This is a genomic window from Kitasatospora phosalacinea, from assembly GCF_000716545.1.
Taxonomy (GTDB): Bacteria; Actinomycetota; Actinomycetes; order Streptomycetales; family Streptomycetaceae; genus Kitasatospora; species Kitasatospora phosalacinea.
Map to the genome: position 1 here is coordinate 57,421 of NZ_JNWZ01000009.1, position 49,015 is coordinate 106,435.

Sequence of the window (49,015 nt, forward strand, 5' to 3'; positions counted from 1 at the left end):
CGACGGCGGTGTCGGTCTCCCGGTGGCGCAGGACCAGGGCGCCGCCGGAGGAGCCGGCCGGGGCCCGCCCGGAGACCAGGAAGCCGTCCTCCGCGCAGTCCAGGCCGGTGACGACGGCCCGGCCGGGCAGCACGGTCAGCCGCAGGGTGTCGGAGCCGAACCGGGGCACCAGCAGCACGCCCTCGCCGACCCAGCAGGCCGACGGGTACTCGCCGCTGCCGCACCAGTGCGCGGCCAGCGGCGCCCGCGCCCGCAGCGCGCCGGCCGCCACCAGCGCGGTGACCTGCCAGGTGCCGGGGTGCCACTGGCCGCGCCGGCGCAGCGCCTCGGGGTCGATCAGCGCGGTGAAGCCGGTCCAGTCGAGCCCCAGGGCGGCCTGCGCGCTGTCGTCGGTGGCCTCGGGGAGGTAGCGCGGGTACGTCCGCAGCCGCAGCGGCCGCTGCCCGGACGGCGGGGTCAGTTCCAGCTCGACCGAGGTCTCGCCCGGGCGGTCGCCCGAGTGCCCCGCCAGCCGCCCGTCACCGAGCAGCGACAGGATGCCGCCGTCCCAGACCGCCCGCCGCAACCCCACCCTGGCGGAGGGGGCGGAAGAGGGACGGGTGCGTTCCGGCCGGCCGGCGAAAAGGGGGAGTCGAGCCACTCACCCATGACAGCCAGGCGAACAGGGAAAGTCAATTCCCTCCCTCCTGGGGAAATTCCCAGCTTTCAGGGGATTTCCAGGAAACAGGGAGGGAATTGACAGCCCTTTCACCTCCGGCGGCGCGCGGTCGCCCGGTTGACGGCGGCGGTCACCGCTCCGCGCCGTCCAGCAGCGCGTCGACCACCCGGGCCGCGGCCTGGCCGTCGTCCAGGTCGCCGTAGGCCTCCCGGAAGGCCGCGTACTTCTCCGCGTACTCGGCGGTGACCCGGGACAGGTCGCCGAGCGCGCCGACCACCTCGGCGGAGGTGCGCAGCAGCGGGCCGGGCGCCTGCGCCTCGAAGTCGAGGCTGAAACCGCGCAGGTTGTCCCGGTAGTGCTCCAGGTCGTAGGTGAAGAAAATCACCGGACGGCCCGTGTTCATGAAATCGAACAATGCCGCCGAGTAATCGGTCACCAGCACGTCGGCGATCAGCAGCAGCTCCGCCGCGTCCGGGTAGGTGCTGACGTCCCACACGTAGCCGTTGCCGGCCTCGGCGATCTGCCCGCGCACCACCTCGTGGCTGCGCACCAGCAGCACCTGGTCGTCGCCCAGGGCGGCGCGGGCCGCCTCCAGGTCGAGCTGCAGGTTGAACTGGTAGCCGCCGTCGGGCAGCCGGCGGTCCTCCCGGAAGGTCGGCGCGTACAGCACGACCTTCTTGCCCTCGGGCAGGCCCAGGCGCTCGCGCACCCGCTCCGCGGTCTTCTCCCGGTCCGGGGCGAACAGCAGGTCGTTGCGCGGCGAACCGCTCTCCAGCACCCGCCCCCCGTACCCGAAGGCGCGCCGCAGCACCGGCGCCGACCAGCGGTTGCCCGCCGTCAGCAGGCTCCACTGCGGCACCTCCTCCTTGAGGTGCTCCAGGTATCCGGAGTCGGTGAACCAGACCTTCTCGAAGTCGGTGCCGATCCGCTTCAGCGGCACGCCCTGCCAGGTCTGCAGCACGACCTGGCCGGGGCGGCGGCGGAAGTACGTGGGCAGGTGGGTGGAGGTGACGATGTACTTCGCGGTGGACAGCGCCCGGAACCACTCGGGGGAGCGGTGGCGCACGCACTCGGCGGTCTGCGGCAGCTCGGCCTGCAGGTCGACGGAGGTCCACAGGTGGCGCAGCGGCAGGCCGCGGCGCACCAGCTCCTCGTGCACGGCCCGCGGCGAGTCGCCGTACAGGCCGCCGTCGGCGGCCCACCAGTCCTCCCGGACGGTGTGGTACAGCACCGTGTCGGTCAGCGGGCCGAACTGCTGCTCGGTGTAGGCGCGGCGCAGGAGGCGCTGGCGGTAGCCGCTGCGCTCGTCCGGCCCCAGCGGGTCGTGCGACTCCAGCGACAGGGTGTCGAAGCCGCGGCGCTCCAGGGCGACCCGCTTGCCGCGGGCCTCGATCTCCAGCGGCAGCGCGTCGAACGTCCGGGCGGCCAGCGCGGCGGCCGGCCACAGGCTGTCGACGGGGGCGCCGACCGGGCGGAACAGCACCGTCCAGGAACCCTTGTGCAGCGGCACCCGGCCCGCGAAGGACGCGGTCGGGACGGCGGGCAGCGCGGCCCGGAAGCGCCCGTCGGCGATCTCCACCGGGTAGGCGTGCTCCTCCTGGCGCTTGTAGTGCCGGATCACCAGCTCGTAGCGGTGCGCGCCGGCCAGCGGGAAGGACCCGCTGACCACGAAGCCCTCGCCGTCGGTGGCCCGGGCCACCTCCTCGATCACCGGCTGCAGCACCTGGTCGCACAGCTGCAGGTAGCCGGACGGGGAGGGCTTGGCGTACAGCGCGCGCTCGCCCGCGCCCAGCGGCAGGTGCAGCTCCACCGGGGCGGTCCGGTCGTCCAGCACCAGCGGCAGCGCGCTGCCGTCGGTGAGCTTGAGCTCCAGGTCCCAGCGGTCCCGGGTGCGCTCCTCGGCGGTCGGGTCCAGGGCGTCCCAGGCCTCGCGGACGGCGGTCAGCTCGGCGACCCGCACCCGCGCGGTGAACGGCAGGTCGCGCCCGACCGGGGTGCCCAGCTCCAGCTCGGCGAACAGGTCGCGGTCGGACTCGACGTGCTTGAGCCGCAGCTCCGCGCCGGCCAGGTCCGGGCCGGAGCGGACCAGGCCGCTCAGCTCCAGGACGCCGCCCTCCGCCGAGGCCGCGACCGCGCGGGCGCGCACCCGCTCCACCCGCAGCAGCAGGTGGCCGTCGCGCGACCAGGGCACGATCCGGACGTCGTCCTCGACCCAGTGCACCGGCGGGTACTCGTTGCGGTCGTGCCAGCCGACCGAGATCCGGCCCTTGTACACGCCGCCCTTGCCGGCACCGGCCACCAGCACCCGCCAGGAGCCCTCCTTCCAGGCCCCGCGGGACTTCAGCCGCTGCGGGTCGATGGACGCGGAGAAGCCCGCCCAGTCGCAGCTGTACAGGTCGTGCGGGGAGCTGGAGGTGGCCTCCGGGCTGTACTGCGCCTTGGTCTGCACGGCCACCACGCCGCGGCCCTTGGCCTCGCGCAGCACCAGCGCCTTGACCATGTCGTGCTTGTGCGCGGCGCCCAGGTGCTCGGGGAAGGCGTGCCCGGTGAGCTTGAGCTTCCCGTCCTCCCAGACCGCCTCGTACAGCCGCGAGCGCATCACCAGGGCGTTCTTCAGCCGCAGCACGTCCGCCGGGACGCTCTTGCGGCCGCCGCGCAGGAACGGGTAGTCGGCGTACGGGCGCAGCAGGCCGCGGGCCGGCGCGGCGCCGTTGCTGTCCTGCTCGAAGCGGAGCTGCTCGATCAGCTCCTCCAGCCGGCCCTGCAGGGTCAGGTGGTACTTCAGGCGCAGCGGCGCGCGCAGCTTGCGGACCGGCTCGGGGCCGATGGCGCGCAGCAGCCGGCCGACCGACTCCAGGTAGGCCGCGTTGTACTCCGGGTCGCCCTCCAGCACCGAGCCGAAGAACATCGGGATCTCCTCGACGAGGTTGTTCTCGTCGTAGGTGGCCAGGTACTTGCGGAACTTCGGGTCGCTCTGCGCCGACAGCCAGTCCCGGACCAGCTCCATCGACTTGACCCGGTCGATGACGCCCTTCGGGTTGGTCTTCATCTGGGTGATCGACATCTCGCCGACCTCCCGCTCGCGCCAGTGGTAGATCGGCTCGGCGAGCACGTCGACCCGGCGGGCCAGGAAGTGGTGCGGCACGCTGACCGGCGCGTCCTCGTACAGGATGCCCTCGGGGTACAGCACCCCGGCACCGTCGAAGAAGGAGCGCCGGTAGACCTTGTTCCAGGCGGTGCGGTCGGTGATCAGCGCCGGGATCTCGGTGATGTGGGTGCGCAGCCGGGTCGACGCGAACGGCTTGCGGTGGCCGCCGGACTGGTAGTGGCCCACGGCCCGGAAGCGCAGCACGTTGCCGGTGCAGAAGTCCGAACCGGTCTCGTCCAGGGTGCCGATCATCAGCTCGTACGCGGACGGCGGCATGGTGTCGTCGCTGTCGACGAACGCCAGGAACTCGCTGCCCTCGGAGATGTTCCGGTAGCCGGTGTTGCGGGCCGCCCCCAGACCCTTGTTCACCTGCTGCACCAGCCGGAACCGGGAGTCCTTCGCGGCGTACGCCCGCGCGATCTCGGCACTGGAGTCCTTGGAGCCGTCATCGACCATGACGCACTCGAAGTCGGTGAAGGTCTGGGCGGCGATCGAGTCGAGGCATTCCTCTAGGTAGCGCTCGACGTTGTAGATCGGGACGACGACGGACAGACGGGGGGCCATCGCTAGCGCAGAGCCTTTCCTCGGGAATGCGACCGGCGGGCCCGTGGAGACATGGAGAGAGCGGACCGCCACCGGCGGCGATCCTACCTCTCCGGGCTTGCTAGTCTGCGCGAGGCCAGGCCAGGCCAGGTCGGGAGGGTGAGAGATGCCGCGGTTCAGTGTGGTCGTGCCGGTGCACGCCGTAGAGGAGTACCTCCCGGAGTGCCTGGAGTCCGTCCTCACCCAGTCCTTCGCCGACTTCGAGCTGATCGCGGTGGACGACCGCTCGCCCGACGGCTGCGGCGCCCTCCTGGACGCGGCGGCCGCCGCCGACCCCCGGGTGACCGTCCGGCACCTGCCCGAGAACGTCGGCCTCGGCCCGGCCCGGAACGCCGGCACCGAACTCGCCACCGGCGACTACGTGATCTTCCTGGACAGCGACGACACCCTCACCCCCGGCCTGCTCGCCGCCGTCGACGCCCGGCTGCGCGCCACCGGCGACCCCGACCTGCTGGTGTTCGACTACGCCCGCAGCTACTGGGACGGCCGGGTCACCCGCTCCGCCTCCGCGCCGGTGTTCGCCCGGCCCGGCGCCGAGGTGTTCACCCTGGACGAGCGCCGCGACCTGCTCGACCTGCTGCAGGTCGCCTGGAACAAGGCCTACCGGCGCGCCTTCCTGGCGGACAACGGCCTGTCCTTCCCGCCCGGCTACTACGAGGACACCCCGTTCACCTACCCGGCGCTGCTCGCCGCCGAGCGGATCACCCTGCTCGACACCGTCGGCGTCCACTACCGCCAGCGCCGCGAGGGCGGCAACATCCTCGCCACCGCCTCCCGCAAGCACTTCGACGTCTTCGCCCAGTACGACCGGGTCTTCGGCTACCTCGACACCCGGCCCGACCTCGACCGCTGGCGCCCGGTCATCTACCGGATGATGCTCGGCCACCTCGCCACCGTGGTCTCCAAGCCCGGCCGCGTCCCGGCCGGCGACCGCCGCGAGTTCTTCCGCCTCGCCGCCGAGCACTGCGCCCGGCACCGCCCGGCCGGCTACCGGCCCGCCCCCGGCCGCGAGGGGCTGCGCGGCGAACTGCTCGCCCGCGGCAACCGCCTCGGCTTCCAGGGCCTGCGGGTGCTCGCCCGGGCCCGCCGGGCCGTCCGCCGCTGAGCTGCCGCCCGCCGCCCGCCGCTTGCCGCCCGCCGCCGGGCCCCGGACCGGTGAGCGCCCGCTGACGGCGCGCCACGGCGTGCTTCGCTCCCGCCGCCGGGGCCCGCCCGGCGGTATACAGCCATGCGTGGACTTCCTCACCAAGCTGCCCGTGATCGGCCCGCTCGCCGCCCGGCTGATGCGCAGCCGCCCCTACCGGGTGTACCTGCTGTTCGACGCCGTCCAGGGCAACCGGCTGGCCGGGGCGGTCACCTTCTTCGGCTTCCTCGCCCTGTTCCCGCTGCTCACCGTGGCCCTGGCGATCGCGCTGGCCGCCCTCTCCGACTCCCGGGTGCGCCAGCTCCAGGACAAGATCACCGAGCAGCTGCCCGGCCTCGCCGACTCGCTCGACCTGAACGCCATGGTCGCCAACGCCGGCACCGTCGGCCTGGTCTCCGGCGCGCTGCTGCTGGTCTCCGGCCTCGGCTGGGTCGACACCATGCGCGGCGCCGTGCGCACCGTGTGGCGGCTGCCGGACGACGGCGGCAACCCCGTCCTGGTCAAGGTCCGCGACTGCGTGGTGCTGTTCGGCCTCGGTCTGGTCTGCCTGGCCTCGCTGGCCGCCTCCGCGCTCGCCACCACGCTCGCCCACCGGCTCGCCGACGGCCTCGGCCTGCACGGCGGGGCGGCCCGCTGGCTGCTGTCCGCGATGGGCTTCCTGATCGCGGTCTGCGCCGACCTGCTGCTCTTCGCCTACCTGCTCGGCCCGTTCCCGCGGATCGGCGGCCAGCGCCGCCGCGCCCTGCTGGAGGGCGCGCTGATCGGCGCCGTCGGCTTCGAGGTGCTGAAGCTGCTGCTCTCCTCGTACCTGGGCTCGGTGGCCGGCCGCAGCCTGTACGGGGCGTTCGGCGTGCCGGTGGCGCTGCTGCTGTGGATCGACTTCGTCACCCGGCTGCTGATGTACTGCGCGGCCTGGACCGCGCTCGCCGACCCGGAGCGGGCCCGCCTGCGCGCCGTGCGGCAGGCCGAGGCGGCGCTCGAAGCGGCCGGGAAGACACCCCTCCGGACGGGTGTCCGCCCATCGGACGAGTGACTATGATCCCGCTCACACATGTCAGTGCCCGCTGACCGCACGCCGCCGCGTCCCCCCGCTCCGGCCCACCCCATGGAGACCGTGTGTCCGCTCTCGACACCAGCGCCGCTCCCGTCGCCCCGGCGACCCCCGACGACGTCCCCGGATGGTTCTTCCGCGCGGACCGGGAGGCCTTCGCCCACCTGCTGTCCCGGCAGACCGCCGCCGGGACCACCGGCGACCTGCTCGAACTGGGCGCCTACCTGGGCCGCTCGGCGATCCTGCTCGGCGACCACCTGCAGCCCGGCGAGACCTTCACCGTCTGCGACCTGTTCGACCTCGACGCCCCCGACGACGAGAACTCCGCCGAGATGAGCATGTCGTACCGGGAGACCCTCACCCGGCGCGCCTTCGAAACCAACTACCTGGCCTTCCACCCCGAACTCCCGGTGATCGTCCAGGCCCCCACCTCGGTGCTCGCCGACGGCCGGATCCCCGCCGACAGCTGCCGCTTCGTCCACGTCGACGCCTCCCACCTCTACGAGCACGTGGCCGGCGACATCCTGGTCGCCCGCGACGCGCTCGCCAAGAACGGCGTCGTCGCCCTCGACGACTACCGGGCCCCGCACACCCCCGGCGTGGCCGCCGCCGTCTGGGAGGCTGTCTTCACCCTCGGCCTGCGGCCGGTGCTGCTCACCCCCGAGAAGTTCTACGGCACCTGGGGCGACCCGGACGCCGTCCGCGCCGACCTGCTCGCCCGCGACTGGCGCGGCGAGGGCTTCCGGCTCGACGAGGAGCACATCGCCGGGCAGGTCTGCCACCGCCTCGCCTGGGACGAGCCCGAGGCCGTCCGCCGCCCCGCCGGGCAGCGCTCGCTGTCGCGCCGGGTCGCCCTCGACGTCCTGCCGCCGTTCGCCACCCGGGTGGTGCGCCGCGCCCTGCGCTCCGGCCGCAAGGCCGCCTGACGCACCGCCCGGACCGCCCGCACCGCCCGGACCGCCCGGACCGCCCGGACCGCCCGGACCGCCCGCACCCCGGTCAGGAACCCCACCGGGCGGCCCGGCGGCGCAGCGCCCGCAGCCGCAGCAGCCCCGCCGCCGCGACCGCCGCGCACAGCCCCACCGCCGACCAGGTCGCCGGCCCCGGCCCGGCGGCCGCCGCGTGCTCCGCCCGCCCGGCCGCCGGAGCCGGCCCGGCACTCGGCCGGTCCGCCACCGGCCGTGCGACGGGCGCCGCCGAGGCCGGCTGCTGCTGCGGCGCGCCGGTGTCCTCGGCCAGCACCCCCACCGGGTCGACCCTGCCGGCCACGGCGAAACCCCAGTCCAGCAGCGCCGCCGCCTCGTCGTACACCTTCGGACTGCTCTCCGGGTGCATCACCGTCACCAGCAGCGTCCGCCCGTCGCGCTCGGCCGCGCCGGTGTAGGTGGCGCCCGCGTTGGTGGTGTAGCCGTTCTTCACCCCGATCAGGCCCGGGTACTTGCCCAGCAGCCGGTCGGTGTTGGCGATCCCGAAACTGCCGCGCTGCCCGGTCTTCTTGTCCACCGCGCCCGGGAACTGCGCCCAGCGGGTCGCGCAGTACGCCCGGAAGTCCGGGTTCCGCAGGCCCGCCCGGGCGAACAGGGTCAGGTCGTACGCCGAGGTGACCTGCCCGTCCATGTCGTAGCCGTCCGGGGTGACCACGTGGGTGTCCCTGGCCTGCAACTGCTCCGCCCTGGCCTGCATGTCGGCCACCGTCTTCGCCACGCCGCCGTTCATGTTCGCCAGCACGTGCACCGCGTCGTTGCCCGAGGACAGGAACACCCCGCGCCACAGGTCCTCGACCTTGTAGTCCAGGTCCTCCTTGATGCCGACCAGGCTGCTGCCCGCCCCCATCCCCTGCAGCTCCGACCAGGCCACCCGGTGCACGTCGGAGGCGTTGAAGCGGGGCAGCACGGTGTCCGCGAACAGCATCTTCAGGGTCGACGCGGGCGGCAGCTGCGCGTGCGCGTTGAACGAGGCCAGCACCTGCCCGCTGCCCGCGTCCGCCACCAGCCAGGACTTCCCGGTCAGCTCCTTCGGCAGCGCCGGAGCCCCCGCCGCCACCTGCACCCCCGCCGCGCCCAGCCGCTCCCCGCCCACCACCCCGGGCGGCGGCGCGTCCCCCGCAACGGCGGCCGCCGGCAGGGCGGGGACCAACAGCAGGGCGGCAGCGGACGAACCGTGGAGAATCCGGCGGATTATCAGCATTCCGGGAAAGTAACCCGCTCCCGCCCCGCTACCGGCGGACACCACCGGCCGACGCCACGAACGAGTACCGCCCGCTGCTCCGATCGGCGGGCCCCGCATACTGGACGGGCACCCCGCCTGCCGCTAAGGACCCCCGCCATGAAGCTCAGCCGCCCGGTCTCCTGGTTCCTCACCGCCTTCGGCGTCTGGTCGGTCTTCATCTGGACCACCTTCGTCAAGAACCTCTGGAAGGACTCCGGCGGCCAGGCCTTCGTGAACGGCGACCACTCCCAGCCCACCGCCTTCTTCTGGGTGCACCTGCTGCTCGCCGTCGCCTCCCTGCTGCTCGGCCTCGCCATCGGCTGGATCGGCGTCCGCGGCCTGCGCGCCCTGCGCCGCGCGGCGGCGCCCGCCGCCGGGGGACGGCCCGCCGAGTAGCGCCGCCGGCTCCGCGCCCGATCGGGGCCGATTCGCTCGCCCCCGCCGGGAGGGTGCCGCCATGGTCCGCGGCGACCGGACGTGGTGCTCGCCGTCGTCCTGCCCCGCCCGCTGGACCGGCCGCCCGGCCGTTGACGCGTGCATATGCACGCCCTCTTCAAGTGGCCGAATACTGCTGCTAGCCTGCCCCGCACCAACTGTGGGGGAGGGCTTCGCCGTGAGCACCAGTACCACCCTCGAGGAGGCCCGCCCGGAGTGGGCGCGGCGGCAGGAGCGGGCGCGACGGCACCGGCGGGCCAAGTCCCGGCTGCGGTTGCCGTTCGCGGTGGCGGCGGCCTGCTGGGCGGTGCTGCTGCTGTGGTGGGCGGCGGTGTACCCGGCGTACACCGGGACGGTGCCCGAGGGGTCGGCGCCGCTGTACGCGGCGGCCGTGCGAGCCGTGCACGCCGGGCCAGCGACGCTGCTGCAGACCGCGGCCGCCGCCTTCGCGCTCGGGTACCTGGTGGCCGCGCTCGCCCGGTTCGGGGTGCGCGGACGCCACAGCGGGCCGGTCGCCCTCGCGCTGGCCGCGCTCCCGCCGACCGCGACCCTGGTGGTCTCGGCCGCCCCCGAGGCGGTCGCCACCGTCGCCGCGCTGCTGCTCACCGGGGCGGGGCTGCGGCTGCTGGCCCGGCGGGCCGAGGGCGGCCTGCAACTCGGCGGGCCCGCCCAACGGCTGGACCTGGCCGTGCTGTTCTCGGCCGTCTGCGCCCTCGCGCTGACCGGCACCCGGGGTGCCGGGACCGCGCTGGTCGCGGTCGCGGTGCTGCTGGCGGCCCTGCCCGGGGCGCGGGTGCGCCTGCTGCTGCTGGCCCCGCTCGCGCTGGCGGTGCCGATCGCGCTCGGCCTGCTGGGCCACCCCGCCGACCTCGGCGGCGACCTGCACACCCTGCGGGCCGCCGACCTGGCCCTGGCCCAGCACCGCGCCCCCGCCCCGCTCGACCCCGCCCTGGCCGCCGTCGCCCCGCCCGGGGCCTGGGACGCGGCGGGCGCCGACTGCTCCGCGAGCGCCGCCCTCACCGACCGGTGGGACGCCGCCGCGGCCCACCGTGCCGAGGCCGAACTCGCCGCCGCCTGGCGCCGGTTGCTGCGCGACCACCCCGACCGGGTACTGGACGCCCGGCTCTGCCGGGGACGGCTCGCCTGGGGCGTCCGGGCGGGCGCCAGCGGCCCGCACGCCGCCACCGGGGTGCCCGGCCCGGTGGCCGGCTCCCGCGGCCTGTGGCACCCGCTGCACGCCGCCGCGACCTGGAGCGGCACCCTGCTGCGCGCCCCGCAACTGGACTGGCTGCTGTGGCGCGGCGCCCTCTGGGCCTACCTGGGCCTGGCCGCCGCCGCGCTGCACGCCTGGCGGCACCGGCTGCGCGCCCTCGTCCCGGTGGCCGGCGCGGCCGTCCTCGGCACCCAGCTGGCGCTCACCGCCTCCGCCGCCGACCAGGACTACCGCGCCATGGCCGCCGCCCTGTTCCTCGGCCCGCTGCTGCTCACCCTGGCCACCGTCCGCACCCGTCGCGCCGCCTGACGCACCGTCCGGTACGACGCCGCAGGGCCCGCCCGGAACTCCGGACGGGCCCTGCGGAACAGGTCGGACTAGAAGCGACGCGTGACGAGCGCGCGCTTCACCTCCTGGATCGCCTTGGTGACCTCGATGCCGCGCGGGCAGGCCTCCGAGCAGTTGAAGGTGGTGCGGCAACGCCACACGCCCTCACGGTCGTTGAGGATCTCCAGGCGCTGCTCGCCGCCCTCGTCGCGCGAGTCGAAGATGAAGCGGTGCGCGTTGACGATCGCCGCCGGGCCGAAGTACTGGCCGTCGTTCCAGAACACCGGGCACGAGGAGGTGCACGCGGCGCACAGGATGCACTTGGTGGTGTCGTCGAAGCGCTCGCGGTCGGCCTGCGACTGCAGCCGCTCGCGGGTCGGCTCGTTCCCGTTGGTGATCAGGAACGGCATGACGTCCTTGTACGCCTGGAAGAACGGGTCCATGTCCACGATCAGGTCCTTGAGGACCGCCAGGCCCTTGATGGCCTCGATCGTGATCGGCTTCTCCGGGTTGACGTCCTTGACCAGGGTCTTGCACGCCAGCCGGTTGCGCCCGTTGATCCGCATGGCGTCCGAACCGCAGATGCCGTGCGCGCAGGAGCGGCGGTACGTGAGCGTGCCGTCCTGCTCCCACTTGATCTTGTTGAGCGCGTCCAGGACGCGCTCCTTCGGGTCCATCAGGAGCTGGTAGTCCACCCACACCGGGTCCGGGTGCTCCTCCGGGTTGAACCGGCGGATCCGGAAGGTGACGTTGATCAGCTGGACGCTGCCCGACTCGGCCGCGTCAAGCGCGGCCGAGTGCGTCTCGACGGTCGGAGTGGACATCAGTACTTACGCTCCATCGGCTGGTAGCGGGTCTGCACGACCGGCTTGTAGTCGAGGCGGATGGAGGTGGTGCCGTCCTCGGCCACCTCGCGGTACGCCATGGTGTGCTGCATGAACTTCACGTCGTCACGGGTCGGGAAGTCCTCGCGGTAGTGACCGCCGCGGGACTCCTCGCGGGCCAGCGCGGAGACGACCAGCACCTCGGCCAGGTCGAGCAGGTTGCCCAGCTCGACGGCCTCCAGCAGGTCGGTGTTGTAGCGCGAGCCCTTGTCCGCGATCGAGACGTTCTTGAAGCGCTCCTTGAGCGCCGCCACGTCCTCGACCGCCTGCTGCAGGGTCTTGCCGGTGCGGTAGACGGACACGTTGGTGTCCATCGACTCCTGCAGCTCCTGGCGGATCTTGGCGACCGACTCGGTGCCGGTGGACTCCCGCAGGCCGCTCACCAGCGACTCGACCAGCGCGCCCGGGTCGTCCGGCAGCGGGACGAAGTCGTGCTTCTCCGCGTACTCGGCGGCCGCGATGCCCGCCCGGCGGCCGAACACGTTGATGTCCAGCAGCGAGTTGGTGCCCAGCCGGTTGGCGCCGTGCACCGACACGCACGCGACCTCGCCCGCGGCGTACAGGCCCGGGACGACCTCGGTGTTGTTCTTCAGGACCTCACCCTCGACGTTGGTCGGGATGCCGCCCATCGCGTAGTGCGCGGTGGGCTGGATCGGGATCGGGTCCGTGTAGGGCTCGATGCCGAGGTAGGTGCGCGCGAACTCGGTGATGTCCGGCAGCTTGGCGTCCAGTTGCTCCGGCGGCAGGTGGGTCAGGTCCAGGTAGACGTGGTCGCCGTCGGGGCCGCAGCCGCGGCCGGCCCGGATCTCCGAGTAGATCGCGCGGGAGCACACGTCACGGGACGCCAGGTCCTTCATGACGGGGGCGTAGCGCTCCATGAAGCGCTCGCCGTCCTTGTTGCGCAGGATGCCGCCCTCGCCGCGGGCGCCCTCGGTGAGCAGGATGCCCATCCGCCAGATGCCCGTCGGGTGGAACTGGAAGAACTCCATGTCCTCCAGCGGCAGGCCCCGGCGCAGCGCCACGGCCTGGCCGTCGCCGGTCAGGGTGTGCGCGTTCGAGGTGACCTTGAACATCTTGCCGGTGCCGCCGGAGGCGAACACCACGGCCTTGGCCTGGAAGACGTGGATCTCGCCGGTGGCCAGCTCGTAGGCCACCACGCCGGCGGTGCGGCCCTCGTTGATCAGCAGGTCGAGGACGTAGAACTCGTTGAAGAACTCGACGCCGTGCTTGACGCAGTTCTGGAACAGCGTCTGCAGGATCATGTGGCCGGTGCGGTCCGCGGCGTAGCAGGACCGGCGCACCGGGGCCTCGCCGTGGTTGCGGGAGTGGCCGCCGAAGCGGCGCTGGTCGATCCGGCCCTGGTCGGTCCGGGAGAAGGGGAGACCCATCTTCTCCAGGTCGAGGACCGCGTCGATGGCCTCCTTGCACATGATCTCGGCGGCGTCCTGGTCGACCAGGTAGTCACCGCCCTTGACCGTGTCGAAGGTGTGCCACTCCCAGTTGTCCTCCTCGACGTTGGCGAGCGCGGCGCACATGCCGCCCTGCGCCGCGCCGGTGTGGGACCGGGTCGGGTAGAGCTTGGTCAGGACGGCGGTGCGGCTGCGCTGCGTCGACTCGATGGCCGCGCGCATGCCGGCGCCGCCGGCGCCGACGATGACGGTGTCGTACTGGTGAATCTGCATGGGGGTCAGTCGCCTCTGGTGGCTCGTCTAGATGTTCGGGTCGAAGGTGAAGATCACCAGGGTGCCGAGGACGACCGTGAAGACGGTCGCGACACCGAGGAGACCCTTGAGCCACAGGCGGGTGGCGTCCTTCTCCGCGTAGTCGTTGATGACGGTGCGCATGCCGTTGGAGCCGTGCAGCATCGCCAGCCACAGCATCAGCAGGTCCCAGACCTGCCAGAACGGGGAGGCCCAGCGGCCCGCCACGAAGGCGAAGCTGACCCGGGAGACGCCGCCGTCCAGCATCAGGTTGATCAACAGGTGGCCGAGGACCAGCACCACCAGGACGACACCCGACAGCCGCATGAACAGCCAGGCGAGCATCTCGAAGTTGGTGCGGGTGCGGCGCGGGGTCTTCCGGGTGCGGGTCCGGGCGGGCTCCACCACGAAGGCGTCCGCCGGGTTGCCGGTGCCCAGTCCCTTGCCCGTGTGGGCGTGGACCGAGGTAACCACCAGGTCGTTGGTCTCAGTGGACACGCGGATCAGCCCCCGAACCAGGTGCGAAGAGTGTGCTGGAGGACGGGGTAGAAGGCGCCGGCCATCAGGACGACCCAGACGCCCACGACGGTCCACAGCATCTGCTTCTGGTACCTCGGGCCCTTGGCCCAGAAGTCCACCGCCACGACCCGCAGGCCGTTCAGGGCGTGGAACAGGATGGCGGCCACCAGGCCGTACTCCATCAGGTTCACCAGCCAGAACTTGTACGTGGCGATGACCGAGTCGTACGCCTCGGGCGACACCCGCACCAGGGCGGTGTCCAGGACATGTGCGAACAGGAAGAAGAAGATCAGGACGCCGGTGACTCGGTGAGCCACCCAGCTCCACATGCCTTCCCGGCCGCGGTACAGCGTTCCAGCCGGCACGGAAAACCCTCCGGAAGCGGTTCGGGGGCTCGGCCGGCGTCGGTGTCGGTCAGCCCGGCCGGATACGGTCCACCGGCCGCGAGCATCCTATCGACGCGCCGTCGACAACCGCCGTCGGGGGCCCCTGGTGTGATCAATCAGGCACGCACGGGCTAACCGGGACGGGAACCGTGACGCAGGGTGACCACTCGACCGCGCTAAGGTGCGCCTCCCGCCACCGCCGCCCCGCAGGGAGAACCGCCGTGCGACACCCGCTCGCCCTCGCCGCCCTCGCCGCCCTCGCCACCGGCTGCGCGACCGCCCCGGCCGGCCCCTCCGCGGACCGCGCCGCCGCGCGGCCCGCCGCGTCCCCCGCCGCGACGCCCGAGTACGACGCCGCCGCGGTGCGCGCGCTGGCCGTCACCGAGGCCGAACTCGGCCCCGGCTGGCACGTCACGCTCATGCAGCCCGGCCAGAACGACATCTCCAGCCCGCCGCTGACCTCCGACATCCCGGCCTGCCAGCCCGTCCTGGACGCGCTCACCCCCTCCAAGGGCTCGGCCGGACCGCTCGCCGAGGCCGACCTCGACATCGCCCGCGAGGACGACGGCCGGGCCTCGCTCTACACCGGCATCCTGGCCTTCCGGCCCGGCCGGGCCGCGGCCGTCCACGCCGGGATCGAGCACGTCCTCGACCACTGCCGGGCGTTCACCTCCACGGCCGGCCACCACCTGCTCACCCGGCTCGACACGCCCACCCCCGAAGGAGCGGACGCCGCCACCGCCTTCACCCTCACGGATGAAACCGACGGCGCCACCATCGCCCAGCGCGCCCTGGTCACCCGCGCCGGAGACGTCCTGGCGGTCTTCACCACCCTCGACGCGACGGGCCGCGGGGCGCCGGAGCCGGACGCGGGCGTGGTGCGGGCGCAACTCGCCAAGCTGGGAAGGAAGGACTCCTGGCCGAGAGCGACCGCGGCAGGGGCCCGGCGGACGGCGGGCCCCTGCCGCGGCTCTTCAGTTCTTCACGGCCACCAGGTGTTCGAGGCGGCTGAGGGCGATGCGGCGCAGTTCCTCGGCGGAGACGAGGCGCTCCTCGTCGGGGTCGTTGGCCAGGCGGGTGCGGATGGAGGTGAGGACGGCGTCCAGCATCTCCTCGGGGTCGACGCCGTCGAGGCAGACCACGAAGACGTGGCCGAACCGGGCCTCGTACGCGGCGTGGGCGGCGCGCAGCGCGGTGTGCGCGGCCTGGCTGCCGGGGGCGCGCATGCCGAGCAGGGGCTGGGGCATCCAGCTCTCGTCGGCCAGGGCCTCCGCGAGGTCCGCCGGGCGCAGGTCGTAACTGGCCTCGCTGGCGGCGGCGAGCAGGGACTCGATGTCGGGGTAGGGGCGGTGGGCGGTGAGGCGCAGGGCCCAACGGTGGCTGCCGCAGCAGGCGAGCAGTGCTTCTTCGACCGCGCCGGAGTCGGCTTCGTTGAACCGGTGGAGCCCCAGCAGGGACGGCTCCGTCCGCACGTCCAGACGCTGCGGCGGGATGTCGCTGGCCAGCGGGTCCTCCTCGTGAGGGCGGGAAGGCGGAATGCTCCAGAGACGGGGGGTGAACCTGGTGCGGCAGGGGGCCGCGGGTGCGACAATGCCGCCGCTCGGGGCTGACACAGCTCGGCGGGGCAGCGCCTCCACGGTAGTTGAGGGCTCATCAGTTGGGGAGGCGGCGGGCCGATTTCACTCGATCGAGCTATCAAGTTGTGACCCGCCGCCCTTCGCGTTCACGCGGAGCGGATCAACTGGCCCGGTGCACCTTGTGGTTGGCGGCCTGGGCGCGGGGCCGCACCACCAGCAGGTCGATGTTCACGTGGGACGGCCGGGTGACCGCCCAGGAGACGGTGTCGGCGACGTCCTCCGAGGTGAGCGGCTCGGCGACGCCCGCGTACACCGCGTCCGCCTTGTCCCGGTCGCCGCGGAAGCGGGTCAGCGCGAAGCCCTCGGACTTCACCATGCCGGGCGCGATCTCGATCACCCGGATCGGCTCGGCCACCAGTTCGAGGCGGAGGGTCTGGGCCACCGAGTGGACGGCGTGCTTGGCCGCCACGTACCCGCCGCCGCCCTCGTAGGCGGCCAGCGCCGCCGTGGAGGACATGATCAGCACGGTGCCGTCGCCGGTGGCGCGCAGCGCGGGCAGCAGCGCCTGGGTGAGGTGCAGCACGCCGAGCACGTTGACCTCGTACATGGTGCGCCAGTCCGCCGGGTCGCCGTTCTCGACGCTCTCCGCGCCGAGCGCGCCGCCCGCGTTGTTCACCAGCACGTCGACCCGGCCCACCTCGGCGGCGAAGGCGTCCACCGCGGCCCGGTCGGTGACGTCCAGGGTGTGGAAGCGGCCGCCGATCTCCTTCGCCAGCGCCTCGATCCGCTCGGTGCGGCGGGCGGTCAGCACCACCTCGAAGCCGTCCGCCGCCAGTCGTCGGGCGGTGGCCGCCCCGATGCCGCTGCTGGCGCCGGTGACGACGGCCACCTTCTGTTCGGTCATGTTCACGCACTCCTCGGGTGTTCGGTCGGTGCGCCGATCATCCCAAGGAGCGGCCCGCGGGTGTTGTGAGCAAGGTCCCAGCCGTGGCATCTGTCAGCTCCCGTCCGGGCGCGACTACATTGCGTATCCAGCTGACCCGTTAATCAGCGCTAACCCGCACACCACCCCACCGCGGAGGACACCCATGGCAGCCGAGCCCCGCCGCACCGAATCGGGCCTGCCGATCGAACCGGTGTACGGCCCCGAGACACTGGCCGGCTTCGACGCCGCGAACCGGCTCGGCGCCCCCGGGCAGTACCCGTTCACCCGCGGCGTCTATCCGACCATGTACACCGGCAAGCCGTGGACGATGCGCCAGTACGCGGGCTTCGGCACCGCCGCCGAGTCCAACGCCCGGTACAAGCAGCTGATCGCCAACGGCACCATGGGCCTGTCGGTCGCCTTCGACCTGCCGACCCAGATGGGCTACGACTCGGACGCCGCGATCTCGCACGGCGAGGTCGGCAAGGTCGGCGTGGCGGTCGACAGCGTCGAGGACATGAGCGTGCTGTTCGGCGGCATCCCGCTCGGCGAGGTCTCCACCTCGATGACCATCAACGCGCCCGGCTCGCTGCTGCTGCTGCTCTACCAGCTGGTCGGCGAGGCCCAGGGCGTGCCGTCGAACAAGCTCACCGGCACCATCCAGAACGACGTGCTCAAGGAGTACATCGCCCGCGGCACGTACATCTTCCCGCCCAAGCCCAGCCTGCGGCTGATCGCCGACGTGTTCCAGTACTGCCGGGCCGAGATCCCCAAGTGGAACACCATCTCCATCTCCGGCTACCACATGGCCGAGGCCGGGGCGAACCCCGCGCAGGAGATCGCCTTCACGCTCGCCAACGGCATCGAGTACGTCCGCACCGCGGTCGCCGCCGGCATGGACGTCGACGACTTCGCGCCCCGGCTCTCCTTCTTCTTCGTCTCCCGCACCACGCTGCTGGAGGAGGTCGCCAAGTTCCGTTCCGCGCGCCGGATCTGGGCCCGCGTCATGAAGGAGCAGTTCGGCGCCGAGAACCCCAAGTCGCAGATGCTGCGCTTCCACACCCAGACCGCGGGCGTCCAGCTCACCGCCCAGCAGCCCGAGATCAACCTGGTGCGCGTCTCGGTGCAGGCGCTGGCCGCCGTCCTGGGCGGCACCCAGTCGCTGCACACCAACTCCTTCGACGAGGCGATCGCCCTGCCGACCGAGAAGTCGGCCCGGCTCGCGCTGCGCACCCAGCAGGTGCTCGCCTTCGAGACCGACGTCACCGCCACCGTCGACCCGTTCGCGGGCTCCTACGTGGTCGAGGCGATGACGGACGAACTCGAAGCCGCCGCCCTGGAGTTGATGGCCAAGGTGGAGGACATGGGCGGCGCCGTCGCGGCCATCGAGCAGGGCTACCAGAAGGGCGAGATCGAGCGCACCGCGTACCGCATCCAGCAGGAGCAGGACTCCGGCGAGCGGACGGTGGTCGGCGTCAACCGCTTCCAGCTCGCCGAGGAGGAGCCCTACGAGCCGCTGCGGGTCGACCCGGCGATCGAGGCCCAGCAGGCCGCGCGGCTCGCGCGGCTGCGCGCCGACCGGGACTCGGCGGCGGTCGGCCGGGCGCTGTCGCAGCTGAGCAAGGCGGCCGAGGGCACCGACAACGTGCTGTACCCGATGAAGGAGGCGCTGGCGGCCCGGGCCACCGTCGGCGAGGTCTGCGACGCGCTGCGCGGGGTGTGGGGGACGTACGTGCCGGTCGACCGCTTCTGAGCGGAGCCGCAGCGGGAGGGGGGAAGCGGAGGGGCTGCCGGGGGAGATCCCCGACAGCCCCTCCGCCGCGTTCCGGCGGTTACTTCTTGAGGGTGAAGGACTTGAAGAAGTTCTTGCCCGGGGAGCCCAGACCGGTGGCCGTGTCGTAGCCGCGGTTCGCGGAGAGGCCGTAGTCGGCGCCGATCTTGTAGAGGCGGACGCGGAGCGTGCCGCTCACCACGCCGAGGTCGACGACGTTGCCGCGCTTGCCGTGGTTGGCGTCGTCGTTGACGTCGTGGAAGGCGTTGGTGCCGGCCCGGTCGTACAGGGCGGGGTTGGCGAAGCCGAGGGCGCGGCCGCCGCGGGCCTGGATGGCGTTGGCGAACATCGCGGCGGTCTCCGGGGCGGAGACCGAGGTGCCGCCGTAGCCGCCCTCGCTGTAGGCGCCGCCGTCGGTGTAGCCGACCAGGGTGGCGGCGACCAGGTCACCGCTCATCGCGATGTCGGGGGTGGCGCGCAGCGGGGTCGCGGACTTGGTGCCGTCGGCCGCGGTCTTGGCGACGTCGTCGGAGACGACGCCCTGCTGGTACCAGGGCTGGGCGAAGTCCTTGGAGACACCGCCGCCGCCGCCGAAGTAGAACTTGCCCGGGAACGGGCTCCAGGACTTCTGGTCGGCGGAGAGCACCGAGCGCAGGTCGCCCATCGAGACCTCGTCGCCGTACTTGCCGGACTTGTCGCCGAGCTGGAGGGCGGTGCCGCCGACCGAGGTGACCCACGGGGAGGCGGACGGCCAGTCGGCCTGGGCCTGGTTGGTGTCGGTCTGGCAGTTGGCGCCGGTGGCGGCCGCGCCCGGGGAGCTGTCGCCGCAGTCGCCGGAGGAGAAGGTGAAGCCGATGCCGGTCACCGCGCCGAGCTGGAATATCTGGTTGTCGGCGGCCACCACGGCGGGGTCGATGTCGCCGCCGGTGCCGTGCATGATCTCGCCCCAGGAGTTGGAGACCACGTCGGCCAGGTGCTCGTCGACGACCTTGGCCATCGCGTCGTACAGGTCGTCGTCGTAGCAGGAGTTGCCGCCGACGTAGACCACCTGGGCGTCGGGCGCCAGGCCGTGCACCATCTCGACGTCGAGCGCCTCCTCGCCGGCCCAGCCCTCGGGGCCGCCGCACTCGTCCTGGTGGGTCCACTTGTCCGGGGTGACGTACTCGGTGTACTGGCCCGGCTTGAACGGCTGGTCGCCGTGCAGGGACGAGTAGTGGTTCGCGTCCTGTTCCATGGTGGACAGGCCGTAGGCGTCGATGACCGCGACCCGGGCGCCCTTGCCGGTGACCTTGGCGTCGCTGACGCCGTACGCCTTGCGCAGCTGGGCCGGGACGTACGAGCAGGGGGCGAAGGGCTCGTTCTTCTCGTAGCCGTCCGGGGCGCCCTTGGCGGTCTTGGAGCCGTAGCCGTCCTCGGAGCAGGTCGGCACCTCCGGCAGGGTGGCCGGGGCCTTCTTGTCGGGGGCGGCGAGCCGGGAGGCGGCGTTCGCGCGCTGCTCGGCCTCGCGCACCGAGGTGGCGTCCGAGCTGTTCTTGTGGATCGCGTCGGCCAGGCCGGAGACGGCGAGCACCGAGCCGGCCACCGCGGCGGGGACCTTGGCGTCGGAGGCCGGCGCGCGGTGGGTGCCGTCCGCGGTGCGGTAGTTGCGGAAGCCGGTGCCGAAGGCCCTGGCCATCGCGGCGGTGGAGCCGGAGACCTGCAGGTAGTGGTCGGTGCGGGCCGAGACGTCCAGGCCCGCGCCGGTCACCCAGTCGGTGACCGCCTTGACCTGCTCGGGGGTGGCGCCGAACTGCGCGCGCACCTGGTCGGAGCTCAGGTACCGGCCGTACGAGGCGGAGCCCGGGTCGGAGACCGCCTTGGCGAGCGCGGCCAGGCCGCTGGTGTCGCGGCCGGCCAGGTAGATCCGGGCGGTGGCCGAGGCGGACGCGTCGGCGGCGCCGGCGTCGGCCTGCGGGGTGGCCCACGCGGGGTGGGTGCCGGGCAGGGCCCGGGCGCTGTCGCCGACCGGGGTGGCGGCGGAGGCCGGAGCGGCCGTGCCGAGGGTGGCGAGGATGAGTGCGGCGGCGACGGTGGCCGGCGCGGTGCTTTGGGCGAGCTTGGCGAGCTGGTTGCGCGCGATGGGCACGTCGGTCCCCCCTTCTCGGTTCGATGGAGCGTCAGCTGCCCCTCGTGAGGGCGTGACGAGGCGCGCCGCGAGCGGAAGACCCCCACCGCGGCACCGGAGTTGACTGTGCGAAAGCTGTCTATTCGGACTGATGTGCGCCACTCAAGAGCAGGCCCGAAAGCTTTACCCCGGCATGACTCGATCGGGGGGAAACGTTTGGTCGGGGCGCCCGGGGGACCGCACGGGGCGCCCGCCGTGTCCGATCGCCGGTGCGGGTCGTTGCACACGGCGGGGACCCGGGCCCGGAAGGCGGCCGGAAGGGCGTGCTGAAACGAAATGACATACCCATCTCGGCGGCCGCTATGCACCCATCCGGTGAGGAGTTCTCCGGAAGGCGGGCCAAAAGCCCCCCACCGGCCTACCCTTGTCAAGGTGAACGATCCTCAGCCGGCAGCCGCCGCCACCGTCACCGCCGCCCGTCCCCCCGTCGACTTGCGCGCCCGGGTGGCGTCGTACCAGGACGAGTTGATCGAGCTGCGCCGCGACCTCCACCGGCACCCCGAGCTCGGCCGCCAGGAGTTCCGCACCACCCGGCTGCTGCGCGAGCGGCTGGCCGCCGCCGGGCTGGAGCCGCGGGTGCTGCCCGGCGGCACCGGGCTGCTGGTGGACCTGGTGCCGCCGGGCACCGCGCCCGGCACCCCGCTGCTGGCGTTCCGCGCGGACATCGACGCGCTGCCGATCGACGACGCCAAGAAGGACGTGCCGTACCGCTCCACGCTCCCCGGCCGGGCGCACGCCTGCGGGCACGACGTGCACACCGCGGTGGTGCTGGGCACCGGCCTGGTGCTGGCCGAGGCGCTGGCGGCGGGGGAGCTGACCCGCCCGGTGCGGCTGGTCTTCCAGCCCGCCGAGGAGATGATGCCCGGCGGCGCGCTGGACGTGATCGCGGCGGGCGGGATGGAGGGCGTCGGCCGGATCTTCGCCGTGCACTGCGACCCCAAGGTGCCGGTCGGCCGGATCGCGTTGAAGGCCGGGGCGATCACCTCGGCCTGCGACAAGGTGCGGATCTCGCTGGACGGCCCGGGCGGGCACACCGCCCGGCCGCACCTGACCACCGACCTGGTCGGCGCGGTGGCCAAGCTGGCCGCCGAGCTGCCCGCCGCGCTCTCCCGCCGGATGGACCCGCGCTGGGGCGTCTCGCTGGTGTGGGGGCGGATCGCGTCCGGTTCGGCGCCGAACGTGATCCCGCAGCACGCCGAGCTGGAGGGCACCGTCCGCTGCCTGGAGCTGGCCGGCTGGCGGGAGGCGCCCGAGGTGATGGAGGACCTGGTGGCGCACCTCGCCGAGACCTACCGGGCCAAGTGGTCGCTGGACTACCACCGGGGCGTCCCGCCGGTGGTCAACGAGGCCGTCTCGATCGAGCAGTTGGAGACCGTGATGAACGCGCGGTTCGCCGACGGCCGCGGCCCGGTGGTCGAGCCGACCGAGCAGAGCCTGGGCGGCGAGGACTTCTCCTGGTACCTGGAGCACGCCCCCGGCGCGCTGGCCCGGCTCGGCGTGCGCGGCCCGCACGAGAAGGGCGCCCGGGACTTGCACCAGGGCGACTTCGACGCCGACGAGCGGGCGATCGCGGTCGGCGTGGAGCTGTTCGCGGCGCTGGCCCTGGAGCACGCCCGGATCTGAGCCGAGGGGCGCGGGGCCCTTCCCGGGAGGACCGCTGCGTGGTCGAATCGTCCGCGCGGCACTCGCCCGGGGAGGGCCCCGCCGCGTCCGGCCGCCCGGACCGGCCACCGGGGGCGGGGTCCGGCGCGGCATCTTCTCGGGGCGCGCGGGGAAGGCGTACCGTGGTGGCCCGATACCAGCCGGTAATGAACACCGGGTTGATCATGTGTGCGGCTATGTCCGGATTTGCCTGGGCGTACGACCACATTTTGATAACAACCCGGACGCCCTTGCAGGCCGTAACACAACCGTGTTCTACGCGCGTTACGGTGGCGCTCGACCACGCCAACCGGGTGTGTGAGAAGGAGAAACTCCCTTGCGCCGTTCACTCAAGCTCGCCGCGGCCGTGCTCTCGGGTTCCCTGGGCATCGCCTCGCTCGCCGCCTGCGGCGCAAAGAGCACCGACAACAACTCCACCTCGGCCGGTGCCGGCAGCTCGTCGTTCAAGGTCGGCATGGCCTACGACATCGGCGGCCGTGGCGACCAGTCCTTCAACGACTCCGCCGCGCGCGGCCTGGACCAGGCCAAGACCGAGCTGGGCGCCACCATCAACGAGGCCGAGGCCAAGTCGGGCGAGTCCGAGGGCGACAAGGAGCAGCGGCTCAAGTCCCTGGTGACCAGCGGCTTCAACCCGATCATCGCGGTGGGCTTCGTCTACCAGGACGCGGTGAACAAGGTCGCCAAGGAGAACCCGAACGTCAAGTTCGCGATCATCGACTCCTCCTCCGCCGACCAGCCGGCGAACGTCACCTCGCTGACCTTCTCCGAGGAGCAGGGCTCCTACCTGGCGGGCGTGGCCGCCGCCAACAAGTCGAAGGCCAAGCACGTCGGCTTCATCGGCGGCGTGCAGTCCGAGCTGATCAAGAAGTTCGAGGCCGGCTACACCGCGGGCGCCAAGTCCGTCGACCCGAACATCCAGGTCGAGGTCACCTACCTGACCACCCCGCCGGACTTCACCGGCTTCGCCGACCCGGGCAAGGGCAAGCAGGCCGCCCAGGGCCAGCTCGACAAGGGCGCGGACGTCATCTACTCGGCGGCCGGCTCCTCCGGCACCGGCGCGATCGAGGCCGTCTCGGGCGCCGGCAAGTGGGCCATCGGCGTCGACTCCGACCAGGCCAAGCAGCCCGCCCTGGACAAGTACAAGGACCACATCCTCACCTCGATGGTGAAGAACGTGGACACCGCCGTCTTCACCTACGTCAAGTCGGCCAAGGACGGCAACGCGCTGACCGGCGTGAAGAACTTCGACCTGAAGGAAAGCGGCGTGTCGCTGGCCACCACCGGTGGCTTCATCGACGACATCAAGGCCAAGCTCGACGCCGCCACCCAGCAGATCACCAGCGGCGCCACCAAGGTCCCGACCGCTCCGTAAGGCCGACCAGGCCCGCCGCGCCGTCCGCCCCCCGGGCGGCGCGCGGCGGTTCGACCGGATCGCACCCCACGGGGCCCGGACGGACGCGCCCAGGCGCGCCCGTCCGGGCCCCTGCCGGTTCCGCACCGCGTCCGCGCGGCACGGCCCCTCCCGGGTTTCCCCCTGAGCCCTCAGCGCGACGAAGCGCCCGACGACCAGCAGGAGATCGCCATCACTCCCTCCGACTCCGTCCCCACGGACGGCACCCCGCGCGCGGGAACGGCGACACCCGCCGTCGAGCTGCGCGGCATCACCAAGCGCTTCCCCGGTGTGGTGGCCAACCACGACATCGACATCACCGTGCGGCGGGGCACCGTGCACGCGCTGATGGGCGAGAACGGCGCGGGCAAGTCCACTCTGATGAAGATCCTGTACGGGATGCAGAAGCCGGACGAGGGCACCATCGCCGTCGACGGCGAGCAGGTGGAGTTCTCCACCCCCGCGGACGCCATCGCGCGCGGCATCGGCATGGTCCACCAGCACTTCATGCTGGCCGACAACTTCACCGTCTGGGAGAACATCGTCCTGGGCGGCGAGGGCCTGTACGGCATCGGCGCCAGGGCCAAGGCGCGGATCCGCGAGCTGTCCGACCAGTACGGCCTGGGCGTGAAGCCCGACGCGCTGGTCGAGGACCTCGGCGTCGCCGACCGGCAGCGGGTGGAGATCCTCAAGGTGCTGTACCGCGGCGCCCGGATCCTGATCCTGGACGAGCCGACCGCGGTCCTCGTCCCGCAGGAGGTCGACGCGCTGTTCGACAACCTGCGCGAGCTCAAGGCCGAGGGCGTCACCGTCATCTTCATCTCGCACAAGCTGCACGAGGTCCTCTCGGTGGCCGACGCGATCAGCGTGATCCGCCGCGGCACCACCGTCGGCGACGCCGACCCGCGCCGGGTGACCGCCCGCGAGCTGGCCGAGCTGATGGTCGGCGCCGAACTGCCCTCGCCGCAGAGCCGCGAGTCCACCGTCACCGACACCGAGATGCTCCGGGTCGAGGGCCTGCGGATCGCCAAGCCGGACGCCGAGGGCATCGAGCGCGTCGTCCTGGACGACGTGTCGCTGCGGATCCGCAAGGGCGAGATCCTCGGCATCGCCGGCGTCGAGGGCAACGGCCAGGCCGAACTGGTCGAGGCGATCATGGGCATGCTGCCGCTGGACGCCGGCACCGTCACGCTGGACGGCGCCGACCTGACCCGCACCCTGACCCGGGCCCGCCGCGAGGCCGGCATCGGCTACATCCCCGAGGACCGGCACCGGCACGGCCTGCTGCTGGAAGCCCCGCTGTGGGAGAACCGGATCCTCGGCCACGTCACCGAGCGGCCCAACTCCAAGGGCGTGCTGCTCGACCCGGCCGGCGCCCGGGCCGACACCCAGCGGATCGTCGAGGAGTACGACGTCCGCACCCCCGGCATCGAGGTCACCGCGGCCTCGCTGTCCGGCGGCAACCAGCAGAAGCTGATCATCGGCCGGGAGATGAGCCACTCCCCGAAGCTCCTGATCGCCGCCCACCCCACCCGCGGCGTGGACGTCGGCGCGCAGGCCCAGATCTGGGAGCAGATCCGCTCCGCCCAGCGCGAGGGCCTGGCGGTGCTGCTGATCTCCGCCGACCTGGACGAGCTGATCGGCCTGTCCGACACCATCCGGGTGATCTACCGCGGCCGCCTGGTCGCCGACGCCGACCCGGCCACCGTCACCGCCGAGGACCTCGGCAGTGCGATGACCGGCGCCGCCACCGGCCACATCGAGTCCGACCCGCGAGCCGTGGCCGAGGCGCAGGCCGTCGCCGCCGAGGGCACCGAGGCGTCCACCGGCGCCCCGTCCACCGACACCGCCGACGACGAGCAGGCGGGGGAGTAGCCACATGACCAGTCCCAACCCCCCGGTCGCGCCGGCGGCCAAGCGGTCGCTGCGCGAGCGCGTCGACCTGGAGCGGATCGGGCTCGCCCTGGCCGCCCCCGTGCTGGCGGTGCTGCTGTCGCTGATCATCGCCGGCGGCCTGCTGGCGGTCTCCGGCCGCGACCCGTTCGACGCGTTCTCCATCATGTGGAACTACGGCACCGCGTCCGACGGACAGGTCGCCGTGCTGAACAAGGCCACCGTGTACTACCTGGCCGCGGCCGCCGCCGCGTTCGGGTTCCGGATGAACCTGTTCAACATCGGCATCGAGGGCCAGTACAAGCTGGCCATGATGTTCGCCGCGTTCGTCGGCAGCCAGGTCGACCTGCCGGCCTTCCTGCAGATCCCGCTGCTGCTGGTCGTCGCGATGTGCGTCGGCGGCCTGTGGGCGTCGATCGCCGGCCTGCTGAAGGTCTACCGGGGCGTCAGCGAGGTCATCTCGACCATCATGCTGAACGCCATCGCCACCGCCGTGATCGGCGTGCTGCTGGTGCCCGGCATCTTCGCGCCGAAGACCAGCGGCACCACCAACTCGATCCAGACCGGCAAGATCTCCGAGTCCAGCCACTTCTTCTCGATCGAGACCCAGGGCGGCACCCTGTGGGGCTTCGTCGTGATCGCGGTGCTGGTCGGGGTGGTCTTCCAGTTCACCCTGAACCGCACCCGGTTCGGCTTCGACCTGCGCGCCACCGGCCGCTCGGAGAGCGCCGCCGGCGCCTCCGGCGTCAACGTCAAGCGCATGGTGATCACCTCCATCGTGGTCTCCGGCGCGCTGGCCGGCCTGGTCGGCCTGCCCGAACTCATGCAGAACACCCCGTACTTCGGGCAGAACGTGCAGACCGGCCTCGGCTTCATCGGCATCTCGGTGGCGCTGCTCGGCCGCAACACCCCGATCGGCATCGCGTTCTCCGCGCTGCTGTTCGCCTTCCTGGACGCCTCCGGCGCCCAGTTGCCCACCCGGGGCGACTACCCGTCCGAGATCATCCCGGTGATCCAGGGCACCATCGTCATCTGCGTCGTCGTGGCCTACGAACTGGTGCGCCGCTACGGCCTCAAGCGCCAGCAGCAGAAGGTCGGCGCCGAGCTCGCCGCGCAGGCTGCCGCGGCCGCCCAGAAGGAGGTCGCGGCATGAGCACCGCAGTCGCCGACAAGCCCAAGTCGCCGGTCGCGTCCGCGAAGCGGACCAAACTCACCTGGCCGGTGGTGCTGCTGCTGATCGCGCTCGCCCTGGTGCTGTTCGCCGCGGTCGGCGCCGCCACCGGCAACCACGGCCTGACCTCGTCCGGCCAGATCTCCGCCGCGCTGGCCTCCGCCGTGCCGATCGCGATGGCCGGCCTCGGCGGCCTGTGGTCGGAGCGCGCGGGCGTGGTCAACATCGGCCTCGAAGGCATGATGGTGGCCGGCACCTTCTGCGGCGCCTGGGGCGGCTTCCTGGTCAACCCCTGGGTCGGCCTGCTGGCCGGCATGGCCGGCGGCGCGCTCGGCGGCCTGCTGCACGCGCTGGTCACCGTCACCTTCGGCGTCGACCACATCGTCTCCGGCGTCGGCATCAACCTGCTGATCCCCGGCATCTGCGCGTACGTCAACCGGATCTACTACAAGGACTACGTGGTCGACGGGGCCGGCGCCAACCAGTCGCCGCCCTCGGAATCGCTGCCCACCTTCACCTTCCCCGGCCTGTCCGGCTGGCTGGACGGCATCGAGAAGCACCACTGGTTCCTGGTCTCCGACGTGGCCGGCATCGTCCGCGGCCTGGTCACCGAGCTGTCGGTGGTCACCCTGATCGCCGCCGCGCTCCTGGTCGCCAGCTACTTCCTGCTCTGGCGCACCGTGTTCGGCCTGCGGCTGCGCTCCTGCGGCGAGAACCCGACCGCCGCCGAGTCGCTGGGCGTCAACGTCTACAAGTACAAGTACCTCGCGGTGATCTCCTCCGGCGCCTTCGCGGGCCTCGGCGGCGCGTACCTCTCGCTGGTCGCCGCGCACTTCTACCGGGACGGCCAGACCCAGGGCCGCGGCTTCATCGGCCTGGCCGCGATGATCTTCGGCAACTGGATGCCGGGCGGCCTGGCCGCCGGCGCGGGCCTGTTCGGCTTCACCGACAGCCTCCAGCTGCGCGACGCCGACTCGGTGCACGTGCTGCTGCTGGTGGTCGCCATCGCGATGGCGCTGCTCGCGCTCTGGCAGTCCTACCGCCGCAAGTTCACCGCCGGTGTGACCAGCATCCTGGTCGCGGCCGGCGTCGCCACCTGGTACGCCTGCACCGACGAGGTGCAGCGCCCGCTGATCGTCGCCACCCCGTACGTGATCACCCTGGTGGTGCTCGCGCTGGCCTCGCAGCGGCTGCGGATGCCGAAGGCCGACGGCCAGGTCTACCGCAAGGGGCAGGCCAAGTGACGGCCCCCGGGGAGGTTCCGGCGGCCGAGGTCGACTGGGCGGCGCTGCGGGAGGCCGCCCGCGAGGCGATGCGGCACGCGTACGCGCCCTACAGCAAGTACCCGGTCGGGGCCGCCGCCCTGGTCGAGGACGGCCGCACGGTGGTCGGCTGCAACGTGGAGAACGCCTCGTACGGCCTGGGCCTGTGCGCCGAGTGCGGGCTGGTCTCCGCGCTGCACGCCTCCGGCGGCGGCCGGCTGGTGGCGTTCACCTGCGTGGACGGCGGCGGCGAGCTGCTGATGCCGTGCGGGCGCTGCCGCCAGCTGCTGTACGAGCACGGCGGGCCGGACCTGCTGGTCGAACTGCCCTCCGGGGTGCGGCCGATGAGCGAGGTGCTGCCGGACGCGTTCGGGCCGGAGAAGTTGTAGCCCTTTCTTTTGTTACGCGCGTAGAGTGTCGCGGGAGGACATCCCGCGACACTCTTCGCATTTCACCTCTTCTGGAGCACGTGTATGGACGCCATCTCCGTCATCCGGGCCAAGCGCGACCGGGGCGAACTGACCGACCCCCAGATCGACTGGGTCATCGACGCCTACACCCGCGGCGAGGTCGCCGACGAGCAGATGTCCGCCCTCGCGATGGCCATCCTGCTCAACGGCATGACGGCCCGGGAGATCAGCCGGTGGACCGACGCGATGATCCGGTCCGGCGAGCGGATGGACTTCTCCCCGCTCGGCGTCCCCACCGCCGACAAGCACTCCACCGGTGGCGTCGGCGACAAGATCACCCTCCCGCTCGCCCCGCTGGTCGCCGCCTGCGGCGCCGCCGTCCCGCAGCTCTCCGGCCGCGGCCTCGGCCACACCGGCGGCACCCTCGACAAGCTGGAGTCGATCCCCGGCTGGCGGGCCCTGCTCTCCAACGAGGAGATGCTCGCCGTCCTGCGCTCCGCCGGCGCCGTCATCTGCGCCGCCGGCGACGGGCTCGCCCCCGCCGACAAGAAGCTCTACGCCCTGCGCGACGTCACCGGCACCGTCGAGGCGATCCCGCTGATCGCCTCCTCGATCATGTCCAAGAAGATCGCCGAGGGCACCGGCGCCCTCGTCCTGGACGTCAAGGTCGGCTCCGGCGCGTTCATGAAGAACCTCGACGACGCCCGCGAACTCGCCCGCACCATGGTCGGGCTGGGCCGCTCGGCGGGCGTCGCCACGGTCGCCCTGCTCACCGACATGTCCACCCCGCTCGGCCTCACCGCCGGCAACGCGCTCGAAGTCCGCGAGTCGGTCGAGGTGCTGGCCGGCGGCGGCCCCGCCGACGTCGTCGAGCTCACCCTCGCCCTCGCCCGCGAGATGCTCGCCGCCGCGGGCGTCCACGGCAAGGACCCGGCCGACGCCCTGCGCGACGGCTCCGCCATGGACCACTGGCGCCGCATGATCACCGCCCAGGGCGGCGACCCCGACGCCCCCCTGCCCGTCGCCCGCGAACAGCACGTCGTCCCCGCCCCCGCCACCGGCGTCCTCACCGCCCTCGACGCCTACGCCGTCGGCGTCACCGCCTGGCGCCTCGGCGCCGGCCGCGCCCGCAAGGAGGACCCCGTCCAGGCCGGTGCCGGCGTCGAGCTCCACGCCAAGCCCGGCGACACCGTCACCGCCGGCCAGCCCCTGCTCACCCTGCACACCGACACCCCCGAGCGCCTCCCCTACGCCCTGGAGGCCCTGGAGGGCGCCGTCACCGTCGCCCCGGCCGGCACGGCGTTCACCCCGGCGCCGATCGTCCTGGACCGGATCGGCTAGCGGTGCGCCGGCGTCCTGCCGACCGCCGCGGGCGCGCAGGACGCCGGTGCCGAGCTTCCAGGGGCCGACGGTGATCGCGCCGCCGAAGGCGCAGCTCCCGCGGTCGGCGCGGGCCGGTGCGGAGCGGACGATGCCGGTGCCCAGGCGGGGGTCGACCAGCAGGTGGAGCGGGACGCCCGTGGCGGCGCAGGAGGCCCGGGGACGGGTTCTCCAGGGGTGGGTCCGGGATCCCCCGTCCGGGGGTGGCGAGCCGGGCGGCCAGTTGACGGCGGACCAGGTCGGCCGGCGCCCGCGGCACCGGGTGGTCGTCGGTCATGCCCGGACGGCAGCGGCCTGCTCGCGGCGGGCCGTGACGGCGCGGCGGGTGGCGTAGAGGGTGACGCCGGCCGCGCAGGCCATGGCGGTGAGGGCGACGGCGGCGGTGCCCGGCCAGCCGGTGGAGTGGTAGGCGTCGGCGCCCAGGGTGCCGCCGAGGCTGTTGCCCAGGTAGTAGGCGATCAGGTAGAGGGCGGACGCCTGGGCGCGGCCGGTGGTGGCGGTGCGGCCGACGGCGGAGGAGGCGGTGGCGTGGCCGGCGAAGAAGCCGGCGGTGATCAGGACCAGGCCGAGGACGGCGCAGGCCAGGGAGCCCGCGAGGGAGAGCAGCAGGCCCGCCGTGGTGGTGGCGATCGCCAGGTAGAGGGTGCCGCGGCGGCCGCAGCGGGCGGTCAGCCGGCCCGCCGAGGCGGAGGACGCGGTGCCGACCAGGTAGACCACGAAGATCGACGCGGCCACCGACTGCGGCAGGTGGAAGGGCGCGGCCGTCAGCCGGTAGCCGACCGTGTTGTAGACCGCGCCGAACACGGCCATGAACAGCATCCCCAGCGCGTACAGCCGCAGCAGCAGCGGGTCGCGCAGGTGCCCGGTGACGGTCGCGGCCAGCGCCCGGGCGTCCACCGGCGCGCGGCGGAAGTGCCGGGCGCGCGGCACCAGCGCGCGGAAGGCCAGCGCGGCCAGCAGCGCCAGCGCGGCGGACACCGCGAGGCCCCAGCGCCAGCCCCACGCGGCGCCGGCCCAGCCCGAGACCAGCCGGCCGCCCATCCCGCCGATCGAGTTGCCCGCCACGTACAGCCCCATCGCGGAGGCCAGCGCCGTCGGGTGCACCTCCTCGGCCAGGTAGGCCATCGCGGTGGCGGGCAGTCCCGCGAGCGCCGCGCCCTGGACGGCGCGCAGCACCACCAGCGTGGTGAGGTCCGGGGCGAACGGCAGGGCCGCGGCGAGCAGCGCGGCGGCCAGCGTGGAGGCCGTCATCACCGCGGTGCGCCCGTAGCGGTCGGACAGGGCGCTGGCCGGGAGCAGGGCCAGCGCGAGCCCGAGGGTGGAGGCGGAGGCCGTCCAGCTGGCCTGACCCGGCGTCAGCCCGAGGTCGGCGGAGAGCAGCGGCAGCAGGCCCTGGGTCGAGTACAGCAGGACGAAGGTGGCCACGCCCGCCGCGAACAGGGCGAGGTTGGCGCGGCGGAAGTCCCGGCTGCCCGGGCGCAGGCGCAGGTCGGTGGCGGCGGGGTGGGCGGTGGCGGGCGCGGACGCCTCGGTACTGGCGGGCTGCATGACCTCGACGCTAGGACCGGGCCGCCTGATGCGTCCAATGCATCAATGGTGGATCATTCATGCCGTGGCACATGAGAGCAGCTCCGCCCCCGTCCGCCCCGCCGAACTCGGCCCCGACGCCGATGTGATGCTGCTCGCACCGCAGTTGGCGGAGTTCGCGGCCGTCGCCCGGCTGGAGCACGTCACCCGGGCCGCGCACCTGCTCGGCATGCCGCAGCCCACCCTGTCGCGTGCCGTCGCCCGGCTCGAAGCCGAACTCGGCGTCGACCTGCTCGCCCGCCAGGGCCGCGCCGTCCGGCTCACCCGCGCCGGACGCGTCCTGCTGGACGCCGTCGAACGCGCCCTCGCCGAGGTCGAGCGCGGCGTCGAGGCGGCCCGCGCGGAAGCCGACCCCGCGGCCGGCCGCGTCGCCTTCGGCTTCCTGCACACCATGGGGCCGGACGCCGTCCCCGCCCTGCTGCGCGGCTTCCGCGCCGGGCACCCGCGGGTGCGCTTCCAGCTCGTGCAGGACTACGGCGCCGCGATGCTGGAACGCCTGCGGGCGGGCGAGCTGGACCTCTGCCTGGTCTCCCCGCTCCCGGACGCGCCCGACCTGACCGCCCGCCCGCTGGACGAGCAGCGGCTCTTCCTCACCGTCCCCGCCGACCACCGCCTCGCCGCGCGCCGCCGCGTCCGGCTCGCCGAGGTCGCGGACGAGCCCTGGGTGACGGTCGAGGAGGGGTACGGGCTGCGCCACATCATGGCGGGCTTCTGCGCGGAGGCCGGGTTCACCCCCCGGATCGCCTTCGAGGGCGAGGAGGTCGAGACGCTGCGCGGCCTGGTCGCCGCCGGCCTCGGCGTCTCCCTCCTCCCGCCCGCGCTCGTCCCCCGCCCGGGCGTGGTCGAACTGGAGGTCACCGCCCCGCGCACCCGCCGCGCGATCGGCCTGGCCTGGCCCGCCGCCCGCCCGCTCACGCCGCCGGCGGCGGCCTTCCGCGACTTCGTGCTCTCGCGGCGGGGGAGCATCGTGTCCCACGACCAGTGAGGGCGAGACCGGCGGTCCGGGGCGCACGGCGTGCCCCCGGCGGTGTGCCGTTCGGCGTGGTGGTAGGCAATCTACGCGCGTAGGGTCTATGCTCCGGCAATGGAGAAGCAGATCACCGCATTCGCGGGCACCACGGCCCCGCGCGTTCCCACGTCGGAGCAGATCGTCCGGGCGCCGAAGGTGTTGCTGCACGACCACCTGGACGGTGGGTTGCGGCCGGAGACGATCGTGGAACTGGCCGCCGACTGCGGCTACGAGGGGCTGCCGACCACGGACCCGAAGGAGCTCGGGACGTGGTTCCGGGAGGCGGCGGACTCCGGGTCGCTGGAGCGGTACCTGGAGACCTTCGCGCACACCTGCGCGGTGATGCAGACCCGGGCGGCGCTGGTGCGGGTCGCGGCGGACTGCGCCGAGGACCTGGCCGCCGACGGGGTGGTGTACGCCGAGGTGCGGTACGCGCCGGAGCAGCACCTGGAGGGCGGGCTGAGCCTGGACGAGGTGGTGGAGGCCGTCAACGAGGGCTTCCGGACCGGCGAGGAGAACGCCCGGGCGCGCGGGCACCGGATCCGGGTCGGGACGCTGCTGACCGCGATGCGGCACGCCGCCCGCTCGCAGGAGATCGCCGAGCTGGCCAACCGCCACCGGGACCGGGGCGTGGTCGGGTTCGACATCGCGGGCGCCGAGGCGGGCCACCCGCCGACCCGGCACCAGGCGGCGTTCGACTACCTCAAGGGCGAGAACAACCACTTCACCATCCACGCGGGCGAGGCGTTCGGCCTGCCGTCGATCTGGGAGGCGCTGCAGTGCTGCGGCGCGGACCGGCTCGGCCACGGCGTGCGGATCGTGGACGACATCACGGTCGGCGAGGACGGCCGGGTGGAGCTGGGCCGGCTGGCCGCGTACGTGCGGGACAAGCGGATCCCGCTGGAGATGTGCCCGACCTCCAACCTGCAGACCGGCGCGGCGGCCTCGTACGCGGAGCACCCGATCGGGCTGCTGGCCCGGCTGAAGTTCCGGGTCACCGTCAACACCGACAACCGGCTGATGAGCGGCACCTCGATGAGCCGCGAGTTCGCGCACCTGGTGGACGCCTTCGGGTACACCCTGGCGGACCTGGAGTGGTTCACCGTCAACGCGATGAAGTCGGCGTTCCTGCCGTTCGACGAGCGGCTGGCGATGATCAGCGACGTGATCAAGCCCGGGTACGCCGAGCTGAAGGCGGAGTGGCTGTTCGGTTCGCGGGGCTGAGGGCGGCGGCCGCTCCGGCGTCCATGGAGATGGTCGGACTTATCACTCTCCGGAGTGGTCGGGCTTTGAACTGTGCATGGTCCGCTCACTACGGTGGGCCGGTCACTGCTGACTCGGTGTGACGGCGACGTCCCCAACCCCGGGCGTCCGCCGGTGCACCGGCCCGACCAGGACTGAGGACGCACACATGAAGCAGGCCACTCTCAAGGCCGCCGGCACCGCCGCGCTCGGCGTCGCCTTCGCCGCTGTCGCCGCGGGCTCCGCCTCCGCCGCGCCGGTCGCCCCCGGCGGCCTCGGACTGCCGACCAGCGCGCTCACCAACCCCGGCGTGACCGGTGCGGCCACCGGCGCGGTGAACAAGCTCCCCGGCGGGGAGCAGCTCGGCACGGTGACCGGCACCCTCAACCCGGCCGCCGGCGCCCCGGCCGCCGCCCCCGCCGAGGAGCAGGCCCCGCCGGTCGCCGAGCAGACCGGCCCGGGCGGTGCGGACCGGCAGCAGGCCCCGGCGGCCAACCGGGTCGGCGGCCTGGACTCCGTCCCCGGCGGCCAGGGCCTGGCCAAGACCCCGGTCGGCGGCGTGGTCGGCACCCTGACCAGCCTGTCCCCGACCGGTGGCGGCGCCCCCGGCCTGCCCGGCCTGCCGGGCCTGGGCGGCTGACGCCGCGACAGCACGGGCCGGAGGGGCCGCTCCCGTCGTGGGAGCGGCCCCTCCGGCGTGTCCGGGGCGCGGGCCGCGAGCCCGCGGAGCGGCGGCGTTCGGCGTTCGGCGGCGCGGACGTCCGCGGCTCCGGCGCCCGTGGCGGCGGGCCGCTCACGGCTCCTGGGGGAGCAGCAGCCACAGCGCCAGGTAGATCAGGAACTGCGGGCCGGGCAGCAGGCAGGACACCACGAAGATGGCCCGCACCGTCAACGGGGTGAGCCCGAAGCGCTGGGCGAGACCGGCGCAGACGCCGGCGATGACGCGGTTGTGACGAGGACGGGCGAGACTGCTCATCGTCTCCTCCGGGGAGTGGACCCGGTGCGGTCCCTCCGACCGGGTGATGACTCCATCCTCCCGCCGCGACCTGCGGCTTCGCGTCCGCCGTGAAGCCGATCCGGACCCCGGTCCGGTACCCGGGCGGGAGGAGGCCGGACTCAGGGTCCGCTCCGGGGCCACCCCGAGTTTGTGCCGCGGCCGCCGGGGAGCCGGGTGCGGTGCGGACGGCTCCGGGCGCCGGAGGATGCCGGAGGGCGCCGGAGGAGGCGGTGGCCGTCCCCGGCTTCCAGTATCGTCTGACCGTTCGTCAACGTGCGGGCGCCCGGCGGGGGAACGCGCCGGGCGGCGGGCACGGAGCGGACGGACCCGGTGCGCGAGGCGGGGTCGGGGCGTGGGGAGCGCCCGGCCGGGAGCCCGCGGCCGGTTCACCGTGAGTTCCGTACGGGGGGAACGGGGAATGCGCGCGCATCCCCTCCCGGCCGGGGAAATGCCATGCCCGCGGGGCCCCGGCCGGGAGCTCCCCGCCTCCTGATCGCCACAGTGCCGATCGTCGCAGTGAGAGGGAAATGATTCCGATGCGTGCCAACCGGCTGCTCGCCGTCACCGTGCTGTCCGTCCTGGGAATGACCGGCGCGGTGGCCTGCGACCCGGAGGAGGGCGGCGGCGACGACGTCGCGGCCTCCGCCGGGGCCTCCGCGCCCACCGCCGCGAAGTCGCCCGCGGGGGCGCCCAACGGCCTGGAGAAGCTCACGGTGCCCGAGATCCTGACCAAGTCCCGGGAGGTCGGCAGCAAGCTCACCTCGGTCAAGTTCACCGTCGCCTACGAGAGCGACGGCGCGAAGCTCAGCGGCACCGCGTCCTCGGCCGCGAGCGGCGACTGCGCGGGCGAGTTCACCCAGGACGGCAAGGGCAAGATCGAGGTCCGGCGCGTCGGCGGGAAGCTGTTCCTCAAGCCGGACACCGACTTCCTCAACGCGTTCCTGCCCGCGAAGGCGGCGACGCTGAAGGGCAAGTGGCTGACCGACAGCAGCGCCGACGGCGGCCGCTTCGGCCCGATGTGCGACCTGGGCCTGAGCATGCAGAAGGCGATCGGCGTGAAGCAGGACGGCACCCCGGACGAGCGCGGCACCAAGGGCGGCACCAAGGAGCTCGACGGCGTCAAGGTGGTGACGGTCGACCTGGGCGAGAGCGGCGGCACCCCGGAGGTGGCCTCGTTCTCGCTGGAGGGCAAGCCGTACCTGCTGTCGGTCGACGGCGGCGCGGAGGCGTCCTTGAGCTTCGCCGACTTCGACAAGGCGGTGAAGGTGACCGCGCCGCCGGCCGACCAGACCGTCAGCGGCGACGGCCTGCTGGACGGCTGATCCGCGCGGTCGTTCAGCCGCGCGGCGAGGCCGGGGAGCCGAGCACCGACAGCGCGGGGGCCGGGCCGGGACGCGGGCGCGTCCCGGCCCGGCCCTCCGCGCGTTCCGGGAACGGACCGGTGGCCGGTGCTGAGGGCGCTGAGGGCGCTGAGGGGCCGCCGGCGGCCGGGCGGCGGCGCTCCAGGGCGCGCAGCGGCGGGACCAGCAGCAGGTGGGTGGCGGCCGCGCCCAGGGTGCCGAGCAGGACGTCGTCCACGTCCAGCACGTGGCCGGGCGCCCAGCCCTCCAGAATCTCCAGCGCGGTGCCGAGCAGCGCGGCCGCGGCGGTGGTGCGCAGGAAGGACGCCAGCCGGGAGCGGGCCGGGGAGCCGACCGCGAGCGGCAGCAGCACCCCGATCGGGGCCAGCGGCAGCAGCCCGGAGCCGAGTTGGCGGACGGCCGCGAGGCCGCCGAGGGACAGCGCCTGGTGCACCGAGGCGAACGGGCTGAGGTTGGGCGGGCTGGTCCAGGCGGCCGGCACCGGGCGCAGGCTCAGCCAGCCGAGCAGCAGCAGGTACAGGGCCAGCAGCCACCGGGACGCCGGCCGCAGCCGGTACGGCACCGCCGGCCCGTCCGCCGGGGTCGGGCGGGGGCCGGGCAGGTCGGCGGTCGCGTGGTCGCTCGGTGCGGTGGTGGGCACGCTCCGGAAGACGCAGGTTCCGTCCGGGCCGGTTCCCCGGTGTCCCCGTTCGGCGCGGGGCCCCGGCGGGGCCGGCCCGCCCCCCGGGTCAGGGGCAGTGGCTCGGGGACGGGGACGGCGCGGTGAACGGCGACTGCGAGGGCGCCGGGACGGCCGGGGCGGCGGACGCGCCCGGGCGGGCGGTGGCGGAGGGGGGCGCGCCCGGGGCGGGCGAGGGGGAGGCGGTGTCCGGCGCCCGGGGGGCCAGCACCTCGCTGGGGCAGGCGGTGCGGCTGGCCGGGGCGCCGGCGTCCACCGGCACCTCGGTGGGGCGGATGCCGCAGCCGGCCAGCAGGGCCGGGGCGATCAGCCCGCCGACCAGCAGGGCGAGGGCGCGCGGGCGGAGTCGGCGGGCGGTCACCGGGCCTCCTCCGGTTCGGGGGCGGGCGGTTGGGTGAGCGGCAGGGTCAGGGTGAAGACCGCGCCGACGCCGTCCGGGTTGTTGGCGGCGGTGATGTCGCCGCCGTGGATCCGGGCGTTGGCCTCGGCGATGGACAGGCCCAGGCCGCTGCCCTCGGAGCGGGCCCGGCCCTTGTCGGCCTTGTAGAAGCGGTCGAAGACGTGCGGCAGCACGTCCTCGGGGATGCCGGGGCCGCCGTCGGAGACGGAGACCACCACGGTGTGCGCCTCGTCGTCCTGGCGGACCCGCACCTTCACCGGGGAGCCGCCGTGCTTGAGCGCGTTGCCGATCAGGTTGGCGAACACCACGTCCAGGCGGCGCGGGTCGACCACGGCCAGGATGCCGCGCGGGGCGTCCAGTTCGACCGCGTCGTACCAGGCCCGGCCGTCGATGCAGGACATGATCAGGTCGGCCATGTCGACCTCGTCGGCGACCAGCTTGGCGGTGCCCGCGTCGAACCTGGTCACCTCCATCAGGTTCTCCACCAGGTCGGACAGGCGGCGGGTCTCGGAGACCACGATCCGTACGGCCGGCTCGATCATCGGGTCGAGCGCGTCGGCCTCGTCCTCCAGGATGTCGGTGACGGCGGTCATCGCGGTCAGCGGGGTGCGCAGCTCGTGCGACATGTCGGCGACGAACCGGCGGGACTGCGCCTCACGCGCGCTCAGCTCCGCGACCTGCTCCGAGAGGGATTCCGCGGTGCGGTTGAACGTCCTTGCCAGCTCGGCGAGTTCGTCGTTGCCCTCGACGTCGAGCCGGGTGTCCAGCTCGCCCTCGCCGAGCCGCCGGGCGGCGTCCCCGAGCCGGCGCACCGGCCGCAGCACGGTCGCCGAGGCGGCCTGGGCGAGCAGCGCCGAGCCGACCAGGGCGAGCAGCGTGGCGACCGCCAGCGACCAGCCCAGGGTGTTCAGGTCGGCGCGCTCGTTCTGCAGCGACTTGAACACGTACGCGGTCGGCCCGCCCGGCACCACCCTCGTCCCGCCGACCACGTACGGCCCGGCCAGGTTCACCCGCTGCCAGTACAGGTGGTACTCGTACGGGTTGCCGGGGCCGGTCTCGCGCGGCTTGTTCACCGCGGTGACCAGCGCCTGGGGTATCTGGCGGGCGGTGAACGCGATCGGGTCGGAGGACGCGGTGCAACCGGGCACCGAGTCGTCGACCACCACCACGTCGTACGCCAGTCCGGAGCTGGCCACCTGGGAGGCCAGCACCTTCAGGTCCTGGCAGGTCGGCTGCAGCGGCAGCTGCGAGACGTTGCGGGTCAGCGAGTCCCGGAAGTCGTTCAGCGCGGAGTTCTGGGCGCGCTTGAGCACCGCGTCGCGGTTCAGCCAGTAGGCGATGCCGGACGCGGAGACGGCGGTGACCAGCGCGACCGCGGCGAACACCGCGATCAGCCGGACCCGCAGCGAACTGAGCCGGCGCCAGGACGCCGAGCGGACCCGGTGCGGCGCGGTCTGATGGTCGGTCAAGAAGGGCTCACCAGTCGAAGGGGAACGGGTCACACGGGCGGGTCGAGACGGTAGCCGACGCCGCGGACGGTGCGGATCAGCGTCGGCGCGGACGGCACGTCCTCGACCTTCGCCCGCAGCCGCTGCACGCAGGCGTCCACCAGCCGGGAGTCGCCCAGGTAGTCGTGCTCCCACACCAGCCGCAGCAGCTGCTGGCGGGAGAGCGCCTGCCCGGGGCGGCGGCTGAGCTCCAGCAGCAGCCGCAGCTCGGTCGGGGTCAGCTGCAGGTCCTGGCCGTCCTTGGTGACGGTCATCGCCGAGCGGTCGATCACCAGGCCGCCGTACGCCGCCGAGTCCGAGCTCTCCCGTTCGCCGCGCCGCAGCACCGCCCGGATCCGGGCGTCCAGCACCCGCGGCTGCACCGGCTTGACCACGTAGTCGTCGGCGCCGGACTCCAGGCCCACCACCACGTCGATGTCGTCGGAGCGCGCGGTCAGCAGGATGATCGGCAGCTGGTCGGTGCGCCGGATGCGCCGGCACACCTCGAAGCCGTCGATGCCGGGCAGCATCACGTCCAGCACGATCAGGTCCGGGCGCTGCTCCTTGAACAGGCGCAGGCCGTCCTCGCCGGACGCGGCGGCGGCCACCCGGTGACCCTGGCGGGTGAGGGCGAGTTCGAGGCCGGTGCGAATGGCGTCGTCGTCCTCGATCAGAAGCAGGAAAGACACGGGGGTCATTGTGTCCCACCCGGCCACCGGAAGCACCCACCCGGGTGATCCCCGGGGCGCCGGGAACCGGAGGGTGCTGCTCCGGCGTCCGCAACCGGAGAGCACCCGAACGTCCCGGGGCGGCCGGTCCTGTGACAGCTCTGTGACAGTCGGCGGACATCGCCATGACGCGCGGCAGGCAGGATTTTCCCTGTCGCCGCGAGGGGCCCCGGAACACCGACCGGAGCCGCAGCGGCGAGGAACCGCTCGTACCGACACCATGGGGGTGCCCGATGACCGCAACGCTGACGACCCGAAACGCCGGGCCGCGTTCCGCCGTCCTGGGCACCAACCGGGCTCGGCACGAGGAGGAGAACGCCGGCGCCGTGCTCGTACGGGGGTGCGTGCACAACGCCGGAACCCGCCGCCCGGTCGTGGGGACCAGGAGCGGGGACACCACCCACGGTCGGCTGGCCGGCAACACCACGGCCGGGCCGGCCGCGGGCCGGACGCTGCGGCTCGCGCCGCAGACCTTCCGGGGTGAGCAGGCCGGACAGGGAGGCGCGCGGGGGGAGCACCCGGCCGCCGCGACGGACGAGGCGCGCGACATCGCCGAGTTCACCGCGTACGTGCGCGAGCGCCGCGCCTCCCTGTACGCCACCGCCTACCACCTCACCGGCGACCGCCACGAGGCCGAGGACCTGCTGCAGAGCGCCCTCTTCTCGACCTACCGCGCCTGGGGCCGGATCACCGACAAGGCCGCCGTCGGCGGGTACCTCCGCCGCACCATGACCAACCTGCACATCTCCGCCTGGCGCCGCCGCAAGGTCAACGAGTACCCGACCGAGGAGCTCCCCGAGCACGCCGGCGACACCGACGCGATGGGCGGCACCGAGCTGCGCGCCGTGCTCTGGCAGGCGCTCGCCAAGCTGCCCGAGAACCAGCGCACCATGCTCGTGCTGCGCTACTACGAGGGCCGCACCGACCCGGAGATCGCCGACATCCTCGGCATCAGCGTCGGCACCGTGAAGAGCTCCATCTGGCGCGCGCTGCGCCGGATGCGCGAGGACGAGCAGCTCAACCGCTCCGGCGACACCGTGCACGCCTTCGGCGAGCTGGTCGCCTGACGCGCTACCAGGACTCCCGTCGGGGGACGGGCAGTGGGGGGAAGGGCGCGGGACGCGGCGGCCGACTCGGGGGAGACGGCCGCCAGGGGGAAGTCCCGTACCCGGACGGAGAGGGCGGGGCCCCGGTGCGGGGGAGAGGCACCGGGGCCCCGCCCTCGCGCCGTCGCGGCCGGCTCGGCGCGCGTCGGCTCGGCGCGCGTCGGCCCGGTGCGGGTGGGCCCGGTGTGCGTCGGCCCGGTGCGGGTCGGCGGTGTGCGGCAGGTCCTGGTCGCGGTTCGGACCGCGCGGCACGAACGCCCCTCGCCCGACGCCCCTCAGACCAGTTCGGCGGGCAGTTGCCGGGCCACCGCGGCGATCCGCCGGCCCGCCTCCACCCCGGAGCAGGCGTACGAGCCCAGCTCGACCTGCCGGGCGACGATGCCGCGCTCGGCCCGCATCAGCCGCAGGCCCCGGCGGACCAGGTACGGCACCGACTTGCGACCCTCCCGGACGTCCCGCCGGAAGCGCCGCCAGGCCGTCGTGGCCGGCTTGTTGCGCAGGCACAGCGCGTCGCCGAGCAGCCCCTCGGCGCGGCAGCGGTGCACGAGTTCGGCGGCGAATATCCCCTCCGCGACGAAGCCCGCCGCCCCGTCCAGCAGCAGCACCCGGTCGCCCGAGCGCCCGTTGTCCGGGATCGAGTACACCGGGACCTCGGCCCACCCCTCGAACACCAGCGACCGGATCGCCGCCAGCGCCTGCTCCGCGTGCCAGGACAGCGGCGAGTCCCAGTCCGGGCCGCCCCCGTCGGGCAGCTGCGGCAGCGTCGGGTCGTCGCCGTCCTTGTAGAAGTCGTCCAGCTGCAGCACCGGCAGCCCGCTGCGCTCGGCCAGCGAGGACTTCCCCGACCCCGAAGGGCCCGACAGCAGGATGACGCGGGATATCGGGCGGCGGTTCAGCGCGGTGTCACTCACGGGAAACCAGTCTGGGGCATCGGAGGGGCGGCTCGGAACCCGCCGGTCGTCCCCTTCGTGCGGCGTTCGGGCATGGGGACGGGCCCGCACCAGGGGGGGAGAAGTGCGGGCCCGTCACGGCCGCCCGGGCCCCGGGGGGGGTAGGGCACTGAGGACGGCCGGTCTGCGGGGCCTGGCGGGTGGGCTAGATGCCCATCGGGTGCCAGACCGTCTTCGTCTCCAGGAAGGAGAGGAGCCGCCCGGTGCCGGGCGCGGCCGTCCAGTCCTGGGCGGACGGGTCGGCGGCCGGTCGGACCACTCGCTTCAATGTATCGGCCGCGGCGGCCTCCAGGGCGGCCGCCGCGCCGGGGCCTTCGGGGTCGATCGCCCCGGCCAGGTCGAGCGCGTTGACGTCCTGGTGCGAGGCCAGCGTCGGGGCGATGTCCGCGGTGCGGCCGGAGAGCAGGTTGACCACGCCGCCCGGCACGTCGGAGGTGGCCAGCACCTCGCCCAGCGAGAGGGCGGGCAGCGGGGCCCGCTCGGCCGCCGCGACCACCACGGTGTTGCCGGTGGCGATCGCCGGGGCGATCACCGACACCAGGCCCAGCAGCGAGAAGCCGTACCCGGCCTGCGGCGCCAGGACGCCGACCACGCCGGTCGGCTCCGGCGTGGACAGGTTGAAGAACGGCCCCGCCACCGGGTTGGCGCCGCCCGCGACCTGCGCGACCTTGTCCGTCCAGCCCGCGTACCAGACCCAGCGGTCGATCGCCGCGTCCACCAGCGCCGCGGCCTTCTTCGCGCCCACGCCCTCGGAGACCGCGACCTCGGCGGCGAACTGCTCCCGCCGGCCCTGCAGCATCTCGGCCACCCGGTACAGCACCTGGCCGCGGTTGTACGCGGTGGTGCCCGACCAGCCCTTGACCGCCGCGCGGGCCGCCAGCACGGCGTCCCGGGCGTCCTTGCGGGTGCCCAGCGGGGCGTTGGCCAGCCACTGGCCCTGCGTGTCGACCACCTCGTACACCCGCCCGCTCTCGGAGCGCGGGAACTTCCCGCCGACGTACAGCTTGTAGGTCTTGAGGACGTCCAGTCGGACGGTGGGCTCAGACATCGAGGGCCTCGACATTCAGGTAGGGCTCCAGACCGTGGCGACCGCCCTCGCGGCCGTAACCGGACTCCTTGTACCCGCCGAACGGCGAGGTCGGGTCGAACTTGTTGAAGGTGTTCGCCCACACCACGCCCGCCCGGAGCCGGCTCGCCATCCACAGGATGCGCGAGCCCTTCTCCGTCCAGATGCCGGCGGACAGGCCGTACGGGGTGTTGTTGGCCTTCTCCACCGCCTCGGCGGGGGTGCGGAAGGTCAGCACGGACAGCACCGGGCCGAAGACCTCCTCGCGGGCGATCCGGTGCGCCTGCGAGACGCCGGTGAACAGGGTCGGGCGGAACCAGTAGCCCGCGCCCGGCAGTTCGCACTCCGGGGCCCAGCGCTCGGCGCCCTCCCGCTCGCCCGCCGCGGCCAGCTCGGTGATCCGGGCCAGCTGCTCGGCCGAGTTGATCGCGCCGATGTCGGTGTTCTTGTCCAGCGGGTCGCCGACCCGCAGGGTGCCCATCCGGCGCTTGAGCGCGTCCAGCAGTTCGTCCTGCACCGACTCCTGCACCAGCAGGCGGCTGCCCGCGCAGCAGACGTGGCCCTGGTTGAAGAAGATGCCGTCGACGATGCCCTCGACCGCCTGGTCCAGCGGCGCGTCGTCGAACACGATGTTCGCGGCCTTGCCGCCCAGCTCCAGGCTCAGCTTCTTGCGGGTGCCCGCCAGCTGCTTGGCGATCGCCCGGCCGACCGGGGTGGAGCCGGTGAAGGCGACCTTGTTGACGTCCGGGTGCGAGGTCAGCGCGGCGCCGGTGCGGCCGTCGCCGGTGACGATGTTCACCACGCCCTTCGGCAGGCCCGCCTGGCGGCAGATCTCGGCGAAGCGCAGCGCGGTCAGCGGGGTGGTCTCGGCGGGCTTCAGCACCACCGTGTTGCCGGTGGCCAGCGCCGGGGCGATCTTCCAGGCCAGCATCAGCAGCGGGAAGTTCCACGGGATGACCTGCGCGGCCACGCCCAGCGGACGCGGGTTCGGGCCGAACCCGGCGTAGTCGAGCTTGTCGGCCCAGCCCGCGTAGTAGAAGAAGTGCGCGGCGACCAGCGGCAGGTCGACGTCGCGGGTCTCGCGGATCGGCTTGCCGTTGTCGATCGACTCCAGCACGGCCAGCTCGCGGCTGCGCTCCTGGATGATCCGGGCGATCCGGAACAGGTACTTGGCGCGCTCGCTGCCCGGCAGCGCCGACCAGTCGGCGAACGCCTTCCGGGCGGCCCCCACCGCGCGGTCCACGTCCTCCTCGGTGCCCTGCGCGAACTCGGCGAGCACCTGCTCGGTCGCCGGGTTGACGGTCTTCAGCGCCTCCGAGCCGGAGGAGTCGACGAACTCGCCGCCGATGAAGTGGCCGTAGCCGGTCGCGATCTCGCCCGCGGCGGCGGGGGACTCGGGGGCCGGGGCGTACTCGAACAGGCCGGATCGCTCCACGGGCCCGGTCGGGGTCTCGGTCTTCTTGTTCTTCGCCATCGTCCTCAGTCCACCGTCACGTAGTCGGGACCGGAGTACCGGCCGGTGCTCAGCTTCTGGCGCTGCATCAGCAGGTCGTTCAGCAGGCTGGAGGCGCCGAACCGGAACCAGTGCGGGCTGAGCCAGTCGTCGCCCAGCGTCTCGTTCACCATCACCAGGTACTTCATCGCGTCCTTGGTGGTGCGGATGCCGCCGGCCGGCTTCACGCCGATCTGCGTGCCGGTCGCCGCGCGGAAGTCCCGCACCGCCTCCAGCATCAGCAGCGTCACCGGCGGGGTCGCGTTCACGGCGACCTTGCCGGTGGAGGTCTTGATGAAGTCCGCGCCCGCGATCATCGCCAGCCAGGACGCCCGGCGGACGTTGTCGTACGTCTGCAGCTCGCCGGTCTCGAAGATCACCTTGAGGTGGGCCGAGGTGCCGTCGGGGCGCTCGCAGGCCGCCTTGACGGCCTTGATCGTCTCGAACACCTCCAGGTAGCGGCCGGAGAGGAACGCGCCCCGGTCGATCACCATGTCGATCTCGTCCGCGCCCGCGGCGACCGCCTCCGCGGTGTCCGCCAGCTTGACCGGCAGGCCGGCCCGGCCGGAGGGGAAGGCGGTGGCCACCGAGGCGACCTGGACGCCGCTGCCGCGCAGCGCCTCCTTCGCGGTGGCGACCATGTCCGGGTACACGCAGATCGCCGCGACCCGCGGGGTGGAGCGGTCCGACGGGTCCGGGCTCAGGCCCTTCGCGCACAGCGAGCGGACCTTGCCGACCGTGTCCGCGCCCTCCAGCGTGGTCAGGTCGATCATCGAGATGGCGAGGTCGATGGCGAAGGCCTTGGCGGTGGTCTTGATCGACCGCGTACCGAGGGTCGCGGCCCGCGACTCCAGACCGACCTGATCGACCCCGGGCAGGCCGTGCAGGAAACGGCGCAAGGTGGCCTCGGACGCCGCGACGTCCGAGAGGCCGCCGCCCGCGGCGCCGGGGGCGTTGGCTGCAAGAGTGGACATAGTCACCAGAGCAGCATATCTACGCGCGTAGGAAGCCGGTAGGGCGGGGCGGTTTCGAGTCCTGACCGAAATGTGCCCCGCCCCGCCGGGCGGCAGGAAGCCGTACCGGTTCGGCGAGCGGGCCCGCCCGGTACCGCGAACCGCGGGCGGTTTTCGTCGGGGGCGGGCGCGCAGGGCGGGGCGGGCTCGGCGGCGACAATGGGGGGATGGACGGCGGAACGAAGGCGCGGGGGCGGCGGCCCGGGGGCGAGGACACCCGGGGGGCGGTGCTGGCGGCGGCCCGGGCGGAGTTCGCGGCGCGCGGCTACCAGAAGGCCAGCATGCGGGCGATCGCCCGGGGCGCGGGGGTGGACGCGGCGCTGCTGCACCACTACTTCGGCAGCAAGGACCGGCTGTTCATGGCGGCGCTGGAGTTCCCGCTCGACCCGCGGGCGCTGGTGGAGGACGTCTTCGCGGGCGACCGGGCAACGGTCGGCGAGCGGGTCGCCGGCTTCGTGCTGGAGCTGTGGGAGCGGCCCGAGGTGCGCGACCGGCTGCTGGCGCTGGTGCGGACGGCCGCCACCAGCGAGGAGGTCGCGGCGCTGATGCGCGGCTTCATGGTGACCGAGCTGGTCGCCCGGGTGGCAGACCAACTCGACCTCGAACAGCCGGAGTTGCGGGTCGAGCTGGTGATGTCGCAGATCGTCGGCCTGGCGATGGCCCGGTACGTGATCGCGCTCGAACCGCTCGCCTCGGCACCCCCGGAGGTGCTGGCCCCGTTGCTGGGCCGCACCGTCCAGGGGTACCTGACGGGCTGAGCGGCGGGCCCTACGCCCCGGCCTGCCCGCCGCCGAAGCGCTCGGTCCAGGCGGCCAGGTCCTCGTCGGTGATCTTGGCGAACAGCACCGGCGGGACGGTGAAGCCCGTCCCGGCCGGGACGAGCGACAGCTCGCGGGCCTCCTCGGCCGACACCCAGGTGCGGGTGTCGCCGTCCAGCGCGAAGGACCCCCGGATCGCCTTGGCCGCCGCCGGGATGAACGGCTCGGAGACCACCGCGTACAGGTGGATCAGGTTGATCGCGGTGCGCAGGGTGCGCGCGGCCGCCTCCGGGTCGGTCTTGATCGCGGTCCACGGCGCGGTGACGTCCAGGTACGCGTTGCCCGCCGACCAGAGCGCGCGCAGCGCCTGCGCGGCCTTGCGGAAGTTCAGCGCGTCGAGCTGGGCCTCGTACTCGGCCAGCAGGTCGGCGATCTGGGCGCCGAGGGCGAGTTCGGCCTCGCCGTTGGCCGCGCCCGCCGGGACCTCGTCGCCGAAGCGCTTGCGGCTGAAGGAGAGCACCCGGTTGACGAAGTTGCCCAGGGTGTCGGCGAGGTCCTTGTTGACGGTGGCCGCGAACAGGTCCCAGGTGAAGCTGGAGTCGTCCGACTCGGGGGCGTTCGCCATCAGGTAGTAGCGCCAGTAGTCGGCCGGCAGCAGTTCCAGCGCGACGTCGGTGAAGATGCCGAGCTTCTGGCTGGTGGAGAACTTCCCGCCGTAGTACGTCAGCCAGTTGAACGCCTTGACGTAGTCGACCTTCTTCCACGGCTTGCGCGAGCCGAGGATGGTGGCCGGGAACATCACCGTGTGGAACGGGACGTTGTCCTTGGCCATGAACTCGGTGTACCGGACGGTGTCGTCCGCCTCGTACCACCAGGAGCGCCAGTCGCCGCCGGTGGCGTCCGCCCACTCCTTGGTGGCGCCGATGTACTCGATCGGGGCGTCGAACCAGACGTAGAACACCTTGCCCTCGGCGGCCAGTTCGGGCCACACGTCGGCCGGCACCGGGACGCCCCACTCCAGGTCGCGGGTGATCGCGCGGTCCTGCAGGCCCTCGGTCAGCCACTTGCGGGCGATCGAGGAGGCCAGCACCGGCCAGCTGTCGCCGTTGGCGGCGATCCAGGACTCGACCTCGTCGGTCAGCTTCGACTGGAGGAGGAAGAGGTGCTTGGTCTCCCGCACCTCCAGCTCGGAGCTGCCGCTGATCGCCGAGCGCGGCTCCAGCAGGTCCGTCGGGTCCAGCACGCGGGTGCAGTTCTCGCACTGGTCGCCGCGCGCCTTGTCGTAGCCGCAGTGCGGGCAGGTGCCGACGATGTAGCGGTCCGGCAGGAAGCGGCCGTCCGCGATCGAGTAGACCTGGCGGATCGCCCGCTCCTCGATGAAGCCGTTGGCGTGCAGCTCGCGGGCGATCTCCTGGGTGATCTCGCGGTTCTGCGGCGAGGACGAGCGGCCGAAGTAGTCGAAGGACAGCTGGAAGCCGTCGTAGACCGCCTTCTGCTGGTCGTGCGCCCGGGCGCAGAACTCGGCCACCGGCAGCCCCGCCTCCTGGGCGGCCAGCTCGGCGGGCGTGCCGTGCTCGTCGGTCGCGCAGATGTACAGCACCTCGTGGCCGCGCTGGCGCAGGTACCGGGCGTAGACGTCCGCCGGGAGCATCGACCCGACCATGTTGCCCAGGTGCTTGATCCCGTTGATGTAGGGAAGCGCGCTGGTGATCAACTGCCGAGTCATCCTGGGATGCTCCCTGTTCTCCGGCGGGCACGCCGACGCGCCCGCGGGTGGGTTCGAAGGGTCGGTGCGGGGCGTTGCCGCTGCCGCCCGGCCGCCGCCAATCGTACCGAACCGGGCCGTCCCGGCCGCACTGCTTATCGGCGGGCTGTCAAGGGGGCGGCACGGGGGCGGGCACGGGGAGGGGAACCGGGGCGGGGCGCCGCTCAGATCGCGTACCGCCAGGTCGTCAACAGGTAGGCGCCGTACCAGCAACCGAACAGCGCGGCGGCGCCCAGCACCGCGAACCGGGTGCTCCGCCGGGCCCGGGCCAGCGCGAGCGCGGGCGGCAGCAGCACCACCAGCGCCGGGGCCAGCAGGCGCGGCTTGCAGTGGTAGTAGTTGCTCTGCGCCAGCGTCAGGACGACCATCAGCACCCCGTACACCAGCAGCGGCGGCCAGGTCGACCGGCGCACCGCCGCCCCGAGCGCCAGCAGGTGTGCCGGCAGCAGGACGGCGACGCTGACCTGCACCCAGCCGTCACCGGTGCGCAGCGCCGACACCAGGAACTCCCAGCAGGAGAGCCCCCAGTCCCAGTGCGTGCCCCAGCCGGCCCGCTGCACCGCGAACCACGCGTCCGGCGAACCCAGCCGCTCGGCGACCCAGGCCAGGTACAGCGGCGTCCCGGCGCACGCCGACAGGACGGCCGCCAGCGGCCGCAGCGGACGCCCCGGACGGCGGCGCGACTCGCCCAGCGCGGCGACCGCCAGCGCCGCCACCACCGCGACGCCCGCCGGCCGGGTCAGCCCCGCGAGGAACGCGCACGCGCCCGCCGCCGCCCAGTGCCCGCGGCGCGCGGCCAGCAGGGTGCCGGCCGCCAGCGCCAGGAACGCCGACTCGCTGTACGCCATGAAGAACACCAGCGACATCGGCTGCGCCGCCGCCAGCAGCACCAGCGTCACGGTGGCCGCCCGCCGCGAGTACAGCCCGGCGACCAGCCGGTGCACCAGCACCAGCGCGGCGAAGAACGCCAGTTGGGCGGTGAGCACCGCCGCCCCGGACCACCCCAGACCGGTGACCGCGTGCACGGCGCGCACCAGCAGCGGGAACAGCGGGAAGAACGCCAGGTCGTTGCCGGTGAGTTCGCCGTCGGCGCCGTACGTGAAGCCGGTCGGGTAGCCGTCGGAGGCGATCCCCACGAAGTGCCGCCCGTCCCAGGCGGTCAGCCGCTCCAGCAGCGACGTGCCGGGCCGCGACATCGCCGCGAGCAGCGCCAGGTGCGCCACCAGCGCCCCCGCGTGCACGGCCGCCGCCGGGCCCACCGCCGGCCACCACCGCCTCGCCGGCGAGGGCCCGACCGGGAGCACCGGAAGGGGGCGGTCGAGCAGGGCGGTGCGGGGCATCGGGGCTCCTTGGGAGAGGGGACGTGCATCCAGGGGCTCGGGAGGGCCCCTGGGCGCCGGCCTCCGCGGGGGTCAGGAGCTGGCGGGGCTGTAGCTGGTGGTCGGGGCCGGGCTGGTGGAGGCCGGGGTGGGGGCGGGGGTCTCGGAGGGGGTC

42 protein-coding genes (1 of these 42 cut by a window edge) are annotated in these 49,015 nt (G+C 73.5%); 19 read left to right on the top strand and 23 right to left on the bottom strand.

Features of this window, described 5'->3' with window-relative positions; all coding sequences use genetic code 11:
• Together OO48_RS06465 and OO48_RS06470 are read right to left on the bottom strand one after the other, a co-directional pair.
• Positions 1-571 carry the start of a CDP-glycerol glycerophosphotransferase family protein gene (locus tag OO48_RS06465; protein WP_051731805.1) on the bottom strand. Its footprint begins 1,781 nt before the window's first position, so 571 of the gene's 2,352 nt are visible here — the first part of the coding sequence; its start codon is at positions 569-571; its stop codon lies off the left edge, out of view.
• 217 nt (positions 572-788) lie between these two features.
• Positions 789-4,370: a bifunctional glycosyltransferase/CDP-glycerol:glycerophosphate glycerophosphotransferase gene (locus OO48_RS06470; protein ID WP_033213386.1), complete on the bottom strand. Its 3,582-nt coding sequence runs from the start codon at positions 4,368-4,370 to the stop codon at positions 789-791.
• A gap of 145 nt (positions 4,371-4,515) precedes the next feature.
• On the opposite strand from OO48_RS06470, the gene OO48_RS06475 reads away from it, so the two are divergent.
• From OO48_RS06475 to OO48_RS06485, 3 genes are all read left to right on the top strand, one after another.
• Positions 4,516-5,514 (top strand): glycosyltransferase family 2 protein, encoded by a 999-nt coding sequence (locus OO48_RS06475; protein ID WP_033213437.1) that lies wholly within the window; start codon positions 4,516-4,518, stop codon positions 5,512-5,514.
• Between the two features lie 127 nt (positions 5,515-5,641).
• The gene (locus OO48_RS06480; RefSeq protein WP_051731806.1) at positions 5,642-6,586 is read left to right on the top strand and encodes a YihY/virulence factor BrkB family protein; all 945 of its coding nucleotides are present in this window, start codon (positions 5,642-5,644) and stop codon (positions 6,584-6,586) included.
• 83 nt (positions 6,587-6,669) lie between these two features.
• A complete protein-coding gene (locus tag OO48_RS06485; protein WP_033213387.1) occupies positions 6,670-7,530 on the top strand; it encodes a class I SAM-dependent methyltransferase in 861 nt (286 codons plus the stop codon).
• Positions 7,531-7,603: 73 nt separating this feature from the next.
• Here the strand turns inward: OO48_RS06485 and OO48_RS06490 are convergent, their stop codons facing one another.
• Positions 7,604-8,791, bottom strand: coding sequence for a D-alanyl-D-alanine carboxypeptidase family protein (locus OO48_RS06490; protein WP_033213388.1), 1,188 nt, complete (start codon positions 8,789-8,791; stop codon positions 7,604-7,606).
• 138 nt (positions 8,792-8,929) lie between these two features.
• On the opposite strand from OO48_RS06490, the gene OO48_RS06495 reads away from it, so the two are divergent.
• Both OO48_RS06495 and OO48_RS06500 read left to right on the top strand, forming a co-directional pair.
• A complete protein-coding gene (locus OO48_RS06495) occupies positions 8,930-9,208 on the top strand; it encodes an SCO4848 family membrane protein (protein WP_033213389.1) in 279 nt (92 codons plus the stop codon).
• Between the two features lie 217 nt (positions 9,209-9,425).
• Positions 9,426-10,769: a hypothetical protein gene (locus OO48_RS06500; RefSeq protein WP_033213390.1), complete on the top strand. Its 1,344-nt coding sequence runs from the start codon at positions 9,426-9,428 to the stop codon at positions 10,767-10,769.
• A 68-nt stretch (positions 10,770-10,837) separates the two neighbouring features.
• On the opposite strand, the gene OO48_RS06505 is transcribed toward OO48_RS06500, so the two are convergent.
• The 7 genes from OO48_RS06505 to OO48_RS06540 form a co-directional block, all read right to left on the bottom strand.
• Positions 10,838-11,611: a succinate dehydrogenase iron-sulfur subunit gene (locus OO48_RS06505; protein ID WP_033213391.1), complete on the bottom strand. Its 774-nt coding sequence runs from the start codon at positions 11,609-11,611 to the stop codon at positions 10,838-10,840.
• Positions 11,611-13,353 (bottom strand): succinate dehydrogenase flavoprotein subunit, encoded by a 1,743-nt coding sequence (gene sdhA / locus OO48_RS06510; RefSeq protein ID WP_033213392.1) that lies wholly within the window; start codon positions 13,351-13,353, stop codon positions 11,611-11,613. The genes OO48_RS06505 and sdhA overlap by 1 nt, the downstream gene beginning before the upstream one ends.
• A gap of 27 nt (positions 13,354-13,380) precedes the next feature.
• The gene (gene sdhD, locus OO48_RS06515) at positions 13,381-13,869 is read right to left on the bottom strand and encodes a succinate dehydrogenase, hydrophobic membrane anchor protein (protein ID WP_033213393.1); all 489 of its coding nucleotides are present in this window, start codon (positions 13,867-13,869) and stop codon (positions 13,381-13,383) included.
• A 5-nt stretch (positions 13,870-13,874) separates the two neighbouring features.
• Positions 13,875-14,255: a succinate dehydrogenase, cytochrome b556 subunit gene (sdhC, locus tag OO48_RS06520; protein WP_033213394.1), complete on the bottom strand. Its 381-nt coding sequence runs from the start codon at positions 14,253-14,255 to the stop codon at positions 13,875-13,877.
• Positions 14,256-14,452: 197 nt separating this feature from the next.
• Positions 14,453-15,166, bottom strand: a complete 714-nt coding sequence (locus OO48_RS38085; RefSeq protein ID WP_157845390.1) for a hypothetical protein — start codon at positions 15,164-15,166, stop codon at positions 14,453-14,455.
• Between the two features lie 84 nt (positions 15,167-15,250).
• Positions 15,251-15,748: a 2-oxo-4-hydroxy-4-carboxy-5-ureidoimidazoline decarboxylase gene (locus tag OO48_RS06535; protein ID WP_033213397.1), complete on the bottom strand. Its 498-nt coding sequence runs from the start codon at positions 15,746-15,748 to the stop codon at positions 15,251-15,253.
• A 265-nt stretch (positions 15,749-16,013) separates the two neighbouring features.
• Positions 16,014-16,757, bottom strand: coding sequence for an SDR family oxidoreductase (locus tag OO48_RS06540; RefSeq protein WP_033213398.1), 744 nt, complete (start codon positions 16,755-16,757; stop codon positions 16,014-16,016).
• A gap of 184 nt (positions 16,758-16,941) precedes the next feature.
• Here OO48_RS06540 and OO48_RS06545 point away from each other — a divergent pair, with 184 nt between their 5' ends.
• On the top strand, positions 16,942-18,531 hold the full coding sequence (locus OO48_RS06545) for an acyl-CoA mutase large subunit family protein (RefSeq protein WP_033213399.1): 1,590 nt from the start codon (positions 16,942-16,944) through the stop codon (positions 18,529-18,531).
• Between the two features lie 79 nt (positions 18,532-18,610).
• Here OO48_RS06545 and OO48_RS06550 read toward each other — a convergent pair whose 3' ends face one another.
• A complete protein-coding gene (locus OO48_RS06550; RefSeq protein ID WP_051731807.1) occupies positions 18,611-20,674 on the bottom strand; it encodes a S53 family peptidase in 2,064 nt (687 codons plus the stop codon).
• 411 nt (positions 20,675-21,085) lie between these two features.
• Here OO48_RS06550 and OO48_RS06555 point away from each other — a divergent pair, with 411 nt between their 5' ends.
• The 7 genes from OO48_RS06555 (at position 21,086) to OO48_RS06585 (ending at position 29,842) form a co-directional block, all read left to right on the top strand.
• A complete protein-coding gene (locus tag OO48_RS06555) occupies positions 21,086-22,336 on the top strand; it encodes an amidohydrolase (protein WP_425338513.1) in 1,251 nt (416 codons plus the stop codon).
• Between the two features lie 355 nt (positions 22,337-22,691).
• Entirely contained in the window at positions 22,692-23,747 is a 1,056-nt protein-coding gene (locus OO48_RS06560) for a BMP family lipoprotein (RefSeq protein ID WP_033213401.1), read from the top strand.
• A gap of 309 nt (positions 23,748-24,056) precedes the next feature.
• Positions 24,057-25,640, top strand: a complete 1,584-nt coding sequence (locus OO48_RS06565) for an ABC transporter ATP-binding protein (RefSeq protein WP_106970263.1) — start codon at positions 24,057-24,059, stop codon at positions 25,638-25,640.
• Positions 25,641-25,644: 4 nt separating this feature from the next.
• The gene (locus OO48_RS06570) at positions 25,645-26,811 is read left to right on the top strand and encodes an ABC transporter permease (protein ID WP_051731808.1); all 1,167 of its coding nucleotides are present in this window, start codon (positions 25,645-25,647) and stop codon (positions 26,809-26,811) included.
• Positions 26,808-28,073 carry an ABC transporter permease gene (locus OO48_RS06575; protein WP_033213403.1) on the top strand — a complete coding sequence of 422 codons (1,266 nt, stop codon included), beginning with the start codon at positions 26,808-26,810 and terminating at the stop codon, positions 28,071-28,073. Before OO48_RS06570 ends, OO48_RS06575 begins: the two co-directional genes overlap by 4 nt.
• Entirely contained in the window at positions 28,070-28,480 is a 411-nt protein-coding gene (locus tag OO48_RS06580) for a cytidine deaminase (protein ID WP_033213404.1), read from the top strand. The genes OO48_RS06575 and OO48_RS06580 overlap by 4 nt, the downstream gene beginning before the upstream one ends.
• 84 nt (positions 28,481-28,564) lie before the next feature.
• Positions 28,565-29,842, top strand: coding sequence for a thymidine phosphorylase (locus OO48_RS06585; protein WP_033213405.1), 1,278 nt, complete (start codon positions 28,565-28,567; stop codon positions 29,840-29,842).
• Positions 29,843-30,154: 312 nt separating this feature from the next.
• On the opposite strand, the gene OO48_RS06595 is transcribed toward OO48_RS06585, so the two are convergent.
• Positions 30,155-31,429 (bottom strand): MFS transporter, encoded by a 1,275-nt coding sequence (locus tag OO48_RS06595; RefSeq protein ID WP_033213407.1) that lies wholly within the window; start codon positions 31,427-31,429, stop codon positions 30,155-30,157.
• Positions 31,430-31,493: 64 nt separating this feature from the next.
• On the opposite strand from OO48_RS06595, the gene OO48_RS06600 reads away from it, so the two are divergent.
• From OO48_RS06600 to OO48_RS06610, 3 genes are all read left to right on the top strand, one after another.
• Complete coding sequence (locus OO48_RS06600) at positions 31,494-32,453, top strand: LysR family transcriptional regulator (protein ID WP_033213408.1); 960 nt, start codon at positions 31,494-31,496, stop codon at positions 32,451-32,453.
• A gap of 99 nt (positions 32,454-32,552) precedes the next feature.
• Entirely contained in the window at positions 32,553-33,701 is a 1,149-nt protein-coding gene (locus OO48_RS06605; RefSeq protein ID WP_033213409.1) for an adenosine deaminase, read from the top strand.
• 187 nt (positions 33,702-33,888) lie between these two features.
• A complete protein-coding gene (locus tag OO48_RS06610; protein ID WP_033213410.1) occupies positions 33,889-34,359 on the top strand; it encodes a hypothetical protein in 471 nt (156 codons plus the stop codon).
• A gap of 153 nt (positions 34,360-34,512) precedes the next feature.
• Here OO48_RS06610 and OO48_RS06615 read toward each other — a convergent pair whose 3' ends face one another.
• Positions 34,513-34,695 (bottom strand): PspC domain-containing protein, encoded by a 183-nt coding sequence (locus OO48_RS06615; RefSeq protein ID WP_033213411.1) that lies wholly within the window; start codon positions 34,693-34,695, stop codon positions 34,513-34,515.
• A gap of 557 nt (positions 34,696-35,252) precedes the next feature.
• Between OO48_RS06615 and OO48_RS06620 the strand changes: the two genes are divergently transcribed.
• Positions 35,253-36,038, top strand: a complete 786-nt coding sequence (locus OO48_RS06620; RefSeq protein WP_033213412.1) for a hypothetical protein — start codon at positions 35,253-35,255, stop codon at positions 36,036-36,038.
• Positions 36,039-36,051: 13 nt separating this feature from the next.
• On the opposite strand, the gene OO48_RS06625 is transcribed toward OO48_RS06620, so the two are convergent.
• The 4 genes from OO48_RS06625 to OO48_RS06640 all read right to left on the bottom strand — a co-directional run bounded on the left by OO48_RS06625 (position 36,052) and on the right by OO48_RS06640 (position 39,341).
• Positions 36,052-36,717, bottom strand: coding sequence for a VanZ family protein (locus OO48_RS06625; protein WP_051731809.1), 666 nt, complete (start codon positions 36,715-36,717; stop codon positions 36,052-36,054).
• A gap of 88 nt (positions 36,718-36,805) precedes the next feature.
• A complete protein-coding gene (locus tag OO48_RS37230; RefSeq protein ID WP_033213413.1) occupies positions 36,806-37,117 on the bottom strand; it encodes a hypothetical protein in 312 nt (103 codons plus the stop codon).
• On the bottom strand, positions 37,114-38,625 hold the full coding sequence (locus tag OO48_RS06635; protein ID WP_033213414.1) for a sensor histidine kinase: 1,512 nt from the start codon (positions 38,623-38,625) through the stop codon (positions 37,114-37,116). Before OO48_RS06635 ends, OO48_RS37230 begins: the two co-directional genes overlap by 4 nt.
• 29 nt (positions 38,626-38,654) lie before the next feature.
• Entirely contained in the window at positions 38,655-39,341 is a 687-nt protein-coding gene (locus OO48_RS06640; protein ID WP_030905207.1) for a response regulator transcription factor, read from the bottom strand.
• 263 nt (positions 39,342-39,604) lie between these two features.
• On the opposite strand from OO48_RS06640, the gene OO48_RS06645 reads away from it, so the two are divergent.
• Positions 39,605-40,438 carry a SigE family RNA polymerase sigma factor gene (locus OO48_RS06645; protein ID WP_033213415.1) on the top strand — a complete coding sequence of 278 codons (834 nt, stop codon included), beginning with the start codon at positions 39,605-39,607 and terminating at the stop codon, positions 40,436-40,438.
• 314 nt (positions 40,439-40,752) lie between these two features.
• On the opposite strand, the gene OO48_RS06650 is transcribed toward OO48_RS06645, so the two are convergent.
• The 4 genes from OO48_RS06650 to deoC all read right to left on the bottom strand — a co-directional run bounded on the left by OO48_RS06650 (position 40,753) and on the right by deoC (position 44,959).
• A complete protein-coding gene (locus OO48_RS06650; RefSeq protein ID WP_033213416.1) occupies positions 40,753-41,388 on the bottom strand; it encodes an ATP-binding protein in 636 nt (211 codons plus the stop codon).
• A 184-nt stretch (positions 41,389-41,572) separates the two neighbouring features.
• A complete protein-coding gene (locus OO48_RS06655) occupies positions 41,573-42,475 on the bottom strand; it encodes an aldehyde dehydrogenase family protein (RefSeq protein WP_033213417.1) in 903 nt (300 codons plus the stop codon).
• A complete protein-coding gene (locus OO48_RS06660) occupies positions 42,468-43,967 on the bottom strand; it encodes an aldehyde dehydrogenase family protein (protein WP_051731810.1) in 1,500 nt (499 codons plus the stop codon). The genes OO48_RS06655 and OO48_RS06660 overlap by 8 nt, the downstream gene beginning before the upstream one ends.
• Positions 43,968-43,972: 5 nt before the next feature.
• Positions 43,973-44,959, bottom strand: a complete 987-nt coding sequence (gene deoC, locus OO48_RS06665; protein WP_081951952.1) for a deoxyribose-phosphate aldolase — start codon at positions 44,957-44,959, stop codon at positions 43,973-43,975.
• A gap of 206 nt (positions 44,960-45,165) precedes the next feature.
• On the opposite strand from deoC, the gene OO48_RS06670 reads away from it, so the two are divergent.
• Positions 45,166-45,756, top strand: a complete 591-nt coding sequence (locus OO48_RS06670) for a TetR/AcrR family transcriptional regulator (RefSeq protein ID WP_033213419.1) — start codon at positions 45,166-45,168, stop codon at positions 45,754-45,756.
• A 10-nt stretch (positions 45,757-45,766) separates the two neighbouring features.
• Here OO48_RS06670 and metG read toward each other — a convergent pair whose 3' ends face one another.
• Both metG and OO48_RS06680 read right to left on the bottom strand, forming a co-directional pair.
• Positions 45,767-47,482, bottom strand: coding sequence for a methionine--tRNA ligase (gene metG / locus OO48_RS06675; RefSeq protein WP_033213420.1), 1,716 nt, complete (start codon positions 47,480-47,482; stop codon positions 45,767-45,769).
• Between the two features lie 203 nt (positions 47,483-47,685).
• Entirely contained in the window at positions 47,686-48,861 is a 1,176-nt protein-coding gene (locus OO48_RS06680) for a hypothetical protein (RefSeq protein ID WP_245194533.1), read from the bottom strand.
• Positions 48,862-49,015: the final 154 nt, after the last annotated feature.

Coding starts and splice junctions, on each gene's coding strand:
- OO48_RS06470 (WP_033213386.1), bottom strand. CDS start 4,370: ATGGCCCCCCGTCTGTCCGTCGTCGTCCCGATCTACAACGTCGAGCGC.
- OO48_RS06475 (WP_033213437.1), top strand. CDS start 4,516: ATGCCGCGGTTCAGTGTGGTCGTGCCGGTGCACGCCGTAGAGGAGTAC.
- OO48_RS06490 (WP_033213388.1), bottom strand. CDS start 8,791: ATGCTGATAATCCGCCGGATTCTCCACGGTTCGTCCGCTGCCGCCCTG.
- OO48_RS06495 (WP_033213389.1), top strand. CDS start 8,930: ATGAAGCTCAGCCGCCCGGTCTCCTGGTTCCTCACCGCCTTCGGCGTC.
- OO48_RS06505 (WP_033213391.1), bottom strand. CDS start 11,611: ATGTCCACTCCGACCGTCGAGACGCACTCGGCCGCGCTTGACGCGGCC.
- sdhA (WP_033213392.1), bottom strand. CDS start 13,353: ATGCAGATTCACCAGTACGACACCGTCATCGTCGGCGCCGGCGGCGCC.
- OO48_RS06540 (WP_033213398.1), bottom strand. CDS start 16,757: ATGACCGAACAGAAGGTGGCCGTCGTCACCGGCGCCAGCAGCGGCATC.
- OO48_RS06545 (WP_033213399.1), top strand. CDS start 16,942: ATGGCAGCCGAGCCCCGCCGCACCGAATCGGGCCTGCCGATCGAACCG.
- OO48_RS06570 (WP_051731808.1), top strand. CDS start 25,645: ATGACCAGTCCCAACCCCCCGGTCGCGCCGGCGGCCAAGCGGTCGCTG.
- OO48_RS06575 (WP_033213403.1), top strand. CDS start 26,808: ATGAGCACCGCAGTCGCCGACAAGCCCAAGTCGCCGGTCGCGTCCGCG.
- OO48_RS06585 (WP_033213405.1), top strand. CDS start 28,565: ATGGACGCCATCTCCGTCATCCGGGCCAAGCGCGACCGGGGCGAACTG.
- OO48_RS06595 (WP_033213407.1), bottom strand. CDS start 31,429: ATGCAGCCCGCCAGTACCGAGGCGTCCGCGCCCGCCACCGCCCACCCC.
- OO48_RS06605 (WP_033213409.1), top strand. CDS start 32,553: ATGGAGAAGCAGATCACCGCATTCGCGGGCACCACGGCCCCGCGCGTT.
- OO48_RS06610 (WP_033213410.1), top strand. CDS start 33,889: ATGAAGCAGGCCACTCTCAAGGCCGCCGGCACCGCCGCGCTCGGCGTC.
- OO48_RS06615 (WP_033213411.1), bottom strand. CDS start 34,695: ATGAGCAGTCTCGCCCGTCCTCGTCACAACCGCGTCATCGCCGGCGTC.
- OO48_RS06620 (WP_033213412.1), top strand. CDS start 35,253: ATGCGTGCCAACCGGCTGCTCGCCGTCACCGTGCTGTCCGTCCTGGGA.
- OO48_RS06640 (WP_030905207.1), bottom strand. CDS start 39,341: ATGACCCCCGTGTCTTTCCTGCTTCTGATCGAGGACGACGACGCCATT.
- OO48_RS06645 (WP_033213415.1), top strand. CDS start 39,605: ATGACCGCAACGCTGACGACCCGAAACGCCGGGCCGCGTTCCGCCGTC.
- OO48_RS06655 (WP_033213417.1), bottom strand. CDS start 42,475: ATGTCTGAGCCCACCGTCCGACTGGACGTCCTCAAGACCTACAAGCTG.
- OO48_RS06660 (WP_051731810.1), bottom strand. CDS start 43,967: ATGGCGAAGAACAAGAAGACCGAGACCCCGACCGGGCCCGTGGAGCGA.
- deoC (WP_081951952.1), bottom strand. CDS start 44,959: ATGTCCACTCTTGCAGCCAACGCCCCCGGCGCCGCGGGCGGCGGCCTC.
- OO48_RS06670 (WP_033213419.1), top strand. CDS start 45,166: ATGGACGGCGGAACGAAGGCGCGGGGGCGGCGGCCCGGGGGCGAGGAC.
- metG (WP_033213420.1), bottom strand. CDS start 47,482: ATGACTCGGCAGTTGATCACCAGCGCGCTTCCCTACATCAACGGGATC.
- OO48_RS06680 (WP_245194533.1), bottom strand. CDS start 48,861: ATGCCCCGCACCGCCCTGCTCGACCGCCCCCTTCCGGTGCTCCCGGTC.